The following is a 57,463-nucleotide window of genomic DNA, read 5'->3' on the forward strand; positions in this document are numbered from 1 at the left end:
CAGCAGCGTGCGTTTGCCGATATCTCCGACGGCATCAGCGCGCTGATGCGCATCATCGAGAACCCCGACGGCATCGCCAGCGGCAAGATCTTCAACATCGGCAACCCGGCCAATATCCACTCGGTGCGCGAGCTGGCCGAGATGATGCTGAAGATGGCGGGAGACTATCCCGAGTACGCCGACGAAGCGCGCAAGACGCGGATCATCGAAACCTCGTCGGGCGACTTCTATGGCAAGGGCTACCAGGACGTACTGCACCGCGTGCCGAAGATCGACAACACCATCGAAGAGCTGGGCTGGAAGCCCGAGGTCACGATGGAGCAGTCGCTGCGCCGCATCTTCGAGGCGTATCGCGGCAAGGTGGTCGAAGCCCGCACGCTGGTCGACTCGGCCAACTGAGCGCGCACCGCAGATGGCACGCATTGCCCTGAAGGTCGACGTCGACACGCTGCGCGGCACGCGCGAAGGCGTGCCGAAGCTGCTGTCGATGCTGGACGCCGCGCAGGCACAGGCCACGTTCCTGTTCAGCCTCGGGCCCGACCATACCGGCTGGGCGCTGCGGCGCGTCTTCCGGCCGGGCTTCCTGAAGAAGGTGTCGCGCACCTCGGTGGTATCCAACTACGGCTTGCGCACGCTGATGTACGGCGTGCTGCTGCCGGGCCCGGACATCGGGCGCAAGGGCGCGGCGGAAATGCGCGCGGCGCGCAGCGCCGGCCACGAGTGCGGCATCCACACCTGGGACCACGTCTACTGGCAGGACAACGTGCGCGAGCGCGATGCGGCATGGACCCGGCGCCAGATGCAGCAGGCGTTTGCGCGCTACACCGAGATCTTCGGCGAACCGCCGGCGACGCATGGCGCAGCCGGCTGGCAGATGAATGAGGACGCGTTCCGCCAGATCGACGACTGGGGCATGGCTTACGCGTCGGATGGCCGCGGCACGGCGCCTTATATCCCCACCATCGACGGCGTGCCGTGCCGGCACGTGCAGATGCCGACCACGCTGCCGACGCTGGACGAGTTGATCGGCACCGACGGGCTGACTGAAGACACCGTCCACACCGCGCTGCTGAAGCTGACCGAAGGCCCGGGCGATCACGTCTTTACGCTGCATACCGAGCTGGAAGGCGGCAAGCTGGCGCCGGTGTTCGAGCGGCTGCTGGCGGGATGGCGCGCGCAGGGGCACGAGCTGGTGTCGATGGCGGTGTGGTATCGCGGGCTGGATCGAAGCGGGTTGCCGGAGTTGCCGGTCACGTGGGGGGAGATTCCGGGGCGGAGCGGGGAGTTGATTGTGCAGCCCGAAGTGGTATCGCGCTGAGCCCCAGCTAACACCGTCGGAACCAGGCACCCCTCTCCCGCTCGCGGGAGAGGGGTGGGGGAGAGGGCAAGAGCATCCACGAAGTGCAAGCTTGTCGTGCTTGCCATGCGCCGGCCCTCTCCCCCGGCCCCTCTCCCGCCTGCGGGAGAGGGGTGCAGACCGTCAGCAGTGGTTAAGCTCCGCGCTGCGATCCCACCCGCAGCCCATTGAACACCACCAGCAAGCTCGCGCCCATATCGGCGAACACCGCCATCCACATCGTCCCCATCCCCATCACCGTCAGCGCCAGGAACACCGCCTTGATGCCCAGCGCCAGCGTGATGTTCTGCACCAGGATGCGCGAGGTGCGGCGCGACAGGCGGACGAACTCCGGGATCTTGCGCAGGTCGTCGTCCATCAGCGCCACGTCGGCGGTCTCGATGGCGGTGTCGGTGCCGGCCGCGCCCATGGCAAAGCCGATATCGGCGCGCGCCAGCGCCGGCGCATCGTTGATGCCGTCGCCGACCATACCGATGCGGCCGCCGCGCGCATGCGCGGCGTCGGTGAGCGCGGCGATGCCGTCCGCCTTGTCCTGCGGCAACTGGTTGCCGCGCGCCTCGTCGATGCCGACCTCGGCTGCAATGGCCTGCGCGGTATGCGGGTTGTCGCCCGACAGCATCAGCGTCTTCACGCCCAGCGCATGCAGTTCGGCAATCGCCTGCCGGCTGGTCTGGCGTACCGTGTCGGCCACCGCAAAGAGCGCCAGCGCGGTGGCCGCGCCGTTGCCGTCGACGCGCGCCAGCAGCACCACGGTCTTGCCTTCGCGCTCGATCGCTTCCAGCCGCGCCTCCAGCGCCGGCGAGCAGGCGCCCAGGTCATGCACCAGCCGGTGGTTGCCCAGTTGGTATTCAACGCCCTGCACCTTTGCGCGGGTGCCGCGTCCGGCGAGCGCCTCGAAATCGTCGACCGGCAGCGTCGCAATGCCCTCGCCCGCCGCCGCTGCAGCCACCGCGCGCGACACCGGGTGGTCCGAGCGCGCGGCCAGACTGGCCGCGATAGCGCGCGCCTGCGGCGGCGCGTCGGCCAGCAGCGCATGGTCGGTCTGCATCGGCTTGCCGTGCGTGATCGTGCCGGTCTTGTCCAGCGCCACCCAGGCCAGATGCCGGCCCTGTTCCAGGTAGACCCCGCCCTTGACCAGGATGCCCCGGCGCGCGGCCGCGGCCAAGCCGCTGACGATGGTCACCGGCGTGGAGATCACCAGCGCGCACGGGCAGGCGATCACCAGCAGCACCAGCGCCTTGTAGATCCAGTCGACCCAGCCGCCGCCCGCAAGCAGCGGGGGCACCACCGCCACCGCCACGGCAATCGCGAACACGGTCGGGGTGTAGATGCGCGAGAACTGGTCGACGAAGCGCTGCGTCGGCGCGCGGCTGCCCTGCGCGGCTTCCACCGCGTGGATGATACGCGCCAGCGTCGAGTCGCTGGCGGGCGCGGTCACGGTGTATTCCAGCTCGCCCGACTGGTTGATCGAGCCGGCGAAGAGCGGATCGCCCTCGGCCTTGTCGACCGGCACGCTTTCGCCGGTGATGGGCGCCTGGTCCAGCGCCGACTGGCCGCGCACGACCTTGCCGTCCAGCGCCACGCGCTCGCCGGGGCGCAGCCGCACCAGCGCGCCGACGGCAACGCCGGCCGCGGACACCGTTTCCCAGCTGCCGTCCTCGCGGCGCACCGTCGCCTGCTCCGGGGCCATCGCCATCAGCCCGCGGATTGCATTGCGCGCGCGGTCCAGCGAGGCGGCCTCGATGCGCTCGGCCAGCGCGAACAGCACCATCACCATCGCCGCTTCGGGCCAGTGGCGCAGCAGCAGCGCGCCGGTGACGGCGATGCTCATCAACGCATTGATATTGAGGTTGCCGTTGCGCAGCGCGATCCAGCCCTTGCGGTAAGTGGTCAGGCCGCCCAGCGCCACCGCCGCCAGCGCCAGCACGGCCGGCAGCCACGGCAGGCCGAGCGCCAGCCACTCGGTCACTTCCGCGCCGACCGCGACCACGCCAGCCAGCGCCAGCGGCCACCACGGCTTGCGTGCGGCGGCCTCGGGCAGCACCTCCCGCGCGGCTTCGGCATCCAGCGGCACCGCCTGCATGCCGAGGCTGCGGATGGCCGCGGCCACCGGCTCCGGCGACGGCAGCGTGTGGTGGACCGTCAGCACCCGCTGGATCAGGTTGAACTCTAGTGCCGCCACGCCGGCCATATTGCCCAGCTTGTTGCGGATCAGCGTTTCCTCGGTCGGGCAGTCCATCGCGTCGATGCGATAGGCGGCGGCGCGGGCGCCCGCCGGCACCTCGACCGGCGCGGCGGCGGCGGGTGTCAGGGGGATCGTCGAGGCGCAGCCGCCGCCGCAGCAGGCGTGCGCCGTGGCGGCCGGGGCTGCGTGCGAATGTCCGTGAGCATGGCCATGATCGCCGTCGTGATCGTGTTCATGATCGTGTTCGTGGCCATGCACATGGCGGTGTGCGGAGTGATCGTGCCCCGGGCCAGCATGATCCCGGGGCAGTGCGTCTTCAGGTGACGTGCGAGCCATCTCTTGTTATTCACGTGGTTTGACCTGATGACATTGAAGACCCTGTAGCGGCTACAGAGTCAAGCGGGCCCTCAGTGCTCGCAGTTGACCATCCACGACATGCCAAAGCGGTCAACCAGCATGCCGAAGCCTTCGGCCCAGAACGTTTTCTGGTACGGCATCACCACCTGCCCGCCTTCGGCCAGGCCGTTGAAGATGCGCTCGCCTTCGTCCTTGCTGACCGCGCCGACCGAAAGACTGAAGCCGCTGAAGGCCGGACGCTCGCCGGGGCGGCCATCGGACGCCATCAACTGGGTCTCGCCGAACTGGATATTGGCGTGCATCACCTTGTCCTTCCAGTCTTCCGGGATCTGCATGCCCTGGTCCGGCGGCGCCTCCTTGTAGCGCGTCGCAAATGTCACCTGCGCGCCCAGCACCTTGCCGTAGAACGCCACGGCTTCGTCGAAGCGGCCGCCAAAATCCAGATAGGGTTGCACCTGCATGTCACTCTCCTTGTGGGTTGTGATCCTGGTTGCGTACGGATGCGCCGGCCGGAGTTGCCGCTGCCGGCACGCGCGCCATTATGCGCGCGTGCCGGGCCCATGCAAGCGCAGCGGGTCCGCAGTGGGCCGCAGTTGACCCACTGCTGGCCCATTCAGGCCACCATGGCAGGAGCCTGCGCCGCTGCGGCCGAGGTTTCAGCCGGGAACTGCAACGAGAACACCGTTTCGCCGTCGACGCTGCGCACGGTCACGCCGCCGCCATGCAACCGCATGATGGTGTCGACGATTGCCAGCCCGAGGCCGGTGGAGGTGGCGGAATTGCGGCGCGACGGGTCTGCGCGGTAGAAGCGGCCGAAGATATGCGGCAGGGTATCCGGCGGGATTGCCAGTCCCGCATTGCTGACGCGGATGCAGGTGTTGGCCGCCCCACCCGGCGCGGGAACGCGCGTGGCATCCAGCCGCACCGTGGTGCCGGCGGGCGCATGGCGCAGCGCGTTGTCGAGCAGGTTGGTGACCGCGCGCCGCAGCAGCGTCTGGTCGGCCTGCACCAGCGCGTGTCCGCCAACCGCCAGCGTGACGTCGCGGTCGGCCGCGACCGCCTCGAAATACTCGGCCATCTTGTCGAGCTCTTCACGCGCATCCAGCATGCGCACGCCGAGCGCCACCTGCGCATGGTCGGCGCGCGCGAGGAACAGCATGTTCTCGATCATGCGCGCCAGCCGCTCGTACTCTTCCAGGTTCGATTCGAGCAGCGCCTCGTATTCCGCCACGCCGCGGCTTTGCGCCAGCGTCACCTGGGTCTGGCCGATCAGGTTGCTGATCGGGGTGCGGAAATCGTGCGCCAGGTCGGCCGAGAACTCGGACAGCCGCGAGAAGCTGTCCTGCAGCCGCGCCAGCATGTCGTTGAGCGCGGCCGCCAGCTCGCGCAGCTCGGCGGGCGCGCTGCCCACATCGAGCCGCGTGGCGAGCCGGCTGGTGGTCACCGCGGCCGCATCGGTTGCCATGCGCCGCAGCGGCCGCAGCCCGCGCCGCGCCAGCACGAAACCAAGCCCGGCCGCCACGGCCGCGCCGCACAGCGTCGCCCACAGCAGCCGGTAGCGGTATTCGCGGATGAGTGCCACGCGGTAGCCGGCATCGCGCAGCACCACGATCTCGACTGCCCTGTCGGAATCGCCGAGCTGGCCCAGCGCGGCAATGCCGCGCGAGGGCACGCCGTTGCGCGGATACCAGGTCTGCAGCATGTCCTTCTCAGGCTGCGTGTTGGCCGGCAGCACGCGCAGCGGCGGCACGGCCTCGTTGCGCGGATTGAGCGTGACCAGCGGCTCGCCCTGGCGCGTGCGCACCACCAGGATCAGCCCTTCATGGCCCATGGCGATATCGGCAAACCGGTGCGTATCGGCGCGGATCTCCGCCTCGCTGCGCACTTCGCGCAGCAGGTGGCGCACCAGCAGCACTTCGCCGACCAGCTCGCTCTCATCGCGGCCCTCCAGTTGCGCCGACAGCGCGCTGGACAGGTAAGCGGCCACGCTGACCAGGATCGCGGCCGTGGCCAGCCCGTACGCCAGCGCCAGCCGCGTGATAAGGGACGACGGCAGCCGCATCATGCCGCGGCGGGCCCGAAGCCATCGCTGTCTTCGCCATCATCCAGCACATAGCCCATGCCGCGCCGGGTATGGATCAGCTTGCGCGGAAACGGGTCGTCGACCTTGGCGCGCAGGCGCCGGATCGATACGTCGACCACGTTGGTATTGCTGTCGAAGTTGACGTCCCACACCTGGGACGCGATCAGCGAGCGCGACAGCACCTCGCCACGGCGGCGCGCCAGCAGGTACAGCAGTGCGAACTCCTTGGAAGTCAGGTCGATCTTCTGGCCGGCACGCACCACGCGGCGGCGGATGGCATCGATCTGCAGGTCGGCCACTTCAATGAACTCGCTCTCGCGCAGCGGCCCGCGACGCAGGATGGTGCGGATGCGCAGCACCAGCTCCGCGAAGGCGAACGGCTTGACCATGTAATCGTCGGCGCCAAGTTCCAGGCCTTTGAGGCGGTCGGACAGCTCGTCGCGTGCGGTCAGGAACAGCACCGGCGTGTCGCGCTCGCGGCGCAGCTCGCGCAGCACCTGCCAGCCGTCCAGGTTCGGCAGCATCACGTCCAGCACGATCAGGTCGTAGGGGTGCTCGCGCGCGTGGGCCAGGCCGTCGACGCCGTCGCGCGCCAGGTCCACCACAAAGCCGGATTCGGTGAGGCCCTTGAGCAGGTAATCGCCCGCCTTGGGTTCGTCCTCGACAATCAGGATACGCATGTGTCAGTCACTTTCCGGCGGCGCCAGTGCCGCCATGGCGTAACGCTAGCCGAGGATGGCCGCAAATGGGCAAAGATTTCAGAAATGTCATTGCAAACACCGGCTTTTTGCGGGTAAATGCCAGTAAAATGCGCGGTGGCCGCCGGCCTGGCCGATGGTTCCCCCGCGCGCCGCGCGCTTCTTTCCTAGCTTTCCAGCTTTCCTGTCCGCTTAGTCTCTGCCCGCCTGATGAAACGCCTGCCGCGCCTGTCGAATTCCCTGCTGCTGTCGCTTGCCCTGATCGCGCTGCCCGTGTCCGGCAGCGCCGGGGCCGTGGCGACCGTATGCAGCGCGGTGCAGGCCGCGGGGCTGTCGCTGCCGGAGCGGCATGCAGCGGCCAAGATGGAAGCCGAAGCCGCACTGGGCGGCGGCGAAGGCAGCTGCCGCAGCGCCGCCGTGCAAGTCATGGCGGAACCCGGCGGACAAGGCGTGCCGCTGCAATTGCAGGACGCCGGCTCGCCGCAGCCGTCGGACGACGACACCGCAACGCTGCCGGTGCAGCCTGCCGCCGCGGCGGGCGAACTGCCGGAATTGCCGCCCGAGGTGATGGCCCACTGGGCGCATGTGGCGCCGATGGCGACCCCGGCGGTATTCAACGACCTGCTGCATTTCGCCACGCGCTGCTGAAGCGCCATTGCCGCCCCTGGCGGCGTTCCTGACTGCTACCCGTTGACTGCCACACAGCCGCTGCCGCTGCGCGTGCGGCTTATGTGCAGCTATGTTCGGCTATTCGACGCGGAAAAACTCGATCGATTGTCCCGCATTGACCGCACGCTGCAGCCAGTCGGGGTATTCACCCTCGCCATCCCAGCTTTGCCCCATGGCATTGCGGTAGAGCGGACGCGGTGCACCATTGGCTTTGGCGCTGACAACACCTGGGCCGGCCTCGGGCGCGGGCTTGCGTGAGGATTCCACAGCAGGCGCCGGGACCTTGTCAAAGCACCCCGCGGCGACCAGGTCGTCAAGCGTCAGCGCGTGACGGTCCATTTGCTCGTGGATCCACGCCACCGCAGCGAGTTTGGCTGAATCAGACTCGGACATGACTTTCGTGAGAGGCCCGCTGCATTCCCGCGGGCAATGAAGACCGGCGATGGAACCGCAAGCCGGTCGGATAGCCATGATTCTACAGCCTTTGCCGGCGCTGCCGACATTTGCGCGCGACGTTGCAGCGCAATTCCTTGCATTCGCCGTGCGCTTGCCGCGCAAGCCAATGCTGCATGACGGCAATGTCATGTGGGCGTCATGCTGGCGTGGATGGCGAGTGCCTAGACTTCTCTCTAACGCCACCCGTCCCGGGCTGGCAATCTTACGGAGAAGCATCCATGCAAGCACTCAGGCAAGTCTTTGTCGCCACCGCACTGGTTGCGACCGTGATCGGCACCGCGCAAGCTGCACCGCGCAGCGTCGATCCGTTCAGCGACGGCGCGCACAGCGTCACCGGCACGCGCAGCTCGTTCACCGACGGCGCGCATGCCGCCACCGGCACCCGCAGCAGCTTTACCGATGGCGCCCACACCGCCACCGGCCCGCGCAGCACGTTCACCGACGGCGCGCACAACCCGAACGGCCCGCGCGACGGCTTCAGCGACGGCGCCTGATCTCCGCCACCCATCACCCGCCGCTCGGCCGCCACGCCGCGCACGCGAGACCGCATCAGCGCACCGCGCCGTAGATCCGGCGCGCATCCTCGGCGTCGGCGATCGGCCGGCCCAGCGTGAGCCCGCCCTGCACGGCCTGCGCCACCAGGGCGGCGTTGCCGGGCGCGCGGCTGCCGTCGCGCAGCAGCAGGTTGTTCTCGAAACCCACCCGCACATGCCCGCCGAACGCGGCGGCCGCGGTCACGCAGGCATTCTCTTCGCGGCCAAAGGCGCAGATCGCCCACGGCAGCGCATCGTCGCTTTCCGCGGCCACCTGCAGGAACGGCAGCAGGTCGTGTGGCGACGAAACCTGCCCCGCCGAATACCGCCCCAGCACATACAGCAGCGACCACGCGCCCGCCGGCACCAGCCCGCGTGCACGCAGCGCATACCAGCGGCGCACGTCGGCCGCGTCGTACAGGATCACCTGCGTCATCACGCGTTCGCGCGCCAGCCAGGCAAAGAACGCGGCCAGCTCGCCTTCCGGGATCTCTGGCACCGCCACCTCGCGCAGGCCCACTGACACGGCTTCGGGCCGCAGCTCGCGCACCATCGCCATCTGCGCGGGAGCCTTGTACACGCCGGCGGCTTCGCTGGTCACCTGCACCAGCAGCGCGTCTCCAACCGCCTGCTTTACGGCGGCGAGCGCGTCGCGGTAGGCCTGCACGTCGAGCGAATGGCGGCCCTGCGCGTCGCGCACGTGCATATGCATCATGGCGGCGCCGGCATCGAGGCAGGCGCGCGCTTCCTGTGCCAGCGACGCGGCGGTCAGCGGCACCGCGGGATGGTCGGCAGCCTGCTTGTAGGCACCGTTGGGGGCCACCGTGACGATCAGCGGCGAATCGGCCAGCGCTGCGCGGGTGGCGGCGGATGGTGTCGAGGCGGACGGATTGGCTTGGGTCATGGCTGGATCTCGGGCAATTCAGGGGCGATCAGATCGAGGCCGGCGCGCAGCAGGCGGTCGTAGCGCGCGCGCTCGGCGGCAATGGCTTCGGGGCTCCACATATAGAAGCCCTCGCCGCGCTTCATGCCATGGCGGCCGTCGGCGGCGCGCTCGGCCAGGCAGCGCGCGGGATGGTCGTCGTTGCAGAAGCTCGGGTACATGGTGGCACCGGCGGCGGCATGCACGTCGATGCCGGCATGGTCGCGCTGCAGCACCGGGCCCGCGGCCAGGAAGCGGAAGCCGAAGCCGAAGCGCACCGCCGCATCCACGTCCTCGGGCGAGGCAATGCCGCGGTCGATCAGGCTGAAGGCCTCGCGCGACAGCGCGTGCTGCAGCCGGTTGGCGAGGAAGCCCGGCAAGTCCTTGCGCACTTTCACCGGCACCATCGCGCAGCGGCGCATGAACGCGACCAGCGCGTCGGCGCCGCCTTCGTCGCTGTCCTCGCCCATCACCACTTCGACCAGCGGCACCAGGTGCGCCGGCATGAAGAAATGCAGGCCCAGCATGCGCTCGCGCGTATCCAGCCCGGCGCCGATCGCGCTGATCGGGAAGCTGGAGCTGTTGCTGGCGAGCACCGTGTCCGGCCGCGCGCGCCGGACCAGTTGGGCGAACAGTTGCTGCTTGAGTTCCAGGCGCTCGGGGATGCACTCGATCACGAGGTCGACGGTCTCCCAGTCAACCTGGTCCAGCGTGGCGGCCACGGACAGGCATGCGGCGCCTCCTTCGGCGCGGCCGATGGCGGCCAGGTTGTCGCGCACCCGCTCGGGCAGCGCGGCGCCGCGCGTAGCATCGGGCTCGATCACGGTGGTGCGGCACAGGGCGCGGGTCAGCACCACGGCAACGTCGGCGCCCATGGTGCCGCCGCCCACTATCACCGCATGGGCGGCGCCGGGACGGCCCAGCAGGCTGGCAGTGACCGGTTCGGTCGGGTTCGGCATAGGTACTCCGGGGAAATCCTGAAGGATTGGCGGGCTGCCCGGCGGCCACAGTGGCGCGCCGGACAACGGAATCCCGGCAGTGTAGAGAACTCGCTTTGATTGATGAAGTCGATTCTATGGATAAAATGATCCATAAATCAGATCAATCGCACGATCCGCCCTGTCGTACCTCTCATGTTCTCCGCGGCGCACCCCGCGCCCGCCACTGCCTGACCATGAAACTCAACCTGTCGATGCGGGACATCGAGACCACGCTGGTACTCGGCCGCACACTCAACTACCGCCAGGCCGCCAGCCAGCTGCACCTGTCGCAGTCCGCCCTGTCCACGCAGATCCAACGCATTGAGGAATCGCTTGGCGTGCGGCTGTTCGACCGCACCACCCGCACCGTGCGCCTGACCGCCGCCGGCCAGGTCTTCATGCAGCAGGCCGCGCTGTTGCAGGCCGCCTTCCGCGGCGCCATCGATGCCGTGACCGGCATTGCCAGCGCCGAGCGCGGCCAGGTGGCCGTGGCGGCGCTGCCTTCGCTGGCGGCCCGCATGCTGCCGCGCGTGCTGATGGCTTACCACCGGGCACGCCCGGAAGTGGCGCTGAAGGTCATCGACACGCTGTCCGGCCCCGCCTTTGACCTGGTGCGCGCCGGCGAGGTGGACTTTGCGCTGACCGCAGCCGATCCGCAGCAGGCCGACCTGCACTACGAGCCGTTGCTGTCCGACCGCTTCGTGCTGCTGATCCCGTCGGCGCACCCGATGGCGCGCAGCAGCGGCCCGTTGCGCTGGGCCGATACTGCCGCCGCGCCGCATGTATCGATGACGCATCCCAGCAGCGTGCGCCAGTACGCCGAATGGGCCTTCCTGCAGAACAAGATCCGCTTCCAGCCGGTGTTCGAGGCCGAGCACCTGGCCACCATCGCGGCCATGGTCGAATGCGGCTTCGGCGTGGCGGCGCTGCCCGAGATCGCAGCTGGCACCGTGCGCCAGCCCGGCGTCGTCGAGCGGCTGCTGACCGCGCCCGTGACCGAGCGCTCGATCGGGCTGGTGACCTCGCGCAACCGCACACTGTCCCCCGCCGCCGCCGAACTTGCCGCGGCGGTGCGCGCGCAACTGGCGCATCCCGCCGCGGCGGGGGCCGGTGCCACGGAGGCCAGCGCATGAGCATCATCGTCGATATCCTGATCCTGGCCGGCGCGCTGCTGGCCATCGTCGCGGTGGTGCAGGTCGCGGCCGCGCGGCTGGTGCTGCCCGAATCCACGCTGCTGTCGGCGATCGGCATTGCCATCGGCGCCGGCTATGTTGCCATCGACGCCTCCCACCCCGACTTCGCGCAGCACTTCCTGCATCCGCTGATCGACCCCGCGCTGCCGCCCGAGGCCTAACTGGGGATCTTCCTGCCGCCGCTGCTGTTCCACGCGGCGCTGACCGCCGACGTGCGCAGCATGCTGCCCGATGCGGCGCCGATCCTCCTACTGGCGGTGGTGGCGGTGGTGGTGGCCACTGTGATGATCGGCGTAGCCACCGCCGCGGCCAGCGGCATGCCGCTGGCGGTGTGCCTGCTGCTGGGCGCGGTGGTCGCCACCACCGACCCGGCCGCGGTGATCGCGATCTTCCGCGACGTGGGCGCGCCCGCGCGGCTGATCCGGCTGGTGGAAGGCGAGAGCCTGCTGAACGACGCCGCCGCCATCGCCATCGTCGGCGTGCTGGTGGCAATGCTGACCGGCCACGGCGCGCAGGCGACGCTGGGCGCGGGGCTGCGCGAACTGGCGTGGTCCTTCGTCGGCGGCGTGCTGTGCGGCGTGCTGGCCGGGCGTTTGCTGTCCGACCCGCCTGACTATCGGCCTGGTCACGCTGGCCACGCGCGAGCGCGAGCTGATCCCGGAGTATGGCGACGGCGTGATCTCGGTCGCCAACCTTGACGCGATGATGCGCAATACCTCGCAGATGATCGATGCCGCGCGCGAGCAGGGGCGCATCGGCTACAACCGCGCGGCACGCCATATCCTCGACTATCACGTCGCTTCGAACTGCTGATCTGCCGCCAGACCGTGCTGGACCGGCTGCGGCGATACAACCGCTCGATGCTGACGCCGGTGTTCGGCGCGCGCATGGCGACGGTGCTCGACGGCGTGCTGGAGGACCGCTTCCAGGCCGCCGGCGAAGGGTTGGCCGAGATGCGGGAGAAATTTGGCGACTACACCGAGGCGCTGGAACGGCGCCTGCTGATGCTGTTTGCGCTGCGCAAGGGCAGGCTGTCCCTGGAAACGATGCGCGAGGAGGCAGTGATTTCCAAGCAGGCGTTCAACCAGATCGCCCAGGTGATACAGCAGGCATGGCTTGCCAACCTGTTGCGGCCACCGCTGCGCGGCGTGCAGCAGGGGCGTCAGGGGCTCCGGGGGCTCCGGGAAAGGCCCGGCGCGCAGCCAGGCCCGCAAGCCTCAGGAAGGGTCTTTGGTACGGGTGCGGGAGACGGCCATCATGATGCCGACGCCGAGCACGATCAGGCAGGCAATGCCGATATAAACGGTCGCGAGGCCGGCCGTTGACATCGCCCAGGCGATGCCGCCAACCAGGACCAGCAAGCCAATGATGTATAGCGCGAATGACATGAATCGGCTCCTTGCGGTGGTGACGCTGGTGGTGACGCTGCTTCCAATGTAGGCAGCGCCGCGCGCGCAAGGGATAGGACGATGGCGGACGGCGGCGTAGGCGGGTTCTGACTTCGCTGTGATGCCGCTGCCACGCCGCGGTGGCGGCGACGCCGTCCGGGTCCGCTCAGGGATCCAATCAATGGATGCGCTCAGGGATCCGCTCAGGGATCCGCTCAAGCAGCGCCCCGCGCCTGCTCCGCGGCGAGATAGGCATCGCGCGACGGCAGCAAGTGGCGCCGGCACAGGTCGACCAGCACCTCGCGGTCGCCCTGCTGCAACGCCTCGATCATGGCCCAGTGCTCCTGCCGCGCGCGCTCGCGATAGGCCGCCGCCGCCAGCGTGCCGAAGCGTATCGGGTGGGTGCGGCGCGCATAGTCGCCGATAGCCTGCTGCAGCACGGCATTGCCGGTCAGCGCGAACAGCTCGCGGTGGAAGCCCTGGTTGATGCGGAACACCGCGCGCGCATCGCCGGCGGTCACGGCGGCGTCGTGCTGCCTCTGCACGGCGACCAGCGGCGCCAGCCGCGCGGGCGGCACCGGCAGGTCGATCTGCGCAGCCGCATGGCATTCCAGCACTTCGCGCAGTGCGTACAGTTCCAGCACCTCGCGCGCGGAGAACGCGCGCACCACCGCGCCGACGTTGCGCTTGCGCTCTACCACGCCAATCGCCTCCAGCCCCGCCAGCACCTGCCGCACCACATGCCGCTTGAGGGCGAAGCGCACCATCAGGTCGTCCTCGATCAACCGTTCGCGCGGATGCAAGCGGCCGAAGACAATGTCTTCCTCCAGCGTATCGACCGCCTGCTGCAGGGCGCCGGCTTCGGCCTGCGGGGTGACGTCGTGCATGGCTCAGCGCTGGTGCGGCACGGTATCGACCGTCTGCGTCGCACGCAGGAAGTCGAAGTCGACGCCCTGGTCGGCCTGCGTCACGGTCTCCAGGAACAGCTTGCGGTAGCCGCGCGCGGCGTGCGGGCGCTCCACCGGCTGCGCCGCGGCGCGGCGCGCCAGTTCGGCGTCATCGACCAGCAGCGTGAGGTCGCGCTCGCGCACCGACAGGCGGATGCGGTCGCCACTCTGCACCAGCGCCAGCGGCCCGCCGATGGCCGCTTCAGGCGTCACGTGCAGCACGATGGTGCCGGCCGCGGTGCCGCTCATGCGGCCGTCCGATATGCGCACCATGTCCTTGACCCCGGCGCGCGCCAGCTTGCGCGGGATCGGCATGTAGCCGGCTTCCGGCATGCCGGGCGCGCCGGTGGGCCCGATGCGCTTGAGCACCAGGATATCGTCGGCCTTGACGTCGAGCGTTTCATCGTCGATGCGCAGCGCCATGTCCTCGGCGTTCTCGAACACCACGGCACGGCCCTCGTGCTCCATCAGCACCGGATCGGCGGCGGACTGCTTGATGATGGCGCCACCAGGCGCCAGGTTGCCGCGCAGCACGGCCAGGCCGCCGGCCGGATAGATCGGGTCGACAGCGCTGCGGATCACATCCTGCGTGAACGGGGGCGGGGCGGCGTCAAGCTCTTCGCCGAGCGTGCGGCCGGACACGGTCAGCGTGTCCAGGTGCAGCAGCGGACGCAGTTCGCGCAGCAGCGTGGCCATGCCGCCGGCCTTGTGGAAGTCCTCCATGTAGTGCTGGCCCGAGGGCTTGAGATCGACCAGCACCGGCGTCTCTCGGCTCATCCTGTCCAGGCCCGCCAGGTCGATATCGATGCCGAGGCGACCGGCGATGGCAGTCAGGTGGACGATGCCGTTTGTCGAGCCGCCGATCGCCAGCAGCACGCGCAGGGCGTTTTCGAAAGCCTTGCCGGTCAGGATGCGGTCCGGCGTCAGGCGCGCCTTGGCCATCGCCACGGCCGTGGTGCCGGTACGCTCCGCCACGCGGATGCGGTCGGCCGTCACCGCGGGCGCCGACGCACCGCCGGCCACCATCATCCCGAGTGCCTCGGTCACGCACGCCATGGTGCTGGCCGTGCCCATCACCGAGCAGGTGCCGACGCTGGCCACCAGCTGGTTGTTGACGTCGCCGATCTCGGTGGCATCGATCTCTTCCGCACGATAGCGGCCCCAGTAGCGGCGGCAGTCCGTGCAGGCGCCCACGCGCTCGCCGCGATGGGCGCCGGTGAGCATCGAGCCGGTGACCAGCTGGATCGCCGGCACCCCGGCCGAGGCCGCGCCCATCAGCTGCGCAGGCACAGTCTTGTCGCAGCCGCCGATCAGCACGACCGCGTCCATGGGCTGCGCGCGGATCATTTCCTCGGTGTCCATCGACATCAGGTTGCGCAGGTACATGCTGGTCGGCGCCGAAAAGCTCTCATGCACCGAGATGGTCGGGAAATCCACAGGCAGCCCGCCAGCGAGCATCACGCCGCGCCTCACCGCGTCGATCAGCTGCGGCGCGTTGCCATGGCAAGGGTTGTAGCTGCTGCCGGTGTTGACGATGCCGATCACCGGGCGCGACAGCGCGTCGTCGGTATAGCCCGCACCCTTGATAAAGGCCTTGCGCAGGAAGAGCGAGAAGCCGGTGTCGCCGTAGTTGGTCAGGCCCTTGGCCAGACCTTGCGGCTGGGCGGCGTCGGGCTTGCTGGGGTCGTTGGCGGACATGGGGCTATCTCCAATAAAATTATTGATAATCGACGGACTGAAGCTTAGCGGCCAATGCAGGCGTGGTGCAAGCCCGGCATCGCACTGGATTCATTAATTTGATTTTGAGATCAGTCGATAGAAAAATACGGCTTCATCAATCAAGAGGTGCAGCCTACACTTGGCCCCGAAAACGAGCCGGGCGTTCATGGCGGCCACGCGCCGCCCGCCAATCCATTCCCATTCCAACGATTCCCCGGCACAGGAGACCCACATGCCTGGCATTTCGCTCACGGCCTCTCGCGCCATCGCCGCGCCGCGCCACGTCCCTCGCCGCACCGCTCGCCGCTCCATCCTGGTCGCTGCGCTTGCAGTTGCCGGCACGCTGGTCGCCCCGGTGATGGGCATCGCGGCGGAAGCCTACCCCGCCAAGCCGATCCGGCTGGTCGTGCCCTACCCGCCCGGCGGTGCCACCGACGTGATCGGCCGCACGCTGGCCCAGCGCCTGTCCACCACGCTCGGCCAGCAGGTCGTGGTCGACAACCGCGCCGGCGCCGCGGGCAATATTGGCGCCGAACTGGTCGCCAAGTCGCCCGCCGATGGCTATACCCTGCTGATGGGCGCGCTCACCAGCCACGCCATCAACGCCGCGCTGTACAAGAGCCGCGTTCCTTACGACCTGGAGAAAAGCTTCGCGCCGGTAGCAGTCGTCGGCACCGTGCCGCTGGTGTTCGTGGTCAATCCTTCGGTCAGCGCCAGCAGCCTGCCGCAACTGGTCTCGCTGGCCAAGTCCAAGCCCGGCGCCATCACCTTCGCCTCGGCAGGCAACGGTTCTCCGCAGCACCTGGCCGGCGAGATGTTCAAGCGCATGGCCGGCGTGGAGATGCTGCACGTGCCATACAAGGGCAGCGGACCGGCCATGACCGACCTGATCGGCGGGCAGGTGCTGAGCATGGTCGAGACCGTTCCCGCGGCCCAGGCCTACGTCAAGAGCGGCAAGATCCGCGCCCTGGCGGTGGCCTCATCCGAGCGCGTCAACGCGCTGCCCGACGTGCCGACCGCCACCGAAGCCGGGCTGAAGGACTTCGAAGTCAGCTCGATGTTCGGCATCGTCGCACCGGCCGGCACGCCGGCGCCGGTGATCGACCGGCTCAGCGCCGACCTGAAGAAGATCCTGGCCGAGCCTGAGGTCCAGGCCACCCTGCTCAAGCAAGGGGCGATTGCCACGTGGACGACGCCGGCACAGGCGAGTGCGCGAATCAAGGCGGAGGTCGTCAAGTGGAATACGGTAATCCGGGAGGCGGGGGTGAAGCCGGAGTAGTCAGGGCCTCCGCTAAGCAGTGACATGGGTATAGTTGCCGCCCTCGTCACTCTGTTACGCCCCCCATTCCGCTTTGTTGTATCTGTGCCCCGCCTGTTCTCGTCCTTATACTCTGGGGCCGGGCGCGGCCTTAGCGCCGCGCCCTCACCGATTCCACAAACAGATCAAGCAACGGAGCAGCAGCATGCGTGTCGCATTTCTCGGCCTGGGCGTCATGGGTTTCCACATGGCCGGCCACCTCGCCGCCAAAGGGCACGAGGTCACGGTCTACAACCGCACCGCCGTCAAGGCACAGGCCTGGGTCGCGCAGTTCGGCGGCAAGGCGGCAGCGACCCCGGCACTGGCGGTGCGGGACGCACAGGTGGTGTGCTCCTGCGTCGGCAATGACGACGACCTGCGCGCGGTGCTGACCGGCCCCGACGGCGCCTTCTTCGGCGCGCCGAGCGGCTGCATTTTCGTCGACCACACCACGGCCAGCGCCAATGTCGCGCGCGAGCTCTACGCGGCGGCCGGCGAGCGTGGCCTGCACTTTGTCGACGGCCCAGTCTCGGGCGGCGAAGTCGGCGCGGAAAAAGGCATCCTGACCATCATGTGCGGCGGCGATGCCGACGTCTACGCGCGCGCCGAGCCGGTCATTGCTGCCTATGCCCGCGCCGTCACGCGCATCGGCGAGGCCGGCGCGGGGCAACTGGCCAAGATGGTCAACCAGATCAGCATTGCCGGCCTGATTCAGGGCCTGTCGGAAGCCATTGCCTTTGGCGAGCGCGCTGGTCTGGACATGCCGCTGGTACTGGATGTCATCAGCAAGGGCGCCGCCGGATCCTGGCAGCTGGAAAACCGCGGCCCCACCATGATCGACAACGAGTTCGATTTCGGCTTCGCCGTGGACTGGATGCGCAAGGACCTGGGCCTGTGCCTGGACGAATCGCGCCGCAACGGCGCCACGCTGCCGGTGACGGCGCTGGTCGACCAGTTCTATGCCGACCTGCAGCAGATGGGATGTGGCCGCGCCGACACCTCGTCGCTGATCAAGCGCCTGCGGGGGCATGGCAGGGAGGCCTGAGGTAGCGGCTGCGTCGCTTGCCGTCGTCCGATTCCTACAGCGATTTCGGCGCGTGCCGGAAAGGCCGCCAGCCGGCCCGCGTCTAAGCTGGACGCATGGGCCCGTCCACCTGGGCTGGCCCGGCAACGATGCAGGAGACCATCATGTGGAAACTCGCAGGCGCGCTCCTGATAGGCGCAAGCATGGCGCTGGCTGGCTGTACCGCGGCGGGCGCAGTTGCCGGCGGTGTGGCCGGCCATGAACTGACAGACGGCAGCGCGGCCGGTACCATCGGCGGCGCCGTGGTCGGCGGCGTGATCGGGCACGAACTGGGCAAGTAACAGATGGCAGCCAGCTGGCAGCCTGGCGCTGATCGGCAAAGCAAGGAAGGCCGCATTACGCGGCCTTCCTTGCTTTGCATGACCGGCGTGCTCAGCGCAGGTGCCGGGGCTCCGCCTTGCCGGCAAGCCGCAAGCGCCGCCACAGCAGCAACGGCAGCCGCACCACGCAACCTGCCAGCAGCCGCAGGTGCATCCCGGTCAGCAGCAGGTTGTCACGCAGGTAGCGGAAGTGCGAGACACCGCCTTCGCCCCGTGCAAAGTAGCGGACCGGTGCGGCCACATTGATGGGGCGGACACCACGCCAGCACAGGCGGACCGCCGCTTCGGGATCGAAATCGAAGCGCCGCATCCAGCGCGTCTCGCGCATCACCGCGCGCAGCGGCGCGATCGGGTAGACGCGGAAGCCATAGAGAGAATCGCCGATCCCGGTCCATAGCGTCTCGACATCGGCCCAGAAATTAGACATGCGCCGCCAGTAGACCCGTTCGCGGGGCGCGCTGGCATCGAATACCGGCCGGCCCAGCACCATCGCGTCGGGCTCGCGCTGCGAGATGGCCATGAACTCGCCGATCAGGTGGGCAGGATGCTGGCCGTCCGCATCCATGACCAGCACATGGGTAAAACCCTCGGCCGCCGCGGCTTCAATGCCATGCAGCACGGCCGCGCCCTTGCCCTGGTTGGTGGGCAGCGTCAGCACGCGCAGCGCCGGGTAGGCGGCCTCGGCCTCCGCCTGCAACCAGCGATCGCTGCCGTCGGTGCTGCCGTCGACCACTACCCATACCGGCGTCCAGGCTGCGCGCGCGGCCTGCAGCGTGTCGTGCAGGCGCATGCCGGGGTTGTAGCTGGGGATCAGCACGAGGTGGGAACGCTGCGCCGCGTCGGCGCCCGGGGTCGGCACCGAGGGCACCGGGCGTGGCGTGGCATGCTGGGGCATGTCGCGCACCGGATCCCGGGTGGCGGGCTTAGCTGGCGCGCTGCGCCGCGACGTAGGCGGCGAGGCTGCCAAGGGAGGCGAAAATGGCTTTGTTGTCGGGATTGTCCGAACGCAGTTCGACCCCGTACTTGCGCGACACCAGCAAGGCAATTTCCAGGATGTCGATGGAGTCCAGCCCGAAGCCTTCGCCGTAAAGCGGCGTGTCGGCCGTGACGTCTTCCAGTCGCAGGTCTGCGATGTCGAGTTCGTCGATGATCAGGCGGGCGAGTTCGGTTTCGAGTTCGGTCATGTTGCAGCTAAAGGGCGCCGCGGCACGCAGCCGGGCCGGATCGTCCCGGCGCGCCGTGGAGGCCAGCCGATGCTACCAAAGGCCCCGATGGCGGGCCAGTCGAGAGAAGTTTGGTAACAACATCAACCGGGCTTTGGGGAATCCTGGCACCGCGTACCGGGTCTTTTAAGGTATAAAGCGTTCGCTTCGCAGCTTGGCGCACAATCGAAGGTTTTGGGTTCCGCCAATCCTGGGCCGCCGATTGAAGCGCTGTTTGCTACACATGATAACGACTAACGATGTCCTCGAGCCAATCTTCCTTCTCCCACGCCCGGTCTATCCAGGACCAGCCGATCGCCAGGGCCGGTACGCCGGAGGCAACACCCGTGGCGGCCGGCCGGGGATGGATGCTTGGGGTCGCCGGTTTCGTCGCTTATGAATGCGGGCTGCATTATGCCGCCCATCGGCCGGGAGCCGAAGTCGCCGCATTGTTTCTTGGCGTCCTTCCGTTCCTGGCGATCGGTTTCCTGACGGCGCTGCGCACGGCCGGACGCAAGCCGGCGCTGTTGGCACTGTTTGCGGCATGCGCCGCGCTCTGGCTTTGGCGTACACCGCTGTCGCACCATTTCGGCTGGACGTACCTGATGCAGCACGCCGGCGTCAACATTGCCCTCGGCCTGATGTTCGGCCTGACCCTGCGTGCCGGCCGCACGCCATTGTGTGCGCAGATCGCCTCGGCGTTGCACGGCGACCTGACGCCGTCGCACGCCCGCTATGCACGGCGCGCGACGCAGGCCTGGACCCTGTTCTTCGCGGCCATGGCGGGCGCCTCGACACTGCTGTTCGTGCTGGCACCGGTGGCGACCTGGTCGAACTTCGCCAACCTCGGCACGCCCTTGCTGATCGCCGCGATGTTCGCCGCCGAAGCGGCATGCCGCCGCATCGCCTTTCCCCGCATGCGCCACGGCGGTCTGCTTGATGCGGTGCACGGCTATCGCGCCGTGATGGCGGCCCGGGCGGCCCGGACCGTGGCACCGGCCCGCACCGGGATGCCGCGCTGAGGCGCGCCGCACCTCCGCCCGCACCTCCGCCATGACAGCGATTCCGCTCATCGCGCACACCGACCCTGCCGCCATCCTGGCGTGGGTACAGGGCCGCCCCGTCACAGTGCGCAAGTTCCTGGCCGACGTGGCGCTGTTGAGCGCCGCGCTGCCGGACGGAGACCACGTCTTCAACGCCTGCGCCGACCGCTACCGCTTCACCGTCGGCCTGTGCGCCGCGCTGCTGCGCGGCAAGGCCACGCTGCTGCCGTCGTCGCAAACCCCCGAGACGGTACGCCAGCTCCGTGCATTCGCGCCGGACGTGTTTTGCCTGCGGGACCAGCCGGCCCCGACCATGGCAATGCCAGTGTTCGATTATCGCCAGGGCGCCGCCGCCGCCGCGGATGCGAACGTATGCCCCGATGTGCCTTTGGTCCCTTCGGTGCCTTCGATTCCTGCCGACCGTGTCCTGGCCTACGTCTTCACCTCCGGCTCGACCGGCACCCCGGTGCCGCATCGCAAGACCTGGGGCGCGATGGCCCGCGGCGCGCGTGCCGCGGCGCAACGGCTGGGCCTGTGCGACGGGCGCGAATGGACCCTGGTCGGCACGGTGCCGCCGCAGCATATGTTCGGCCTGGAGGCCACCGTCATGCTGGCGCTGCAGGGCGGTGCCGCGCTGGCGTCGGCGCCTGCGTTCTACCCGGCCGACGTACGCGACGCACTGGCCGCGGTGCCCGCACCGCGCGCGCTGGTCAGCTCGCCGGTACACCTGCGCACGCTGGTGCAGGCAGACATGACCATGCCGGGCGCCGACCTGCTGTTATGCGCCACCGCGCCGCTTGGCCGCGATCTGGCTGCCGCCGCGGAAGCCCTGTTCCACGGCCCGTTGCGTGAAATCTACGGCAGCACCGAGACCGGCCAGCTTGCCACCCGCCGCACCGCGCAAGAAGACATCTGGACGCTGGTGCCCGGCGTCCGGCTGCAGCCACGTACGGCGGACGGCGGCGAAGACACCCTGACATGGGCCGAGGGCGGGCATATCGAGCAACCGGTGGCGCTCGGCGACGCCATCGAACCGCTGGATGCCGGACACTTCCTGCTGCACGGGCGCCAAGGCGACCTGCTCAATATCGCCGGCAAGCGCACCTCGCTGGCCTACCTTGACCACCAGCTCAATGCCATCGACGGCGTGCAGGACGGCGCCTTCTTCATGCCCGGCGACAGCCACGAAGGCGATGCACAGGGTCACGTGGTACGGCTGGTGGCGGTCGTCGTCGCGCCGGGCATGACATCGGCGGCGCTCCTGCAGGCGCTGCGCGAACGCATTGATCCCGCCTTCCTGCCGCGTCCGCTGCTGTTGGCCGAACGCCTGCCGCGCAACGCCGCCGGCAAGCTGCCGCGCGACGCGCTTGCGGCGCTGGTGGCAGAGTTGTCCTACGCGCGGGATGCCGCACCCGCCCTGCCCGCCCTGTCCACCCTGTCCGCACTGCCCGCCTTTGTCATCGACGCCGGCCACCCCGCCATGGCCGGCCATTTCCCCGGCAATCCGATCGTGCCCGGCGTGGTGCTGCTCGACCACGCCTTGCTGGCGCTCGGGTCCGCGCTGGGGCGGCCGCTGGTGCCCACGCAGGCCGGGACGATCAAGTTCCTGAGCCCGGTGCGCCCAGGCGAGCGCGTGGAGATCGAACACGACGCCGAGCCGGCCGCGGATGGCAGCGACCGCTTGTGCATCAAACTGCGCAGTGCCGGACGCGAAGTGGCCAGCGGCACCTTGCAACTGCGCGCTCGCGCATCGGAGGGCACGCCATGCTGACGTGGCTGTGGAAACGGCACGCGCCGGTGGAGACCGCCGACTGGTCCCGGCGCAAAGAGCGCAGCAACATCCCGCTGCTGCGCGTCATGACGTGGATCTCCCTGGCGCTGGGCCGCCCGGCCGGGCGCGTGGTGCTGCACTGGATCGCGGCCTATTTCACGCTGTTCTCGCCGGCGGCGCGCCATGCTTCGCGCGCCTACCTGGATCGCGCGCTGGGCCGCGAGGCCAACTGGATCGACGGCTACCGGCATGTGTTCACCTTTGCCTCGACCATCCACGATCGCATCTACCTGCTCAACGACCGCTTCGACCTCTTCGACATCCGCCTCCATGGCGAAGGCTTGCTTGAAGCCGCCATGGCGCGCGGCCGCGGCGCGATCCTGCTGGGCGCGCACCTGGGCAGCTTCGAGGTCGTGCGCGCGCTCGGCCGGCAGCATCCGGACATGGAGGTCGCCATCACCATGTACGAGGAAAACGCGCACAAGCTCAATGACGTGCTGCAGTCGATCAACCCCGCCATGCGCCAGGACGTGATCGCGCTGGGCCGCTTCGACACCATGCTGCGCGTGCGCGACTACCTCGACCGTGGCTACATGATCGGCATGCTGGCCGACCGCACCTTGTCGCAGCGCGCCACCGATCCGGTGCAGCAATGCGACTTCCTCGGCGCGCCCACCGGCTTCCCGACCGGGCCGCTGCGCATGGCCGCCATGCTGCGCCGGCCGGTGTTCTTCATCACCGGCCTGTATCGCGGCGGCAACCGCTACGATGTCCATTTCGTGCCGCTGGCGGACTTCTCGCAGACCGCGCGCGGCCAGCGCGAAGCCGCGGTGCAGTCGGCACTGGACGGTTATGTGCGGCTGCTGGAGAAATTCAGCCGCAAGGCGCCGTACAACTGGTTCAACTTCTATGACTTCTGGCACGCCGGCCCGCCGCTCTCCGAGCAGCCGCCGCCGGGCAACGAGCCATGAGCCATGACCTCTCGAGCGTTTTGAAAGCCTTCGACTCCGACCCGATCTTTTCCGCCAGGCGCGGCAGGCCCGCCCAGCCCATTATCCGCGCGCTGCTGGCGTGGCTGCTGGCAGGCGCCGCGTTCGGCATCGCGATGCCGGGCAACGCCGCTGCCCCGTCCGCGCCTGCTGCCCCTTCCGCGCGCCAGGCCGCGCCCGCCTTCGGCGTCGACCAACTGATGTCCACGCTGGCCCAGCGCAAGTCCGGCCGGGTCCGTTTCACCGAGACCAAGTACCTGGCGATGCTGGCCAAGCCGGTGCAGTCTTCCGGCGAACTGCTCTTTACCGCGCCCGATCACCTGGAGAAGCGCACCGTATCGCCCAAGGCCGAGAACATGGTGCTCGACGGCGACATGCTGACGGTGGAGCGCGACGGCAAGCGCTACACCATGCCGCTGCAGAACTACCCCGAGCTGGCGGCCTTTATCGAAAGTATTCGCGGCACGCTCGCCGGCAACCGCCATGCGCTCGAGCGCTACTACAAGCTCGACCTCGAAGGCCGCGCCAGCCGCTGGACGCTGACGCTGACGCCAGCGGACTCGCGCATGGCTGCAGTGGTCAGCCAGGTGCGCATCGACGGCAGCCAGGACGCGCTGGACCGCGTCGAGATCCGCCGGGCCGATGGCGACCGCTCCGTCATGACGATCCGCCCCGCCGGCCGCCCATGAGCGCAGCCCCCGGTACACCACCCTCGCGCCCTTCGCCCCCCTCGGCCCCGCGGCGCTTCACGCTGCCGGGCGCGCGCCTGGCGCTGGCGCTGTGGCTGGTCGCGCTGCTGGCATGTACGGCGGTGATCAGCCGCACCAGCTTCACCGCCGACCTGTCCGCCTTCCTGCCGCGGCTGCCCAGTGCCGAGCAGCAGTTGCTGGTCAGCCAGCTGCGCGACGGGCTGGTATCGCGGCTGATCCTGGTCGGCATCGAAGGCGGCAACGCCGATGGCCGCTCCGCGGTTTCGCGCGCAATGGCGGCGCAGTTGCGGCGCGATCCGCGCTTCACCGCCATCCAGAACGGCGAGCCGTTGAACCAGGACGCCGACCGGAAGTACGTCTACGAACACCGCTACCTGCTCAGCCCCACGGTCACGCCGGAGCGTTTCAGCGAGCATGGACTGGCGCACGCCGTCAACGATTCAATCGAGCTGCTTGCCTCGTCGGCAGGCCTCTTCACCAAGGCACTGCTGCCACGCGACCCCACCGGCGAGGTCGCGGCGATGCTGACGCAGCTCGACGCCGGCCAGCGCCCCCCGCTGCATGCCGGCGCCTGGACCTCGCGCGACGGCAAGCGCGCGGTGCTGCTGGCGCAAAGCGCGGCCGCGGGTTCGGATACGGACGCGCAGGCGCAGGCCACCGACGCCATCCGCGATGCCTTTGCCAAGGCCGCGGCAAACGGCCCTTACCAGCTCGCGATGACCGGCCCCGGGGTCTTCTCGGTCCAGTCGCGCGACACCATCCGGCACGACGTCGAGCGCCTGTCGACCATCGGCGTGGCCATCATCGTCACGCTGCTGCTGGTGGTCTACAGGTCGGTGCCGCTGCTGGTGCTGGGACTGGTGCCGGTACTGAGCGGCGCGCTGGCCGGCATCGCGGCGGTCAGCCTGGGCTTCGGCGGCACCGTGCACGGGCTGACGCTGGGCTTCGGCACCACACTGATCGGCGAGGCAGTCGACTATTCGATCTACCTGTTCGTGCAGTCGGCGCAATACACACGCAATGGCCAGCGCGACAACCGCGCCTGGCTGGGCGGGTTCTGGCCCACGGTGCGGCTGGGCGTGCTGACCTCGGTCTGCGGTTTTGCCTCGCTGCTGCTGTCGGGCTTTCCGGGGCTGGCGCAGCTTGGGCTGTATTCGATCGCGGGGCTCGCGACGGCCGCGCTGGTGACGCGCTTCGTGCTGCCGCAACTGGTGCCCGCCACGCTGCATCTGCGCGATGTGACGCCGCTGGGACGCCGCCTCGCGTGGCTGACCGAACGCGCCCACCGGCTGCGCTGGCTGGTGCTGGTGCTGGTGGTCGCGGCAAGTACCGTACTGGCGACGCATCGCGGCGCGCTATGGGGCCGCGAACTGGCCGGGCTGAGCCCGGTCCCCGCCAGCGACCAGGCCCTCGACGCCTCGCTGCGCGCCGACCTTGGCGCGCCCGACGTGCGCTTCCTGGTGGTGCTGTCCGGCCCCGACCAGGAAAGCGTGCTGCAGGGCGCGGAGCGAGTCGCCCACGAACTCGACCCGCTGGTGGCGCAGAACTTCATCGGCGGCTATGAAAGCCCCGCGCGTTACCTGCCCAGCGACGCCACCCAGCGCGCGCGCCAGGCCAGCCTGCCGCCGCCCGCCGAGCTGGCGCAGCGGCTGCGCGCGGCCGTCGCCAGCCAGCCGGTGCGCGCCGACCTGTTCGCACCGTTCCTGGCCGAAGCCGAGCAGGCGCGCACCGGCCCGCTGCTGCGGCGCGAAGACCTGCGCGGGACGTCGATGGCCCTGGCGATCGATGCGCTGCTGACGCATCGCGACGGGCGCTGGAGCGCGACGCTGCCGCTGCGGGCCCCGGCCACAGCGAATGCCGGCGACGGCGTCGACAGCGCCGCGGTGCGCGCTGCAGTCGCCCGCGCCGACGTGCCCGATACGCTTTTCGTCGACCTCAAGGGCGAGTCCGACCGCCTCTATGCCGGCTACCTGCGCGAGGCGCTGCTGCTGTCGCTGGCGGGCCTGCTGGCGATCGTGGCGCTGCTGGCGATCGCGCTGCGCTCGCCGCGCCGGGTGGCGGCCACGGTACTGCCGCTGGCGGCCGCCGCGGTGGTCGTCCTGGGCGGGCTGGCCGCACTGGGCCAGCCGCTGACCCTGCTGCACCTGGTAGGCCTGTTGCTGCTGGTGGCAGTAGGCTCGAACTACGCGCTATTCTTCAATGGCGCCGCAGCGGGCCAGCCCGGCGCGGCCAATTCCCCGCATACGCTGGTCTCCCTGCTGCTCGCGAACATGACGACGGTGGCCGCCTTCGGGCTGCTGGCACTGTCGAGCCTGCCCTTGCTGCAGGCATTCGGCCTGACGGTCGGCCCCGGCGCCATCCTGGCGCTGTGGTTCTCGGCGATCCTGGCGCGGCCCGCGGCCGCCGGGACCGCCGCAAGCGGACAGGCCGGGAGTACGACATGAACCGCTTTACCGCATCCGGCGGCCACTGGCGCGACACGCCGCCAGGCCGCCACTGGCGCCCCAGCCCGCTGCTGTACGGCGCAGCCGCGGTCCACGTGGCCGGCATCGGCGCCATGCTCGCGCATCCCGGCAGCATGGTCCCGGCACTGGCGGGCATCGCCGCCACCCACGCGGCGATGTGCGCCGGCGGCTTGTGGCCACGCAGCACCTGGCTGGGGCCCAACCTGCTGCAGCTGCCGCCGTCCGCGCAGGACTGCGTAGCGCTGACCTTCGACGATGGCCCCAATCCGGCGCTGACGCCGCGCGTGCTCGACCTGCTCGACCACCACGGCGCGCGCGCCACCTTCTTCTGCATCGGCGAGCGCGCGGCGGCGCATCCGGCACTGGTGCGCGAGATCGTCCGGCGCGGCCATGCGGTGGAGAACCACAGCATGCATCACCGGCTGCATTTCTCCATTTTCGGGCCGGGCCGGATGCTGCGCGACATCAGCACGGCGCAGCAGGTGCTGGGCGACATCACCGGGCAGGCGCCGCGCTTTTTCCGCGCGCCGGCCGGGCTGCGCAACCCGTTCCTGGAACCGGTGCTGTGCCGGCTCGGGCTGCAGCTGGCTGCGTGGACGCGACGCGGCTTCGATACCCGCTCCGGCGACATCGCGGCGCGCGTGGCGCAGCGCCTGACCACCAGGCTCGCGGGCCGCGACATCCTGCTGCTGCACGACGGCAATCCCGGCATCGATCCTGCCGGTAATCCGCACTGCGCGACAGTGCTGCCGGACCTGCTTGCCGCCATCGACCGCGCGGGGCTGCATTGCGTGACATTGCGCGCAGCGGTGGAATCAGGGCATGCCGACAGCCGTACAGGACAGTCGCCGACAAGCTGACCCGCCGCGGCTTGTTACAATTAGCCCACCCCTCAAAAATCGCGCAAAGCCTTGTCTCCGCTACTGTTTTCCCACTTCACGGCCACCAGCTGCATCGGTACCGGCGCAGACGCCACTTTGACGGCATTGCGCGAGCGGCGAGGCGGCCTGGCGCCCTGCCGATTTGGCGACGTGCGCCTGGACACCTATGTCGGTGAAGTGCCGGGACTGGATGCGGTGACGTTGCCAACGCACCTGTCGCACTTCGACTGCCGCAATAACCGCCTGGCATGGCTTGGGCTGGAAGCGGACCATTTCGCGGAACGCGTACGCGAAGCCGCGGCGCGCTATGGCGCGGACCGTATCGGTGTCTTTCTCGGCACCAGCACCGCCGGCGTACTGCAGACGGAATTGGGCTATCGACATCGCGATCCCGATACCGGCGCGCTGCCGGCAGGCTTCCACTACGGCGGCACGCACAACCCTTATTCCCTGCCCGGCTTCGTGCGCGAGTACTTCTGCCTTGGCGGCCCGGCCGCGGCGGTCTCGTCGGCGTGCTCGTCCGGTGCCAAGGTCTTCAGCTCCGCGCGGCGCATGATCGAAGCAGGATGGATCGACGCAGCCATCGTGGGCGGCGTGGATTCGCTGTGCCATACCACGCTGTATGGCTTTAATTCGCTGGAGCTGCTGTCAGCACAGCCATGCCGCCCGTACGACGTGGCCCGCAATGGCATATCGATTGGCGAAGGCGCGGCATTCGGGTTGCTCGAACGCGCTCCGGACGCGCCGGATGCCGATGCCATCCTGCTGGCCGGCATCGGCGAGTCGAGCGACGCGCACCATATGTCGACCCCGCACCCGGAAGGACTCGGCGCCCGCCTGGCCATGGAACAGGCGCTGGCCAGCGCCGGCATCTCAGCGGCACAGGTCGGCTACGTCAATTTGCACGGCACCGCCACGCGCAGCAACGACGCCGCCGAGGCGCAGGCCATGGCCGCGGTGCTGCCCGGTACACCGTGCAGCTCGACCAAGGGGGCAACCGGTCACGCGCTCGGCGCGGCCGGCGCACTGGAGGCCGTGATCTGCGCGCTGGCATTGCGCCATGAACTGGTGCCGGCCGGCATCAACACCACGCAGCCGGACCCGGCGCTGGGCGTGAACTACCAGCTCGTTAGCCGCGACGTGCCGCTGCGCTATGCCATGAGCAATGCGTTCGGCTTCGGCGGTTCCAACTGCAGCCTGCTGTTCGCGCGCGCGGACGCGGCGTTCCACTGAGCCAGCGTCATGCCGCAACCTGTTTATATCGAAAGCATCGGCCTGCTCGGCCCGGGCATGAACGGCTGGGACGCAGCCCGCGAAATGCTGGCGGGCCGCGCGCCCTACGCGCACGCGCCGACCGAACTGCCGCCGCCCGCTGGCCTGCCGCCCGCTGAACGCCGGCGCACCGGCCCGACCGTGCGCCTGGCGCTGGGCGTGGGCCAGCAGGCTGTCGCCGCAAGTCACCGCGATGCCGCGCAGTTGCCGACGATTTTCACCTCGTCAAGCGCCGACGGCCAGAACTTCCATGCGATCTGCGAAGCCCTGGCCGAGCCGGACCCGCTGATGTCGCCGACGCGCTTTCACAACTCCGTGCACAACGCCACCGCCGGCTACTGGGCAATCGCGGCCGGCGCGATGCGCACCTCCAACGTGCTGTGCGCGATGGACGGCAGCTTCGGCGCCGGCCTGCTCGAATGCGCGCTGCAGGTGGCAGGCGATGCCGAGCCCTGTTTATTGATTGCCTACGACACCGGCTACCCCGAGCCGCTGCACAGCCATCGGCCCATCCCCGCCCCGTTCGGCGTAGCCCTGCTGATGACGCCGCAGCCGACGCCGCAGACGCTGGCGCAGCTCGATGTCTCGCTGACGCAGGCCGGCGCCGACACGATGCCGGATGCCGCGCTGGAGGCGCTGCGCAAGTCGGCACCGGCCGCGCGCGCGTTGCCGCTGCTGGCCGCCATCGCACGCGCGGACACGGGCGCGGTGGTGCTCGATTACCTCGACAGGCTGCAGATCCGGGTCGGCGTGGCCAGCCTCGGCACCGCTGCCAGGGCCTGACACCGTGAAGCTGCCCGCACCCGTGCGCGACCGCGACTGGATCGCGGCGCGCATTCCGCACCAGGGCACGATGTGCCTGCTCGACGGCGTGCTGGACTGGGATGAAAACGTGGTGCGCTGCGTGTCCGGCACGCACGCGCGCGCGGACAACCCGCTGCGGGCGCAGGGACGGCTGGCGGCGGTCTGCGGCATCGAATACGCGGCACAGGCGATGGCCGTGCACGGCGCACTGCTGGCGGCGCAGGACGACAGCCCTTCGCGCCCGCGCTCCGGCTACCTGGCGTCGGTACGCAAGCTCGAATTGCTGGTGGAAAGGCTGGACGATATCGCCGCGCCGCTGCTTGTCGAAGCGCGGCGCGTCAGCGGCGAAGGCGCCAGCGTGCTGTACGCCTTCACCGTCAGCGCGGAGGGCCGGACCTTGCTGTCAGGCCGGGCAGCGGTCATCCTCGATGCCGCCCGGCATGGCCTGCAAGCCGACTGACGCGCCGGCTGAAGCGCCGGCTGACGTAGCTTAGCGAGCGGGCAGGATCTTGCCCGAGACCGTGCCAAAACCGACGCGGTAGCCTTCGCCCTGGCAGAAGCCGGTCATGATCACGCTGTCGCCGTCCTGCAGGAAACCGCGCTGGCTGCCGTCGGTCAGCGTCACCGGCTCGGCACCGTTGCGGGTCAGCTCCAGCATGCTGCCGTAGGAGTCCGGCGTGGTGCCCGAGATCGTGCCCGAGCCCATCAGGTCGCCCACGCGCACATTGCAGCCCGACACCGTATGGTGCGCAAGCTGCTGCACCATGGTCCAGTACATCGCCTTGAAGTTGGTGCGGCAGATGGTGCTCGGCGCCGCCGCGCCTTCCGGCTGGAGCGCGACTTCCAGGGCGATGTCATACGCGTTCTTGTCCTGCTGCTGCAGGTACGGCAGTGGCTGCGGCGATTGCTCGGGATTGTTGCGGCGGAACGGTTCCAGCGCGTCCATCGTCACCACCCACGGCGAGATCGAAGTGCCGAAGCCCTTGCTGTTGAACGGCCCCAGCGGCACGTATTCCCACTGTTGGATATCGCGCGCGCTCCAGTCATTGAGCAGCACCAATCCGAACATATGCGCCGGCGCGTCGGCGGTGCTGACGGGCTCGCCCAGCGCCGATTCCTTGCCGACGATAAAACCCATCTCCAGTTCGAAATCCAGCTTGCGGCAGGCGCTGAACACCGGGCGCGCTTCGTTCGGCAGCTTGATCTGGCCGTTCGGACGATGCAGCGGCGTGCCGCTCACCACCACCGAGCTGGCGCGGCCGTTGTAGCCGATGGGGATTTCCAGCCAGTTCGGCAGCAGCGCGTTGTCCGGGTCGCGGAACATGCGGCCGACGTTGGTCGCGTGTTCCTTCGACGAATAGAAGTCGGTGTAGCCCGGGATATCCACCGGCAAGTGCAGCACGGCGGCCGACATCGGCACCAGCGCCTTGTCGCGCAGGGCGGCGTTATCGCGCAGCGCAGCGTCTTCGCCGGACAGCAGCGCGGTCAGGCGCTTGCGGGTCTCGGTCCAGGCGGGCTTGCCGAGGGCAATGAAGCGGTTCAGGGTCGTGCCGGCGAAGGTGCCCTTTGCCGCGGCGGGCAGCAGGCCGGCGTCATCGAGCGCGGCGAGGTCGAGGATCTGGTCGCCGATGGCAACGCCGACGCGCGGCGACTGGCCTTTGACGGAGAACACGCCGTAGGGCAGGTTCTGCAGCGGGAAGTGGGTCTGGCCGTCGTTGGCGCTGTCGATCCAGCTGGTTTGGGGGGCGGTCATGGTTGGCTCCGGATAGTTGGGATGGCACGGGGTCGCGCGTACCGGGAATTCGTCGTGCTTGGCGGGCGCCGGCCCTCTCCCCCGACCCCTCTCCCGCATGTGGGAGAGGGGAGCAAACCGGGCGGGATGGCGAGCGCCAGCGGTTTAACGGACGTTCGGGTTGAAGTTCTTCTTCAGGCCTTGCCAGCAGGTGTAGTAGTCCTGCTGCAGCGAGGCCGACTGCGCCGCGTACGGCGTCGGACGGATCACGCCCGGGGTCTCGAACATGAACGCCATGGTGTCCTCGATATGGTGCGGCTTCGAGGTATCGGCGGCACTGGCCTTCTCGAAGGTTTCCGCATCCGGGCCGTGGCCGCTCATGCAGTTATGCAGGCTGGCGCCGCCCGGTGCAAACCCATCGGCCTTGGCGTCGTAAACGCCGGTGATCAGGCCCATGAATTCGCTGGCGATATTGCGGTGGAACCAGGGCGGGCGGAACGAGTCCTGCATCGCCAGCCAGCGCGGCCCGAAGATGACGAAGTCGATGGTGTCCACGCCCGGAGTGTCCGACGGCGATTGCAGCACCAGGAAGATCGACGGGTCCGGATGGTCGAAGCTGATCGAGCCGATGGTGTTGAAGCGGCGCAGGTCGTACTTGTAGGGCGCGTAGTTGCCGTGCCAGGCCACCACGTCCAGCGGCGAATGGCCGATCCCGGCGCGCCACAGGTTGCCCTGGAATTTGGCCACCAGCTCGAAATCGCCCTCGCGGTCTTCGTAGCTGGCCATCGGCGACAGGAAGTCACGCGGGTTGGCCAGCCCGTTGGAGCCGATCACGCCCAGGTCCGGCAGCTGGAACAGCGCGCCATAGTTCTCGCAGATATAGCCGCGCGCCTCGCCGTCCGGCAGCTCGACACGGAACCGCACGCCGCGCGGGATCACGACGATCTCCTGCGGTTCGACTTCCAGCCGGCCCAGCTCGGTCACCATCAGCAGGCGCCCTTGCTGCGGCACGATCAGCATCTCGCCGTCGGCGCTGTAGAAGAAGCGGTCGTGCATCGACTGGTTGGCCAGGTACAGGTGGATGCCGCAGCCGCTCATCGCTTCCGGCCCGCCATTGCCGGCCATGGTGACGATGCCGTCGACGAAATCGGTCGGCACCGACGGCATTGCCGGCGGGCTCCAGCGCATCTGGTTGGGCGACGGCGGCACCTGGTCGAAGCGGCTCAGGAAGCGCGACTGCTCGACCTGCGTGAACGGCTTGTGCATCGACGCCGGGCGGATGCGGTACAGCCACGAACGCCGGTTATGCGCGCGCGGCGCGGTGAAGGCGGTGCCGGACAGCTGCTCGGCATAGAGGCCGTAAGGCGCGCGCTGCGGCGAATTCTGGCCCACGGGCAGCGCACCGGGCAGCGCCTCGGTGGCGAATTCGTTGGCGAAGCCGGACATGTAGCCGTGCTCGGCGAGCTGGGTGTGCGTGAGGTTCATGGTGTCGTCAGCGTTGCGGGTGTCGGTCGGAGGTTCAAGTTTCTCTAGTGCAGTTGGCCGTTGGCTGGCAGGCACAGGGCACGCAACAGCGCGGCCTGCACCGCCCCGGCATCAAAGGCTCGCCAGCGGGCACAGACGTGCTGGTCGGGACGGATCAGATAGCAGGTGCCCGGACGGCCGTCGTAGCGGCGTGCAGCGAGGCCGTCGGCGTCGCTCGCATAGCGCAGGCCTTCGGGCGGGGCAGCCGGCTGGCCCGGCGGCACCACGAACAGCATGCGCACCGGCACCGTGGCCGTTGCCAGCCAGCGGCGCGCATCGGCCGGGATCGCGCTGGCGTCGCCAAAGACCAGCAGCGTGAAGTCGTTGCCCAGTTCGCCGAGCAGCCAGCCCGGCTGCGTGCCACCGTGGCGCTGCAGCGGCGCATCCACGCACGGCGCACCGGGCACCATCGCGCCCGCGAACACATCGCGATCTGGCGTATTGAGCGGGGAATCTCCCAGCAAGGTGGGCAGCGACAGCCGGCCGCTGTTGACCAGCTGGCGCGCGAACGCATGGCGGCGCGCCAGGCGCAGCACGGCATCGCGGAAGGTGCGGCTCACGGCGCTCTTGGGCGTGATGAAATCGGTGGAACGCGTCGAGTGGCGGATGTTCTCGTCGGCGGCGGCCTCGCGCTCGCTGGCATAACTGTCGAGCAAGGCGTCGCCAGCGCGTTCGGCAAGCACCAGTGCCAGCTTCCACGCAAGGTTCTCGGCATCCTGCATGCCGCTGTTGGCACCGCGCGCGCCGAACGGAGAGACGCGGTGCGCGGCATCGCCGGCGAACAGCACGCGGCCGTGGCGGAAGGCATCCATGCGCTGGCAGCAGAAGGTATAGACGCTGACCCACTCCAGCGTGAAGGCGACGTCTTCGCCAAGCATGGCGCGGATGCGCGGGATCACGCGCTCCGGCTGTTTCTCCGCGTCCGGATCGGCATCCCAGCCGAGCTGGAAATCGAGGCGCCAGACATCGTCGGGCTGCCGGTGCAGCAGTGCGGAGCGGCCCGGGTTGAACGGCGGATCGAACCAGAACCAGCGCTCGGCCGGGAACGGTGCCGCCATCTTCACATCGGCGATCAGGAAACGGTCGCGGAACACGCGGCCCTTGCTTTCCAGGCCAAGGCTCTGGCGCACCGTGCTGTGGGCGCCATCGGCGGCCACCACGTAGCGCGCGTGCAGCACGTAGTCCCCGTCAGGCGTCGAGACCGTCAGCGCGACGTTGTCCTGGCCCGGCGCAACGCCGGTGACGCGATGCCGCCAGCGGAGTTCAATGCCGGGCAATTCGGCGGCGCGTTCGACGAGGAAGCCTTCCAGGTAGTACTGCTGCAGGTTGACGAAGGCCGGCCGGCGATGGCCGGCCTCTGGCAGCAGGTCAAAGCGGTACACCTGCTCGTCGCCGAAGAACACCTTGCCGACATGCCAGCTGACGCCCTTGGCCGCGACCCGTTCGCCGCAGCCGAGACGGTCCAGGATATCCAGCGTGCGCTTGGCAAAGCAGATGGCGCGGGAGCCGGCGGCGAGCGTGTCGCCGTCATCCAGCACCACCACGGGAACGCCGCGTTGCGCGAGGTCGATCGCCGCGGTGAGTCCGACCGGCCCGGCGCCCACCACCGCCACCGGACGGATCGCATGCGCAGCCGCCGGCTGCGAGCGTTGCTCGGCGCTGGGCTGGTACGCGAAGGTGCGTTGCGGGTTGGTGGTGTCCACGGCGTCTCCATGCGGCGCTTCGCTGGCGCCCCGGGAACCCTTTGGCGGGTCCTGCCGGTCTGGGTAAGTTCGGTACGGAATTACACATTCCGTAATTGATTTACCATATCGTAATCTCACCAAACAGGCGTGTCAAACCCGCGTCGTCGGCGAATGCGCGAAGCGGCGCACCCACTGGAGTTGTAGGCCGGAACCGGAAAAAGGGGAAAAGTGTGACCTTCAACGCGCGTCAGGCATAGGACGCGGCGGGTCTTAAGGAAGTCGAGTGGGAAAACGCAGGCAATCGCCGCGCGCAGGGATCGCGACGCCGTGATTGAGGCGCCGGGTGGCGCGGGCAGCGCCCGGCCGATGACAACCGGCGCGGCGCGATGGCCGCGCCGCGCCGGTTTGCTGGACGGTGGCCTGGAACGCCGTCCGCCTGTGCCGGCCCGTCGAGACGAGGCCGACCAGGCAGCGGCCGGTCAGACCGGCTTGTGGCCTTCGCCGGAGCCGGAGCCGAAGCCGCCGCCCTGCGCCGGTGCCGCGGCGGGTGCCTGAACACCGCCGGCGGCCGGCTGGCCGGCCATCGAGGCTGCCGTCACACCGCCGTTGCGGCTGGCGATAAAGGCGTTGACGTCTGCCGCGAGATGCTGCGGGGCCAGCACCACTTCCAGGCCCAGCGCCTCGCAGGCCGCGAGAAATGTCGACATGCGGGGATCGGCTTGCCCCGATTCTGCCCGCAGGTAGGCTTCCCGCGAGATGCCCGCTTTGCGGGCGACGTCCTCTTGCTTGAGCTTGCGCGCGCGGCGCAGCGCCCGCAGTTGCCGGAACGGTTCGCTAGCGCCTCTCGGCACGGCTGTACTGTTCATGTCGGTCTCCAGTCACCAGTGAAAAAAAGTGCGCGGACGTGCATTCGAGTATAGAGCACGCAAAGCGTTCCGTATGTAACCGCCGAAACACTTTGTGCAGATTTCCTTCCAAGTCCGCTATTCGTCCGCAATCCGCCTCTTGCCCCGGCCGGCAAACCGAAGGCAAAAGGCCGTATCCTGCACAACATCGTCGGATCGCAAAGAGACTAACGACGCTTGGCGGTTTGCGTTGACGTCACACGCCCTGTGTATGACGTTATGGCCTTCGCTGCACAACTTCGCAAGTCGGGGCAACTACCATGCATCCGGTTTCGTTGACAAACCGACCGGTCGTGCTATTCTTGTCCCCATGCAAAAGGGACAACTCACCCGCCACGCCATCATCCAGCAGGCGCTCGATACCGCGACCAAGGTCGGCTTCGAGCAGCTGTCGCTGGCCACGCTCGCCGCGGATACCAATATGTCCAAGAGTGGCCTGTATGCGCACTTCAAGTCCAAAGAGGCGTTGCAGCAGGCGGTGCTGGACCTCGCCATCGAACGCTTTGGTGACATCGTGGTGCGGCCGGCAATGCGCCAGCCCCGCGGCATGCCGCGGCTGCAAGCCCTGTTCGAGGGCTACCTGGAGTGGCTGGGCGGGACGGTGACGCAGGGCCGGTGCCTGTTCATGGCGCTGGGGCAGGAATACCGCGACCGGCCGGGCACGATCCGGGATCTGGTGGTGCAGTCGCTGAAGGACTGGCATAGCACGGTGGCGCGCGTGGTGGGCGATGTGATCGACGAAGGCCAGTTCGGCCCGGACGTGGAGCCACGGCAGTTTGCCTTCGAACTGTCCGGCATCGGCATGGCGTTCCAGCAGTCGTTCAAGCTGCTGGGCCGCGCGGATGCCGAAGCCATGGCGCGGCGCGCGTTTGCCGCGCTGGTGGCGCGCGCCGCCGAGGGCGCAACGCAGGGCTGACGGAAAAAATCCAGGAAACGACATCGGCGCCGGCGCTATCCCGCCGGCGGGCAATAACCCTTCCGGGCGCTTTTTTGCACTAAAAAAAGCACGACTGGTCGGTCTTAAAAAATGCGCGCGGAGAGCCACCGGCTGAAGCCGGCCCCGATGCTGCCGCGCCAATCCAGCAACCGATTGGAGGTGCAGGTCGTGACACAAGCAGTCTCTTCCCCTTCCCCGGCGAATTCCGCCGGTCAGCCGCCCGTCGCCAGGCCATCGGGTAACCGACCCGCCGCACGGCCCACCCTGCCCACCCTGCCCCTCTGGCAGCGGCTGCGCTGGCAGGCGGGCAGCCTGGTATCGCCATCCGCCACCGCGCGGGCGCTAGAACGCCTCTGGTTCACGCCGCCGCGCGGCGCTGCCACGTCGGCGGCGCGCCGCTTCCTGGACAGCGCCCGCAGCGACTGGGCCCTGGTGACCGGCTACGGGCCCAGCCGCCGGGTGCGCGTCTACCGCTGGGGCGATTCCGGCCCGGCGGTATTGCTCGCTCACGGCTGGGGCGGCCATGCCGGGCAATGGCATGCGGTGGCCGGTAGCCTGGTGGCAGCTGGCATGCGCGTGGTGGCCTTCGATGCGCTGTCGCATGGCGCGTCCGATGCAGGCACGCGCGGCGCGGCACAGACCTCGGTGCTGGAAATGTCGCGCTCGCTGCTGGCCGCCGCCTGGCACGCCGGCCCGGTCCACGCCGTGGTGGCGCATTCGCTCGGTGGCGCGGCCACCGCGCTGGCCCTGCGCGAGGGCCTGCCGGCACGCGCCGCAGTACTGGTCGGCTCGCCGGCCGATATGCACGCCGCGTGCGCGGCGCTGGCCTGGCAGCTCGGCATTGCACCGGCAGTGCTGGCACGCATGCAGCGGCAGAGCGAGCGCTGGCTCGGCATGCCTTGGTCGGCGTTCAACGTACCGGAGATCGGACGCTCGCGTCCGGTGCCACCCACGCTGGTGATCCATGACCGCGGCGACAAGGAGGTGCGCTGGGAAGACGGGGCCGCCATCGCTGGTGCGTGGCCTGGCGCTGAACTGGTCACCACCGACGGACTGGGCCATCGCCGCATCCTGCAGGATTCCGCCGTGATCGACCGGATCGCGGCCTTTGTCCGGCCCAAGGCCGTGGGCACCGTGACAGCTTCGGTGGCCGCCCTCGCCGTGAACTGAACCCGGAGGACATCATGTTCCTGGTAAGCAACGATATGACCGCCACCCTGCCCGCACGCAGTTCCCTGCGGCTGGTGGCCGATCCGGGCGAGCACGTCGCGGTGCGTTGTACCGAAGGCGAGTTATGGCTGATCCGTGACGGCGATCCGAAAGACACTTCCCTCGCCGCCAGCGAATCGTTCACGATGCCGGAGGCTGGCACCGTGGAGCTCTATGCCATCACCCGGGCCAGCGTGCGTGTCACGCGCTGCAGGACAGGAGCGGTGGGGGCGCGCGGCTGGCGGCACTGGCTGGCTCGCATCCTGTCGGCGCAAGGTGCCGGTTATGCGGGTACACACCGCTGAGCCCCACGCCGCCCTTCATCAGTGACACCGCTCGTTTGCAGGCAGGTGCCGCGCCCGCGCGCTGATGGACGCTATTGATTCTGGGCGGTTAATTGCATTATTCATGACGAGCGGCGCGCCGCCCGTATCCGACTCCTGGCTCAGATCCGCAGCGCTACCAGCATCCCGCGCGCGATCGGCTGCAGCCAGCCGCGCCGCCATGTCAGCGTGAAGGCGACCGCCATCGCGCCGGCCATCATCGCCAGCGCCCACAACAGCACGCCAAAGCCGGTGCCGTTGCCCGGCAGCGCGGCCACGGCACCCAGGGCCACCAGCGCCCATGCCGCGCCACGCAGGCGCCGGCGCGATCCGTCCGGCAAAGCGCCACCCTGCCCCGACAGCTCGTTCCAGTGCCGCTCGGTGGCGCAGGCAAACAACACAAAGGCGCCATAGGCACAGAGCGCCAGGGCGATCAGCAACAAATGGTCAAGCGCGTTCGGCATGGTCTGCCTCCTCCAGGTTCGATGCAGTCGCCGCCCGGGCCGCCGCCACGCGCCGCAACCGGCGCGCCGTCGTCAGGGCCAGCGCGCCGGTCAGCAGCAGCGCGATATCGACACCCGCCACCGCAAACTGCCCGCGCGCCAGTGCCAGCGGCAGCCAGTCGCCAGTGGTGAGGCCGTTGCACAGCGGCGCTGCCAGCGCCAGCGCGGCGATCGCCAGGCATTGCTGCCGCCACGGCACCAGCGTGCGGCTTCCTGGCCGCATCGCCACGCGCGCGTGGATGGCCGTGGCCAGCCAGACCAGGAAGAACAGCCCGGCCTCGATAAACTCGCGCGACGGCAGCGTCATCGGCAGCAGACGGTTGGCCACCATCATCGCCAGCGTCGCGATCACCAGCCCGGTGGTCATGGCCGCGGTGACCGCGGCGGCCAGGCGCACGCCGCGCTCGCCATGGCGCGCATGGCGCTTGTCGAGCCAGTACAACTGCCCCGTGCCGATCAGCACGCAACCGGCCAACCCGCCAAGGAAATACAGCCAGCGCAGCGGCCAGTGGTCAAAGGCGATGAAGTGCATGCCGGTCAGGAAGCGCTGCGTGGTCGCCGCGGGCGGCAGCGGCGCGTGGTGCAGCAGCCCCCCGGTGGCGCCGTCGAAGTAGGCGGCGTCGTCCGCCAGGCTGACGCGGTCGCCCACCGAGCGGCTGATCTTGACTACTGCGTTGGCATCGCCCGGGTTCCAGACGCGGATCGCGGCAGGCGCCGCCCCGCCCCAACGCGCGCGCGCGGCCTCGACCATCGGCCCGAGCGGCGCCATCGGCGCGGCCACGCCCGCAGCCGGCCGCGAATAACCCGAAATGGCCTGCTCGTAGAAGGTGTTGGGCTGCTGGTAGAGCGCGTTGATGCCGGCCGGGATCAGGATCATGTAGACGATGCAGATGCCGGAGAACGAAATCACCGCATGGAACGGCAGCGCCAGCACGCCGGTCAGGTTATGCAGGTCGAGCAGGCTGCGCTGCAATTGCTTGCGCGGCCGGAAGGTGAAGAAATCGCGGAAGATGCGCACATGCACGATCACGCCGGACACGATCGCCGCCAGCATTGCCATCGCCGCCAGCCCCACCAGCCAGTAGCCGATGTTCCACACGCGCAGGTGCAGGTTGTAGTGCAGCGGGTAGAAGAAGGACGATGCGCCAAGCGTGCCGACATCCGGCAGCAGCGCGCCGGTGCGCGGGTCGGCCAGCCGGATCTGCCCGCCGGCCGCGGCGTAGCGCACGCGCGCGATCATCACCGGTGTGCGCGCCTCGGGCAGCGTCACGGCCCATTCGCGCAGCGGCTTGCCGGCAGCCAGCGCCTCCACGGCGCGCGGCACCACGGTGTCGATATCGATGCCCGGCGGCGCGGCCTCGATGCGCGTGGCCGGCATCATCCACCGGTCGATCTCGCGGTCGAACACCGCGACCGACCCCATAAAAAAGGCCACCATCAGCACGCCGCCCAGCAGCACGCCGATCCAGGTATGCGCCCAGGTCATGGCCTGGCGCAGCCCGCCTTCGTGGGCGGCAGTCTTGTTCGCCGCGGCGCGGCTGTTGTTCTTGCGCACGGTCTTGCTCACGCCAGCCGCTCCCCGAGCCATTGCGCCACGCCGGCGCCGATGGCCGCGCCAGCCAACAGCACCAGCCAGACGCGCCACAGCCGCCGTGTCACCAGCGCCCACAGCGACGTCATCGGGAACAGCAGGAAGGCCAGCATCGAAAACCAGAGCACCGCTTCGCTGCGCGGCAATCCCAGGCGCCAGCCGAGCACGGCACCGCCGGCAGTGACGCCCCAGGTGAAAGCATAGCTGCCGGCCAGCGCGGCCAGCGCGCGGGCGGTCATCGCCAGCGCCGGACCCATGGCGCCGCGCGACGGCAAAGATGAGGGACTATTGTTCATTGGAATATCCTGCAACGCGCGGCCGGCGCGGCAGTGCGATGTTGCCGCACCGCCGCGCCGCCGCGCCGGGTATCGCGCTTACATCTTCATGCGTACGGTAAACATCGCCGCACGCGGCTGGCCCCAGATGTTGCCTTCGCGCGGGTTGTTGATCCGCGCATAGTAGCTGCGATCGAACAGGTTGGTCAGGTTCAAATCGGCCGAGACATGCTTGTTGAAGTCATAGCCGATCGCCGCATCGAAGGTCGCATAGCCGCCGCGGCGCAGCGTGACTGCGCCGATCGGTGCCGGGAACAATGCGGTGTTCTGCACATGGCTGACCGCGGTCATGCCGCCGCCGATACGCCAGCGCTTGAAGTCGCCGGGCAGGCGGTACTGCGTCCACAGCTTGAACAAATGCTTGGGCGCGATCGCAGAGAACGCCGTGTTGAGCTGGCCGGTGCGGTCCTGCAGGTCGGTCGTGATGTTGAAGGTGTAGCCGGCGTAGACGGTCCAGTTCGGCGTGATGCGGCCGCTGGCCTCCAGCTCGAAGCCCTGGCTCTTGGTCTCGCCCTGCGACACGTAGAACGGGTTGCTCGGATTGGTGGTGTTGACGTAGTCGACCGTGGCGCGGCCGGTTTCGCGCACCTGGAACAGCGCCAGCGAGGTGTTCAGCGCGCCTTCGAAGAACTCGCCCTTCACGCCCACTTCATACTGCTTGCCCTTGATCGGATCGACCAGGTTGCCGCTGGCAGTGAAATACTCCTCCTGCGGCTGGAAGATCTCGGCATAGCTCGCGTAGGCCGACCAGTGCTCCGTGAAGTCGTAGATCAGCCCGGCGAACGGGGTGAACTTGGCGTTGATGTTGTCTTGCTTGGTCACACTGGCGGTCGACGTGTACTGGCGCGCATTGATGTCCCACCAGCTCAGGCGCCCGCCCAGCACCAGCGTCACCGGGTCCAGCAGCGAGAAGCGTGCGTCGCCGTAGACGCCATACTGCCGGGTGCTGGTCTTGGTGCCCGAGCCGTTGGGCGTAAAGACCGGCTTGGCGAAGTCGCTGCGCGGATTGAAGATGTTCACGACCTGCGAGAACGGCGTCGACGAGTAGCGCGGGTCGCGCCGCTCCGAATCGGAGAAATTGAAGCCGATCAGCGCCTTGTGCCGGCGCCCGAACAGCGAGAACGGACCGTTGGCATAGACATCGAAGCTGGTCTGCTCCTGCGTGTAGGTCTGCTTGGCCGCGAACAGCGTGGTGGTGTTCACGCCCGGGATAACCGGCGCGTACGCGTACGCCTGCTCGCGGTGCATCTGGTTGTTCAGGTAGCGCAGCGCACCCTTGACCTGCCAGCCGCTGTCGAACTTGTGCTCCAGCTCGGCAAAGGCCGAGGTGGTATAGAAGTGGTCGCTGTTCCAGTCGGCACCGAGGTAGGTCGAGCGCGGCACGTCGAGCAGGCTCGCCTGGCGCGTGAGCGGGTTGAAGTAGGCCGGCAGCGTCCACGGCTGGCGGCCTTCCGAGTCCTGGTAGCTCGCGCCCACCGTCACCATGGTGCTGGGCGTGATGTCGTACTCGACCACGCCATAGAGGGCGCCGGTGCGCATATTGGCCTTGTCGATGAACGAGTCCTTGTCCTGGAATGCGCCGGTCAGGCGCGCGCGCAGCGTGCCGTCGGCGTTCAGCGCGCCGCCCGCGTCGATCTCAGCGCGGTAGTTGTTCCACGACCCCACCGACAGCGCGCCCTGCACCTGCGTCTCGCGCGTGGGCTTCTTGCGCACCAGGTTGATCGCGCCACCGGTCTTGCCGGCGCCGGACAGCAGCCCGGACGGGCCCTTCAGCACTTCGACCCGGTCGATCATCGACAGGTCGGGCTGCACCGTGTTGCGCCAGTCATACTTGGTCGGCACGCCGTCCAGCAGGAAGGTGTCGATCTCCAGGCCACGCGAATAGTAGATGGTACGTTCCTGGTCGCGCTTTTCCACGAACACGCCGGTGGCTTGCGCCAGCGCGTCTTCCAGCGTCACCAGGTTCTGTTCCTTGATGCGCTCGCTGTTGATCACGGTCACCGATTGCGGGACTTCGCGCGCGGTCAGCGGCACCTTGCTGCCGGCAGTGGTCGGCGGATTGATCGGGTTTTCGCGGGCGCCGTTGACCGTCACCGCGGGCAGTGCGGGCTCTGCCGGGCGAGCGGCGCTTCCCGCGGCGGCGGCGGCGGCGGTGGCGGGTGTCGCCCCCGTGGCGGCTTCCTGTCCAAAGGCCGATGCGCTGAAGACCAGGCCGACCGCGGCCGGGATCCAACGCATGGCGGTGCGGCACGACGTTGCTGCCCCGTTCCGTGCTGCCCGCGCGCGCGTGTTCGCGCGTCTGTTGCTGTGTTTCATGCCCTTCTTACTCCCCTGCTCTGTTGTTGGAAAAATGGCCATTAGGACCGGCTGGCGACCCTGCAGCCGCCAGCCGGTCCTTTCATTGTTTTTTTGTGGTCAGTGCGTGCCGGCGTGCGCCATCTGAGGCGGACGGCTACGCGCGGGCTCGGGCGCGGCGGTGCGCACGTGGTCCAGGCCCTGGCTTTCGCCGTTGCCCAGCACCGCCGCCGCAATCTCCTGCGCTCGCACAGCCAGCACCGACAGCAGCGTGTCCGACAGCCCGTGCGTGGCTTCGCAGCAGCCTTGCAGGAACACCCCCGCCTGGCAGCCCGGCGCCATCTGCAACCGGTAGTCGCGGTCGGCCTGGAAGCCCTTGGCGTCGTCCAGGTAAGACGCCAGCGGCGCCAGCAGCGACTGGTGCAGCTCGCGCCGGTAGCCGGTGGCGAGGATCACCGCGTCATAGCGCTGCAGCTGGTGCGCGCCGTCGTCGCGGCGCGCGATGTCGAGCCGAACGCCGTCGGCATCGGCCTCGGCATGGCGCGCTTCGTAGCCCGCCAGCAGGCGGTGGCGCACCTTGCCGGTGACCTTCTGCTGGTACAGCACTTCATAGATGGCTTCGATCAGGTCGGTATCGACTACCGCGTAGTTGGTGTTGCCGAATTCGCTCAGCAGCTGCTCGCGCTCGTTGGGCGCGCGAGAGAACAGGTAGTCGATATAGCGCGGGTTGAAAATCTCGTTGACGAACGGACTGTCGTCGGCCGGCTTCAGCGCCGGCGCCCGGCTGACCAGGTCGACCTCGATATTGCCTTCGCGGCCGTGCAGGTCGAGGAAAATCTCGGCGGCGCTCTGCCCCGAGCCGATCACCGCGACCCGGCGCACCGGCCCCGCCCGCCCAAGCCGCTCCAGCGACGCCAGGTAGTTCGACGAATGGAACACGCGCGCATGCCCGCGCAGCGGCACGAAGGTGTCGGGAATGCTGGGCGCGCCGCCCACGCTGACCACCACGTTGCGCGCGCGGCGCACCGTCAGCGCGCCATCGGCCGCGCGCGAGGTCACGCGCAGGCATGCCAGCGCGCCGTTGCCGCCATTGCCGCCGGCGGTCTCGGGCTCGACCGAAACCACTTCCTCGCCGTAGTGGCAGGCGTCGGCAAAGTCTGATGCCACCCACGACAGGTAGTCGTTGAACTCGTAGCGGCTCGGGTAGAAGGTGCGGGTATTGATGAAATCCAGCAGCCGTTCGCGCTCGTGCAGGTAGTTGATGAAGGTATAGCGGCTGGCCGGATTGCGCATCGTGACCAGGTCCTTCAGGAACGAGATCTGCATGCGGCTGTTGTCGAGCAGCATGTTGCCGTGCCAGACGAAGCCAGGCTTCTTCTCGATAAAGCCAAAGCGGAACGACGACTGCTGCGGCAGCATCTCGCGCAGCGCCACGGCCAGCGCAAGGTTGGACGGACCGAAGCCGATGCCGAGCAGGTCGAGCACGGGCGGTGCGCCGGCACCTGGGCGGGCACCGTTCGCGGCGAAGGTCGAAGCTGAGTAGAGCATTGGGGTCTCCTTTCGCGGCGGGGTCAGGCGGCAAGCGCGACGGGTTCCGAGCGGGCTTGCGCCGGCGCGTCTTCCTGCGGCACCCACAGGCGCTCGCCGAAGAAGCGTTCGCGCAGCAGCATCACCAGCATGGCGCGCTTGTGCGGAAAGTCGAAGGCCTTGACCTTGGCAAAGCCGGAGCGGTCGAGGTTGCGAATCTGCTGCACGTGGTCGATGCGCGGCTCGCCGACAATGCGCTGCGTGCGCGGATCGTCGAGGAAGATGTAGTGCATCAGCGACGGCAGCCAGGCACTGATATACGCCTTGCCGCGGATCTCGCCGTCGCCGATCAGCACGTGCCAGCCGCGGTCGAAGTCATCGGCGTCGTAGTACGGGCCGATGCGGTTTTCCCTGGCCCAGTACACCTCGAAGTAGGCGAAGGGCTTGCCGTCCAGGCAGCCGATCAGCGGGATGGTGTGCGGGTCATCCAGCTGCGCCTGCAGGTAGCCGCGGTGCTTGGCCAGGTCGCCCTCCTCCTGCCAGAAGACCGCCACGCGCGGATCGTTCATCCAGCCGTGGAAGCACTGCAGGTCGGCATCGAGGTCGGCGACGCGCATCGAGAACACCTGGTCGAGCCAGGGAATATGGCGCGCATAGACCTGGCCGGTCGGCTTGGGCGCGCGCAGCGGATGGCGCTTGCCCGCGCTCATGGCGTACTGCAGCGGGAAATCGCGACCCGAGGCGCCGGTGTGCCACAGTGCCGGCAACTGCCACAACTGCTCGACGCGCGATATCAACTGGCCGTTGGCATCGCGTACGGCGCTGCCTTCGCGCACCATGGCGGCGGCGAGGGTCTCGGGCACGTCCAGCGCGATCGCTTCGGCGGCTGGCGCGCGCGCCAGCGCCGCTTCGCAGGCGGCGAACGTGGCGGCGCGTGCCAGCGAGTGGTCCAGCGTGGTGCCGGCAAGAGCGAGGCGGGGCTGGGCGCCCGGCGTGAACTGCCACGCCTGCAGCGGCGCGCTGTCCAGGCTGAGCTGCAGCGCGGCACCTTCCCAGCGGCTTTGCAGGGTGGTGGTGTTAGCAGACGACCAGGGCTGGCCGGCGACGGCGTGGGTCATCGAAGACGCGGTGCTTTGCATTTGAGCTGACTCCCTCTGAATGTTGGCGCGCGTCATGCGGCGGCCTGTTGTTCGTTGTGTTCGTGGTCGCCGGCATCGGCGCCGGCGTTGGCGCTGTCGGCGCTGTCGGCGCTGTCGGCGCTGTCGGTGCGGATGACGCCGCTGTCGCAGCGGATCACCCGGTCAGCCACGTGGAAATAGCGGTCGTCGTGGCTGACCGCGACGATGGTCTTGCCGCTGCGCTTGAGCTCCGGCAGCAGCGATTCATAGAAGTAGGCGCGGAATACCGGATCCTGGTCGGCGGCCCATTCGTCCAGCAGCAGCACCGGCCGCGCCTCGACATAGGCTGCCAGCAGCGCCAGCCGCTTGCGCTGGCCCTGCGACAGCTGCGTGGTCGACAGCAGGTCGTCGCGGATCGCGACCTTGTGGTCCATGTGCAGCCGCTTGAGGAAGGCATTGGCCACCGCGGCGTCGAATTTGCCGTCCGGCCCCACCAGCCGCGCGAACAGGTGCGCGTTGGAGAACACCGTGGCGAAATGGCTGCGATACCAGGGCAGTTGCGCCGCCCCTACCGTGGTGCCGGCCAGCGAGACGCTGCCGTCCGTGGGCTGGTACAGGCCTGCCAGCAGCTTCATCAGCGTCGATTTGCCGCTGCCGTTGCCGCCGACGATGAACACGGTCTCGCCGGCGGCCAGCGTCAGCGACACCGGCCCGAGCCGGAAGCCGCGCTCGTCGCCCTGCCCCGGGTAGTCGTAGCGCACATCCTGCAGCGCCAGCAGCGGCGTGCCAGGCGCCGGTGCCGTGGCGGCGGCGTTGTGGCTGGCATGCAGCGCAAAGTCCTCGGTGTACGGCGCCAGCCGCAGCGTATCGATCTTGCGCAGCGCGACGTTGCCGGTCATCAGGATCGGCAGCGTGCCGACCAGGTCGTTCAGCGGCATGCGCAGGAACATCAGCACCAGCACGAAGGCGGTGATGCGCTCGCGGGCAATGCCCAGCGCATCGCCGGCAATGAAGATCGCGCAGGCCAGCCCAAGGATCAGCGCCGCGGTAAACGACAGGCTCAGCACCCAGTAGCGGTCGGCGCGCACTTCATGCGCGCGCGCAAACTCGGCGGCGGGCTCGAAGTCGCGCTGGTAGAAGCTCTGCTTGCGCCAGGCATTCAGCGCGAGTTCGTAGCGGCCGTCGATGGCGCCCTGGTAGCCCGCGTAGAGGCGGTCGTCGGTGTCGCGCACGGCCTTCATCAGCCCGCGCATGCGCAGCACCCAGCGCTGCGCCAGCAGCACGCCGCCGCCCAGCACCACCGCGCCGAGCACGAACAGCTGCCACGACAGCCAGCCCAGGTACAGCAGGCCGCCAACGACCAGCACGCCGTTGTAGAACACGAACGGCACGCGGTTGAAGGCCATGCCGATCGAGGCGATGTCCTTGGTCAGCGTGGCATAGACGGTGGGGCCGCCAATCGCTTCCAGGCGCTCGACGTCGGTATCGAGCACGCGCTTGAGCATGCGCATGCGCATGTCGTACACCACGCGGTGGCCCAGCGCGGTCAGCAGCGCCTGCGAGCCGAAGCCGCAGCCGAACAAGACGGCCAGCAGGCCGAGCAGGATGCCGACGCGGCCGGCTTCCAGCGCCGCCGGCGCGGCAATCATGCGGTTGATCTCGGCAATCAGCGCGATGCCGGCGAGCGCGCTGCAGGTACCCGCGGCCAGCGCCAGCAACAGCAGGCCGCCAAAGCGGCGGCGCAATGACAGGAACAGGTTCACAGGGTCTCCAGCAGGTCGTTCATGAAGGCCAGGTCGGCGTCGGCATCGCGCCGTCCGGCCTGGTCGATCGCCGCGGCCATGTCGCGCAGCACCGGCGCGGCGAACAGCGCCGGCAGCGCCAGTTCGCTCGCCATCTGCTCGCGGATGCGGGTCTGCAGCCGCACCAGCAGCAGCGAATGGCCGCCCAGCAGGAAGAAGTCGTCGTCGGCGCCCGCCTCGGTGACGCCCAGCACCACGCACCAGAGCGCGGCCAAGGCGTGCTCGGTCGGCGTCGCTGACGTCGACAGCGCGGCCGCGGCGCGCGCTGCCGCGGGCTCCGGCAGCGCCTGGCGGTCGACCTTGCCATTGGCGTTGAGCGGCAGCGCGTCAAGGCGCGTCAGGCTGGACGGCACCATGTAGCCGGGCAGCTGCTCGCGCAGGCGTGCCAGGATGGCGTCGTCTGCCGCCTCGGCGCCGGCCACGTAGTAGGCGCACAGCCGGGCCATGCCGTCGGGGCCGGGGCGGGCCACGCACACGGCGTGCTGCACGCCCGGACAGGACGCCAGCACCGCGTCGACTTCGCCCGGCTCGACACGGAAGCCGCGCACCTTGATCTGGTGGTCGCGCCGGCCAAGGAACTCGACGATGCCGTCGGCACGTTTGCGCGCCAGATCGCCGGTGCGGTAGAGCCGGTCGCCCGCCATGGCGCCGGGCGAGCCTTGGGGAAAGGGGTTGGGCACGAAGGCCGCGGCGGTGCGCGACGGGTCGGCGGCATAGCCGCGCGCCAGGCCGGCACCACCGATATAGAGTTCGCCGGCCACGCCCGCGGGCACCGGCTCCATGCGCGCGTCCAGCACATAAAGCTGGTTGTTGGCGATCGGAAGCCCGACTGGCGCCACGGCCCACGGAGGCATGCCTTCGCCCTCGCCCGCCAGCGCATGCGCGGCGGACCAGACCGTGGTCTCGGTCGGGCCGTAGACGTTGCAGACCTCGGCGCCGCGCGCCAGCAGCGCCACGGCCAGCTCGCGCCCCAGCGCCTCGCCGCCGCACAGTGCGCGCAGGCCCTGCCATGCCGGCGTGGCCTGCGTAACCAGCATCTGCCAGGTGGCCGGCGTGGCCTGCATCACGGTGATGCCATGGGCGGACATCAGCGCCGCCAGCCGCGCCGGATCGCGCGCGTCGTCACGCGTGGCGATCACCACGCAGGCGCCACTGGCCAGCGGCAGGAACAGCTCGAGCCCCGCGATATCGAAGCCCAGCGTGGTCACCGCCAGCAGGCGGTCGTTGCCGTCCATCGGCACCACCGGCGTCATTGCGCGCAGGAAGTTGGCAAAGGCCGCGCGCGCGATCTGCGCGCCCTTGGGCGTGCCGGTCGAGCCGGAGGTGTAGAGCGTGTAGGCGAGCTGCGCCGGATGGCAGTCCAGCGCGGGGGCGGTCGCAGGCGCCGCATGCCACGGCGGAATGTCGCCGTCGACGAGCACCACGCCGGCGCTGTCGCCCAGCGCGGCACGCGTGCCCGCCGCCGCGAGGATCAGGCGCGGGCTGGCGTGGCGCAGGATGTGGGCGTTGCGCGCGGGCGGGTGATGCGCGTCGATCGGCAGGTAGGCGGCGCCCGCCTTGAGGATGCCGAGCAGCACCGCTACCAATTCCGGCGTGCGCGGCAGGCAGACGCCGACCAGGGTGTCGGTGTCCACCTGCCGCCCGGCCAGCCAGTGCGCGACGCGGTTGGCGCTGGCTTCCAGCGCCGCATAGGTCAGGCTGGCGCTGCCATCGGTGATGGCAATGGCGTCCGGCGTGGCCGCGGCGGCGCGCGCGATGCGGGCGACCACGTCGTCGGCGGCGTCGAGCGCCAGGCCGGTGTCGTTGGCACTGGCCAGCGTCTTGTCCCGCTCGCTTGCGTCCATCAGCGGCAGCGCGTCGAGCGGCACGTCGGGAGACGCCAGCATCGCGCCGAGCAGTTGCTCGTAGTGCCGGGCCATGCGTTGCGCCGTCGCTTCGGCGAACAGCGCGGCATCGTATTCGAGCGTGGCCGACACGCGCTTCGCGCTGGCCTGCAGGTCGAGCGTGACGTCGAACTTGGCGCTGTCGTCGGGCACCGGCAGTGCGCTCGCCTGCAGGCCGGGCAGCGCAAACGACGCGGCATCGCCCATCTGCAGGTTGAACATCGCCTGGAATACCGGCGTGCGGCTGGGATCGCGTGCCGGTGCGAGCTTGTCCACCAGCAGTTCGAACGGCAGGTCGGCATGGTCGAGCGCGGCGCGCGCGTCGTCGCGCACCTGCTGGCACAGCGCGCGCCCCGTCAGGCCGGGCGCCAGCCGTGCGCGATAGACCTGGGTGTTGATAAAGCAGCCGACCAGGTCGTCGAGTTCTTCATGGGTGCGCGCGGCGTTGGGCACGCCGACCGCGAAATCGGACTGACCGCTGTAGCGCGCCAGCAGCGCTTGCCAAGCCGCCAGCAGCACGGCGAACGGCGTGGTGCGGCCGCCGCCGGAAACGTCGCCGGAAACGCCGCTGCAGTAGTCGCGCAGCGCGGCGGCCACGCCGTCGGACAGCGTCCAGCGGATGCGCCCGCCCTTGCCCGCCGGGCGCGCCGGACGCGGTGCGTCGAGCGGCAGTTCCAGCGCGGGAATGGCGGTGCCCAGCCGCTGCGCGCAGCGCGCGAGCGCGGCATCGAGCGAGGGACCCGCCAGCCGTTCGCGCTGCCAGGCGGCATAGTCCGCGTACTGCACCGGCAGCGGCGCCCAGCCCGGCCCGGTGCCGTCGATGGCCGCCGCATAGGCCTGCGCCAGGTCGCGCGCCAGGATCGGGTTGGACCAGCCGTCGGAAACGATGTGGTGCATGGCCAGCACCAGCACGTGGGCGCCGTCGTCCAACCGGGCCACGGTGACATGGAAAGGCGCGGCGTCGTGCAGGTCAAACACGCGCGCGGCTTCACGGCGCAGCAGCGCATCGACCTCGCCTGCGGGCAGGTCGAGCCACTGCACGGCTGGCGCCATATTCGCCGCTTCGCCGACCACCTGACAGGGCTCGCCGTCGCCGGCCGAGAAACGGGTACGCAGCACGGCGTGGCGCGAGGTCACCAGCGCCAACGCCCGCTCCAGCGCCGGCGCCGACAGCGGGCCCTGCAGGCGCCACGCGCGCACCAGGTTGTAAGCCGTGCTGTCAGGCGCGTAGCGTTGCAGGAACCACAGCCGCTGCTGGGCGAAGGAGAGCGGTGCCGGGCCGTGCGCGGCGCGCGCGCGGATCGTCAAATCGGGCTGCGTCATCGGGTCTTCTCCGGAGCGGCAATGCAGGCGCTGGTGGCCTGGCTGCCTCGACCCACGCGGGCCCGCCGTGGACTCGGCTTGGCCGCGAGCGCTTCGCCGCCGCGGCGTTGCCACGGCCTGCGGTCAGGAAAGCGCCCGGGTTCGGGATTGTCACTACAAATATAATTGCGAATATACCTGATAATCATTCTCATTTTCAACATGAAAGATGGCGTTGAATGCACAATTACAACGCCGTTCAGGGTTGTCTCTTTTGCCTGCTCTACTACCGCTACCGCTGTTGCTTGAATTGTTTCCGGGGCCGTTGCGCCAATACGCGGACGCCGTGGTGGCCGGCCCACCCGCGCCCGGGGACATCGCCATCGCCGCGCTGGGCTCCACGCCGGCAAGCCCCCTCGCCCGCGCGCTGGCGGCCAGCGCCGCGCACCACGACAGCAACGACGCGCGCGTGACTGGTTCGGTCTGGGCACGGCATGGTTTCGCGTCGCTGCTGCCCGGCGTGGTGGCCGCCGCCGCGCTGGCGCACCATGTGCTGCCGCTGCGCGCCGCTGCGATCCGGTGCGATGGTCACGGCCGCGCCGTGACCCTGTTGTTGCCGCATGGCGGCGAGGCGCTGCACGACGCGCCGCCCCAGCAGCGCTACAGCGCACTGCTGGACGACCTGCTGGCGCCGCTGGTGCAGTCGCTGGCCGCGGCCAGCGGCGCATCGCCGCGACTGTTGTGGGCCAATGCCGGTGCTGTCGTCGCCGAGGTGTTCCGGCATGCGCCCGCCCTGCTGCAGCCGGGCCTGCCTGCCACCGAGGCCACGCTGGCGCAGGATGCCGCGTGGCTGATGGACGCCCGCACGCGCCCCGACGGCCAGGACAACCCGCTGCATGCGCCGATGCGCGCGCATCGCGTGACCCGCGACGGCACCACCACCACACTGTGGCTGCGCCGGCTGTGCTGCCTGCGCTACCGGCTGCACGGCTTCCCGTTGTGCGGCGACTGCCCGCGCCAGCTGCTGCGCTGAAACCATCGCCTCCCGCTCCTCTTACGCCGCCAGCGCGCTGGCACAGCCTTCGCTGCCGCCGGCGATGCGTGCCGGCAGTTCGGCCAGCGTGGCATCGGCCAGTGCCGGCAGCGCCAGCAACAGCGCCAGGCATTGCCGTGCGAGGTCCTGCGCCGCGGCGCCGTCAAGGGCCGCCGTGTCGTATTCCACGCGCAACGTCAGCGTTTCGCGCGGGATGACGATGGCGGTCACCGGGTAGCTCATCTGGCCGCGGTTGTCGACGTCGCTGAAGCGCAGCGCGCCGCGTTCGGTTTCGCGCAGCGTGCTGTCGACCGGGTAGTTCTCGTAGATCAGCATGGTGTCGAACGGCGCCTGCGCCGTGTCGTCGCTGCCAGCCGCCCAGGACTGCAGCCACGCCGGCGGCGCGTGCTCGGCCTCGCGCAGGGCCAGGTTGTCGGCCTGCAGCGCGGGCAGCCAGTCGGCCACGCGCAGCGTGTCGGGCAGATCCTGCACCAGCGGCAGCGTGCTGGCCAGCAGGCCCATGATGTCTTCGATGCCGGGCAGCTCCGCCGAACGCCCCGAACCCACCACCGCCATGCCGACGGTGCGGGCACCGGCGGCCTGGCGCAGCGCCAGCAGCCAGGCCGCCTGCACCAGCGTGTTGACGGTGACATGCTGGCGGCTGGCAAAGGCGGCCAGCGTGCGCAGCGCGTCGGCCTGCACCACGTGCTCGACGGCGCCCATGCGCTGGCCGCGCTGCGCGGGCGCGATATCGCGGGTGATCCGCACAGGCTGCCGTTGCAGCGGCGCCAGCCGCGTTTGCCAATGTTCGTCGGCGCCGGGCTGCGCCTGCTGCCACGCCACGTAGCGGCGCAGCGGCGTAGCCGCCTGAGCGGGCAGTTCTCCGTCGTAGCCGCGCAGCACTTCACCCAGCAGCCGCGACATGCTCCAGCCATCCAGCAGCAGATGGTGCCAGGTCCAGAGGAAGCGCCACGCGTCGTCGGCAATGCGCACCAGCGTCAGCCGCATCAGCGGTGCGCGGCACAGGTCGAAAGGTCGGCGGAACTCGGCCTCGCACAGCGCCTGCCATTGCGCGTCGTCGGCGGCGGACTGCGGCCGCTTGCCGCGGTCGTCGCGGTCGCGCCAGTCGTGGTGGATGACCGGCATTTGCGCCTGTGCCGGCACCACCAGCAGGGGTTCGGCCCCGTCCGGCGCCGGCAGCCAGGCAACGCGCGCGCGCAGCACCGGATGGCGCCGCATGGCGGCCTGCCACGCCGCGACCATGCGCTCGACGTCGAGGCCGTCCATGGTCGCCTGCACCTGCACCATGTACGCCGGCGATGCCGGATGGCGCGCGCCATGGCGCACCATGCCGCGCTGCATCGGCGTCGGCCGCCAGATGTCCTCGATCTCGTCGGCGGCCAGCGCCAGCGCATCCAGCTGCGACTGCGACAAGCCGCTGGCCGGCACGTCCGACGGCGTCAACCGCGTGGCGGGTTGCGCCACGCAATGCGATACCACGTCGCGCAAGGCCTGGGCAATGCGCGCCAGCAGCGCGTCGATGGTGGCCTCGCGGAACTGGCCGCCGCGATACGTGCAGCGGAACTGCAGGCAGCCATGCTGGACCCGGCCGTCGAACGCCAGCGGCGCCGGCAAGGGGATCTCGGCGGACACGCCGCTGCCGGTGTCCTCCGCCGCCACCTGCCAGCCGCCCGCCTCGGTGCGCAGGCTGCCGTCGAACTGGCCCAGGTAGTTGAACAGCACCTGCGGCGCCGATACAGCGGCCTCGGCGGTCCCGGCGGTCCCGAACACGCCGTAGCCCAGCCCTTGCCGCGGCACCGCGCGCAGGGCTTCCTTGACGCCCGCGATGGTGTCCCCAAGGTCATCGACGCAGGCCAGGCGCACCGGCCAGATGCTGGTGAACCAACCCACCGTGCGACTGAGATCGAGCGCGGTGCCGGCCGCTTCGGCTTCGCGCCCGTGGCCTTCGACGTGGATGCGGATCTCGTCGCGGCCCGTGAAGGCGCACAGCGCGCGCGCGAAGGCCGCCAGCAGCAGGTCGTTGACGCCGGTGCGGTAAGCGGCGTGGCCGCGCCGCAGCAAGGCGTCGGTGGTAGCCGCGTCGAGCGCGAAGCTGGCCGTGCGGGCGCCATCGGGGCGAGGCTGCGACGCATCTGATGCATCGGCCGGCAGCGCAAGATCACCCTCTGCCACCGCTTGCCAGTAGGCGCCTTCGGCGGCAAACACCGCGCGGGCCGGGCCGGCCAGCGTGCGGCTCCATGCAGCGTAGCTGGCGCCCACCGGTGCCAGCGCCGGCGCCTGTCCAGCCAGCCGCGCGGCATACGCGATCTGCAGGTCTTCCAGCACGATGCGCCACGACACGCCGTCCACCACCAGGTGGTGGCAGACCAGGAACAAGCGCTCGCTACCGTCGCCCACGCGCAATTGCAGTGCGCGCAGCAGCGGGCCGTGCTCGATATCCAGCTTCCCCTGCTCGGCGTCGCAGGCAGCCGTGATCGCCCCGGCGTCGGGCGCTTCCGCCGCCGACAGCGCGAATGCGTCGGCGGCTTCGGCAACGGCCTGCTGGTGCCAACCGTCCCCGGTATCGCAGAAGCGGTAGCGCAGCGCCGCATGCTGGCCAACCACGTCGGCCAGCGCGGCGCGCAACGCCGCCGTGTCGATGGCCGACTGCGACTGCAGCAGTACCGACTGGTTGAAGCGGTTGCGCGCGGCGGCGGTCAGCGGCTGGCCGAGAAACGCGCGCTGCACCGGCGTCAGCGGCGCCGCGCCGTGTTCCGCCGCATCATTGGCGGCTCCCTCCTCCGCCACGTCCACGCGCTGCGCCACCAGCGCCAGCGCCGCCACGGTCTGGTGCTCGAACACCTGGCGCGGCGTCAGCCGCCAGCCCTGCAGCCGGGCGCGCGCGACGATCTGCAGGCTCAGGATCGAGTCGCCGCCGAGCGTGAAGAAGTTGTCGTGCAGGCCCACCTGCGCGATGCCGAGCACGTCGGCCCACACCGCTGCCAGCATCCGCTCCGGCGCCGACACCGGCGCTGCATAGGCGGCTTCGGCCTGCCACTGCGGCTCGGGCAGCGCGCGCCGGTCGAGCTTGCCGTTGGGCGTGACCGGCAGGCTGTCGAGGCGCAGCACCGCAGCCGGCACCATGTAGTCGGGCAACGCTGCGGCAAGCGCGCTGCGCAGCGCTTCGGCCTGCACCGTCGCCGGCGCGGCCACGTATCCGATCAGGCGCGTGCCTGCCGGCGTCTCGTGCGGCAGCACCACCGCCTGGCGCACGTCGGGCTGGGCCAGCAGGTGCGCCTCGATTTCGCCGAGTTCGATGCGGAAGCCGCGGATCTTGACCTGGTGATCCTGCCGGCCGAGATACTCGATGCAGCCGTCGGGGCGCCAGCGCACCAGGTCGCCGGTGCGGTACAAGCGCGCGCCGGGCGCGCCGAAAGGATCCGGGACGAAGCGGTCGGCGGTCATGCCGGCGCGGCCGAGATAGCCGCGGGCCAGCCCTTCGCCACCGAGGTACAGCTCGCCCGGCACGCCGACTGGTACCGGCTCGAGGCGGCTGTCAAGCACATGCGCGCTGCGCATGCCCACCGGCCTGCCGATCGGCGCATAGGCGCCGGTCACCTGCGCGGCGGCTTCGTCCGCCGCGGCCTTCCACACCAGCGGCGTCACCACCGTTTCGGTCGGGCCATAGCCGTTGATGATGTGCTGCGGCCGCAGCGCCTGCGTCAGCCGTTCCACGCCGGCGCGCGGCATCGCCTCGCCGCCGAAGGAATAGAGCCACAGCGGCGGCGGGTTGCCTTGCGACTCGGCCCACGCGGCCAGCTGGTGCAGGTAGCGCGGCGGAAAACCCGCGTGCGTGACCGCATGGCGGCGCAGCGCGGCGTAGGTCTGCTCGACGCTCCACAGCGTGTCGTCGCGCAGCACGATGCTGGCACCGCTGGCGAGGGGCACCATCCAGCGCTCATGCGCGCCGTCGAAGCTGAACGAGAGGAAATGCAGCTCGCGGCTGGCCGCGGTGATGTCGTAGCACGCGGCCGTGGTGACCACGTGCATTGCCAGCGGACCGTGTGCCACGGCCACGCCCTTGGGCCGGCCAGTCGAGCCGGAGGTGTAGATCACGTAGGCCAGCTGCCCGGCATGGATCGTCACGCCTGGGTCATGGTCGGGCCACGATGCATCGTCGCCATCGTCCGCGAGCAGCACCGCCAGGCCCGGCACGACCGGGAAGGCATCGCGCAGCGCGCGCTCGGTCAGCAGCAGCCGCGGCGCAGCATCTTCCTGCATGTCGAGCAAGCGCCGTGCCGGATAGGCGGGATCGAACGGCACGAAGCAGGCGCCGGCCTTGAGCACGGCCATCAGCGCCACCAGCATGCGCGGCGAACGGTTCAGCGCCACGCCCACGCGAAACTCGGCGCCGATGCCTTGCGCGATCAGCCGGTGCGCCAGCCGGTTGGCCTGGCGCTCAAGCTCGCCATAAGTCAGGGTGTCGTCGCCAAACAGCACTGCCGGCGCAGCGGGCGCGCGGCGCGCGTGCGCGGCCACCTGCGCATGGACGGCCACGAACGGCGTTGCCGCGCAGGCAGGCTGGCTCCAGCGAGCCAGGGCCTCACGCTCGGCGTCGGCGAGCAGCACCGCGGTGCCGGGCGTAGTCGCCGGGTCGGCGGCGAAGGCCTGCAGCAGGCGCACATAGTGCCCGGCCATGCGTGCCACGGTGGCGGCATCGAACAGGTCGGCGGCGTAGGCAATGCGGCCGCACAGGCTGCCATCGGCCAGTTCGGCCGTAGCCAGGCTCAGTTCGAAGCGCGCAGTGGTGACCGGCAGCTCCAGCGGCGTGACGCGCAGCCCCGCCAGTTGCGGCAGTGCCGCCGCGCCGCTGGTGCGATGGTCGAAGGTGACGTTGAACAGTGCCGGCTGGCCAAGGCTGCGGTCCGGCTGCAGCGCCTCGACCAGCAGGTCGAACGGCAGCGACTGGTGTTCCTGGTCCGCGGCGGCCTGCGTGGCGAGCCGCGCCAGCAGGTCAGTGAACGGCTGCTCCGGGTCGACCTCTGCCCGCATCACCTGCATATTGACGAAGCAGCCGATCAGGGCCTCGGTCTCGCTGCGCTGGCGGTTGGCCACCGGCACGCCGATGCGCAGGTCGGACTGGCCGGTATAGCGGCCCAGCAGCACCGCGTAGGCGGCCAGCAGGGCCATGTTCAGCGTTGCATGGCGCGTGGCGGCGAGCGTGCGCAAGGAATCGGCCACGGCTGCGGGGATGGCGAACACATGCTCCGCACCCTCGCCGCTACGCGCGGCACGGCGCGGGCGGTCGGCTGGCAAGTCAAGCGCGGCGCCGGCGCCGTCTCCCAGCCGTGCGCGCCAGTAGCCGAGCTGGCGCTGGGCCTCGCCGGCTTCCATCCAGTTGCGCTGCCAGGCGGCATAGTCGGCGTACTGGACCGGCAATGGCGGCAGGCCGGCTTGCGTGCCGGCTTGCGTGGCGGCATAGCCTGCGGCCAGGTCGGCGACGAGGCGGACGATCGACGCGCCATCCGCGACGATATGGTGCAGCACCACGACGAGTACGTGCGACTGCGCGCTCTCGCGGATCAGCGCCACGCGCCACAGCGGTCCGGCGCCGAGATCGAACGGTTCATGGACGATGCGGGCGACCGTTGCGCCAAGGCCGTCCGGATCGGGGTCCATGACGGCAAAGGCCGGCGGCAGGTCTTCATGCACGTGCTGGCGGGCGACGCCGGCAGCATCGGTCGTATACGTGGTGCGCAGCACTTCATGGCGCGCACCGATCTGCACGAACGCGCGGCGCAGTGCCGCGGTGTCGACTTGGCCCTCGAGCCGGTACACGCCCGGCATGTGGTAGGCGGTACTGGCAGGGTCCAACTGCTGCAGGAACCAGAGTCGCTGCTGCGCATACGACAGCGGCAACGCGCCAGCGCGCGGCGCGGGCACGATGGGCAGCGTGGAAAACGCCACGCCTTTGCCGTGCAGCGCGGCCAGGAAGGCGGCGCGCTGCGTCGGCTCCAGCCGGGCGAAGCGCGCGGCAACTTGCGCGGCAACTTGCGCGTGCGCGGTACTCAATGCGTCTGACATGGGGCGGGATCGGTCAATGGATTTCAGGGGGCGATTACACCGGATTGCGCTGGATTACGCGGGCACCGCGGCCTGCGAATGCGGTGCCGCCGCGGCCAGTGCCGTGTGCGCCAGCGTGTCGAGGTCATTGTCCGCAGCTTCCTGCCTGACCGCGGCAGCCAGCGCATGCGCGGTCGGGTGGTCGAACACCATTCCGGGCGCGATCTCCACCTGCAGCCTGCGGCGCAGCCGCGCCACCAGCTTGATCACCAGCAGCGAATGGCCACCGAGGGCGAAGAAATCGGCGTGGGGGTCGACCGGGCCTTGCTCGAGCAGCTCTGCCATCAACGCGCACACCAGGGCTTCCACCG

The 57,463-nt window shown here is 69.5% G+C and carries 45 protein-coding genes and 2 pseudogenes (1 of these 47 cut by a window edge); 22 read left to right on the forward strand and 25 right to left on the reverse strand.

The annotated features are described in order from the left end of the window. Together ACIP1U_RS13325 and ACIP1U_RS13330 are read left to right on the forward strand one after the other, a co-directional pair. Positions 1–399: pseudogene (locus ACIP1U_RS13325) on the forward strand (bifunctional UDP-4-keto-pentose/UDP-xylose synthase); the annotation flags it as partial. 13 nt (positions 400–412) lie between these two features. After that, positions 413–1,318 (forward strand): polysaccharide deacetylase family protein, encoded by a 906-nt coding sequence (locus ACIP1U_RS13330; protein ID WP_400315456.1) that lies wholly within the window; start codon positions 413–415, stop codon positions 1,316–1,318. Between the two features lie 172 nt (positions 1,319–1,490). On the opposite strand, the gene ACIP1U_RS13335 is transcribed toward ACIP1U_RS13330, so the two are convergent. From ACIP1U_RS13335 to ACIP1U_RS13350, 4 genes are all read right to left on the reverse strand, one after another. Beyond that, on the reverse strand, positions 1,491–3,878 hold the full coding sequence (locus ACIP1U_RS13335) for a heavy metal translocating P-type ATPase (protein WP_400315458.1): 2,388 nt from the start codon (positions 3,876–3,878) through the stop codon (positions 1,491–1,493). Between the two features lie 71 nt (positions 3,879–3,949). Continuing rightward, positions 3,950–4,360 (reverse strand): VOC family protein, encoded by a 411-nt coding sequence (locus tag ACIP1U_RS13340; RefSeq protein WP_400315461.1) that lies wholly within the window; start codon positions 4,358–4,360, stop codon positions 3,950–3,952. A 152-nt stretch (positions 4,361–4,512) separates the two neighbouring features. Then, complete coding sequence (locus ACIP1U_RS13345; protein WP_400315464.1) at positions 4,513–5,964, reverse strand: heavy metal sensor histidine kinase; 1,452 nt, start codon at positions 5,962–5,964, stop codon at positions 4,513–4,515. Further along, a complete protein-coding gene (locus ACIP1U_RS13350; protein ID WP_209754424.1) occupies positions 5,961–6,662 on the reverse strand; it encodes a heavy metal response regulator transcription factor in 702 nt (233 codons plus the stop codon). Before ACIP1U_RS13350 ends, ACIP1U_RS13345 begins: the two co-directional genes overlap by 4 nt. Positions 6,663–6,890: 228 nt before the next feature. Between ACIP1U_RS13350 and ACIP1U_RS13355 the strand changes: the two genes are divergently transcribed. Then, the gene (locus tag ACIP1U_RS13355) at positions 6,891–7,328 is read left to right on the forward strand and encodes a hypothetical protein (RefSeq protein WP_400315467.1); all 438 of its coding nucleotides are present in this window, start codon (positions 6,891–6,893) and stop codon (positions 7,326–7,328) included. 99 nt (positions 7,329–7,427) lie between these two features. On the opposite strand, the gene ACIP1U_RS13360 is transcribed toward ACIP1U_RS13355, so the two are convergent. Then, positions 7,428–7,742, reverse strand: a complete 315-nt coding sequence (locus ACIP1U_RS13360; protein WP_400315469.1) for a histone-like nucleoid-structuring protein — start codon at positions 7,740–7,742, stop codon at positions 7,428–7,430. Between the two features lie 281 nt (positions 7,743–8,023). On the opposite strand from ACIP1U_RS13360, the gene ACIP1U_RS13365 reads away from it, so the two are divergent. Beyond that, a complete protein-coding gene (locus ACIP1U_RS13365; RefSeq protein ID WP_400315471.1) occupies positions 8,024–8,299 on the forward strand; it encodes a hydroxyquinol 1,2-dioxygenase in 276 nt (91 codons plus the stop codon). A 55-nt stretch (positions 8,300–8,354) separates the two neighbouring features. Here ACIP1U_RS13365 and ACIP1U_RS13370 read toward each other — a convergent pair whose 3' ends face one another. Both ACIP1U_RS13370 and ACIP1U_RS13375 read right to left on the reverse strand, forming a co-directional pair. Beyond that, entirely contained in the window at positions 8,355–9,242 is an 888-nt protein-coding gene (locus tag ACIP1U_RS13370) for a 3-keto-5-aminohexanoate cleavage protein (protein ID WP_400315473.1), read from the reverse strand. Beyond that, positions 9,239–10,219: a 3-hydroxyacyl-CoA dehydrogenase family protein gene (locus ACIP1U_RS13375; protein WP_400315475.1), complete on the reverse strand. Its 981-nt coding sequence runs from the start codon at positions 10,217–10,219 to the stop codon at positions 9,239–9,241. The genes ACIP1U_RS13370 and ACIP1U_RS13375 overlap by 4 nt, the downstream gene beginning before the upstream one ends. A 215-nt stretch (positions 10,220–10,434) precedes the next feature. On the opposite strand from ACIP1U_RS13375, the gene ACIP1U_RS13380 reads away from it, so the two are divergent. Then, complete coding sequence (locus tag ACIP1U_RS13380; RefSeq protein WP_400315477.1) at positions 10,435–11,373, forward strand: LysR substrate-binding domain-containing protein; 939 nt, start codon at positions 10,435–10,437, stop codon at positions 11,371–11,373. Beyond that, a pseudogene (locus tag ACIP1U_RS13385) lies at positions 11,370–12,758 on the forward strand (cation:proton antiporter). The gene ACIP1U_RS13380 and the pseudogene ACIP1U_RS13385 overlap by 4 nt, the downstream one beginning before the upstream one ends. Before the next feature lie 278 nt (positions 12,759–13,036). Here ACIP1U_RS13385 and ACIP1U_RS13390 read toward each other — a convergent pair. Beyond that, on the reverse strand, positions 13,037–13,708 hold the full coding sequence (locus tag ACIP1U_RS13390) for a GntR family transcriptional regulator (RefSeq protein WP_400315480.1): 672 nt from the start codon (positions 13,706–13,708) through the stop codon (positions 13,037–13,039). Between the two features lie 3 nt (positions 13,709–13,711). Then, positions 13,712–15,466 (reverse strand): IlvD/Edd family dehydratase, encoded by a 1,755-nt coding sequence (locus ACIP1U_RS13395; RefSeq protein WP_400315482.1) that lies wholly within the window; start codon positions 15,464–15,466, stop codon positions 13,712–13,714. A gap of 253 nt (positions 15,467–15,719) precedes the next feature. Between ACIP1U_RS13395 and ACIP1U_RS13400 the strand changes: the two genes are divergently transcribed. The 3 genes from ACIP1U_RS13400 to ACIP1U_RS13410 all read left to right on the forward strand — a co-directional run bounded on the left by ACIP1U_RS13400 (position 15,720) and on the right by ACIP1U_RS13410 (position 18,149). After that, positions 15,720–16,766 (forward strand): Bug family tripartite tricarboxylate transporter substrate binding protein, encoded by a 1,047-nt coding sequence (locus ACIP1U_RS13400; protein ID WP_400315484.1) that lies wholly within the window; start codon positions 15,720–15,722, stop codon positions 16,764–16,766. A gap of 163 nt (positions 16,767–16,929) precedes the next feature. Then, the gene (locus ACIP1U_RS13405) at positions 16,930–17,829 is read left to right on the forward strand and encodes an NAD(P)-dependent oxidoreductase (protein WP_400316071.1); all 900 of its coding nucleotides are present in this window, start codon (positions 16,930–16,932) and stop codon (positions 17,827–17,829) included. 143 nt (positions 17,830–17,972) lie between these two features. Continuing rightward, the gene (locus tag ACIP1U_RS13410) at positions 17,973–18,149 is read left to right on the forward strand and encodes a glycine zipper 2TM domain-containing protein (RefSeq protein WP_400315486.1); all 177 of its coding nucleotides are present in this window, start codon (positions 17,973–17,975) and stop codon (positions 18,147–18,149) included. Positions 18,150–18,240: 91 nt separating this feature from the next. Here the strand turns inward: ACIP1U_RS13410 and ACIP1U_RS13415 are convergent, their stop codons facing one another. Together ACIP1U_RS13415 and ACIP1U_RS13420 are read right to left on the reverse strand one after the other, a co-directional pair. Beyond that, the gene (locus ACIP1U_RS13415) at positions 18,241–19,083 is read right to left on the reverse strand and encodes a glycosyltransferase family 2 protein (protein ID WP_400315489.1); all 843 of its coding nucleotides are present in this window, start codon (positions 19,081–19,083) and stop codon (positions 18,241–18,243) included. A 28-nt stretch (positions 19,084–19,111) separates the two neighbouring features. Next, positions 19,112–19,372 (reverse strand): phosphopantetheine-binding protein, encoded by a 261-nt coding sequence (locus ACIP1U_RS13420; protein ID WP_400315492.1) that lies wholly within the window; start codon positions 19,370–19,372, stop codon positions 19,112–19,114. Positions 19,373–19,758: 386 nt separating this feature from the next. Between ACIP1U_RS13420 and ACIP1U_RS13425 the strand changes: the two genes are divergently transcribed. From ACIP1U_RS13425 to ACIP1U_RS13465, 9 genes are all read left to right on the forward strand, one after another. Beyond that, a complete protein-coding gene (locus ACIP1U_RS13425) occupies positions 19,759–20,412 on the forward strand; it encodes an acyl carrier protein (protein WP_400316074.1) in 654 nt (217 codons plus the stop codon). A 31-nt stretch (positions 20,413–20,443) separates the two neighbouring features. Then, the gene (locus ACIP1U_RS13430) at positions 20,444–22,204 is read left to right on the forward strand and encodes an AMP-binding protein (protein WP_400315494.1); all 1,761 of its coding nucleotides are present in this window, start codon (positions 20,444–20,446) and stop codon (positions 22,202–22,204) included. Continuing rightward, positions 22,198–23,175 carry an acyl-CoA synthetase gene (locus ACIP1U_RS13435; RefSeq protein ID WP_400315496.1) on the forward strand — a complete coding sequence of 326 codons (978 nt, stop codon included), beginning with the start codon at positions 22,198–22,200 and terminating at the stop codon, positions 23,173–23,175. Before ACIP1U_RS13430 ends, ACIP1U_RS13435 begins: the two co-directional genes overlap by 7 nt. 134 nt (positions 23,176–23,309) lie before the next feature. Then, the gene (locus ACIP1U_RS13440; protein WP_400316076.1) at positions 23,310–23,882 is read left to right on the forward strand and encodes a LolA-related protein; all 573 of its coding nucleotides are present in this window, start codon (positions 23,310–23,312) and stop codon (positions 23,880–23,882) included. Next, a complete protein-coding gene (locus ACIP1U_RS13445; RefSeq protein WP_400315498.1) occupies positions 23,879–26,347 on the forward strand; it encodes an MMPL family transporter in 2,469 nt (822 codons plus the stop codon). Before ACIP1U_RS13440 ends, ACIP1U_RS13445 begins: the two co-directional genes overlap by 4 nt. After that, positions 26,344–27,228, forward strand: coding sequence for a polysaccharide deacetylase family protein (locus ACIP1U_RS13450; protein WP_400315501.1), 885 nt, complete (start codon positions 26,344–26,346; stop codon positions 27,226–27,228). The genes ACIP1U_RS13445 and ACIP1U_RS13450 overlap by 4 nt, the downstream gene beginning before the upstream one ends. Positions 27,229–27,279: 51 nt before the next feature. Then, positions 27,280–28,482, forward strand: a complete 1,203-nt coding sequence (locus tag ACIP1U_RS13455; RefSeq protein WP_400315503.1) for a beta-ketoacyl-[acyl-carrier-protein] synthase family protein — start codon at positions 27,280–27,282, stop codon at positions 28,480–28,482. A 9-nt stretch (positions 28,483–28,491) separates the two neighbouring features. Beyond that, positions 28,492–29,304: a beta-ketoacyl synthase chain length factor gene (locus ACIP1U_RS13460; RefSeq protein ID WP_400315505.1), complete on the forward strand. Its 813-nt coding sequence runs from the start codon at positions 28,492–28,494 to the stop codon at positions 29,302–29,304. 70 nt (positions 29,305–29,374) lie between these two features. Continuing rightward, a complete protein-coding gene (locus tag ACIP1U_RS13465) occupies positions 29,375–29,785 on the forward strand; it encodes a 3-hydroxylacyl-ACP dehydratase (protein ID WP_400316079.1) in 411 nt (136 codons plus the stop codon). Positions 29,786–29,815: 30 nt separating this feature from the next. Here the strand turns inward: ACIP1U_RS13465 and fahA are convergent, their stop codons facing one another. The 4 genes from fahA to ACIP1U_RS13485 all read right to left on the reverse strand — a co-directional run bounded on the left by fahA (position 29,816) and on the right by ACIP1U_RS13485 (position 35,132). Beyond that, the gene (gene fahA / locus ACIP1U_RS13470; RefSeq protein ID WP_400315507.1) at positions 29,816–31,078 is read right to left on the reverse strand and encodes a fumarylacetoacetase; all 1,263 of its coding nucleotides are present in this window, start codon (positions 31,076–31,078) and stop codon (positions 29,816–29,818) included. 144 nt (positions 31,079–31,222) lie between these two features. After that, positions 31,223–32,542, reverse strand: coding sequence for a homogentisate 1,2-dioxygenase (gene hmgA / locus ACIP1U_RS13475; RefSeq protein ID WP_400315509.1), 1,320 nt, complete (start codon positions 32,540–32,542; stop codon positions 31,223–31,225). Positions 32,543–32,586: 44 nt separating this feature from the next. Further along, a complete protein-coding gene (locus tag ACIP1U_RS13480) occupies positions 32,587–34,284 on the reverse strand; it encodes an FAD-dependent oxidoreductase (RefSeq protein ID WP_400315512.1) in 1,698 nt (565 codons plus the stop codon). Between the two features lie 461 nt (positions 34,285–34,745). After that, entirely contained in the window at positions 34,746–35,132 is a 387-nt protein-coding gene (locus ACIP1U_RS13485) for a helix-turn-helix domain-containing protein (protein ID WP_400315515.1), read from the reverse strand. Between the two features lie 349 nt (positions 35,133–35,481). On the opposite strand from ACIP1U_RS13485, the gene ACIP1U_RS13490 reads away from it, so the two are divergent. The 3 genes from ACIP1U_RS13490 (at position 35,482) to ACIP1U_RS13500 (ending at position 37,622) form a co-directional block, all read left to right on the forward strand. Then, entirely contained in the window at positions 35,482–36,087 is a 606-nt protein-coding gene (locus ACIP1U_RS13490; protein ID WP_400315518.1) for a TetR/AcrR family transcriptional regulator, read from the forward strand. 189 nt (positions 36,088–36,276) lie between these two features. Then, the gene (locus ACIP1U_RS13495) at positions 36,277–37,278 is read left to right on the forward strand and encodes an alpha/beta fold hydrolase (RefSeq protein WP_400315520.1); all 1,002 of its coding nucleotides are present in this window, start codon (positions 36,277–36,279) and stop codon (positions 37,276–37,278) included. A 14-nt stretch (positions 37,279–37,292) separates the two neighbouring features. After that, on the forward strand, positions 37,293–37,622 hold the full coding sequence (locus ACIP1U_RS13500) for a DUF2917 domain-containing protein (protein WP_400315522.1): 330 nt from the start codon (positions 37,293–37,295) through the stop codon (positions 37,620–37,622). 140 nt (positions 37,623–37,762) lie between these two features. Here the strand turns inward: ACIP1U_RS13500 and ACIP1U_RS13505 are convergent, their stop codons facing one another. The 8 genes from ACIP1U_RS13505 to ACIP1U_RS13540 all read right to left on the reverse strand — a co-directional run bounded on the left by ACIP1U_RS13505 (position 37,763) and on the right by ACIP1U_RS13540 (position 50,017). Then, complete coding sequence (locus ACIP1U_RS13505) at positions 37,763–38,104, reverse strand: DUF3325 domain-containing protein (RefSeq protein ID WP_400315523.1); 342 nt, start codon at positions 38,102–38,104, stop codon at positions 37,763–37,765. Beyond that, on the reverse strand, positions 38,088–39,710 hold the full coding sequence (locus ACIP1U_RS13510) for a PepSY-associated TM helix domain-containing protein (RefSeq protein WP_400315526.1): 1,623 nt from the start codon (positions 39,708–39,710) through the stop codon (positions 38,088–38,090). Before ACIP1U_RS13510 ends, ACIP1U_RS13505 begins: the two co-directional genes overlap by 17 nt. Beyond that, a complete protein-coding gene (locus ACIP1U_RS13515; RefSeq protein WP_400315529.1) occupies positions 39,707–40,030 on the reverse strand; it encodes an iron uptake protein in 324 nt (107 codons plus the stop codon). Before ACIP1U_RS13515 ends, ACIP1U_RS13510 begins: the two co-directional genes overlap by 4 nt. A 78-nt stretch (positions 40,031–40,108) precedes the next feature. Continuing rightward, complete coding sequence (locus ACIP1U_RS13520) at positions 40,109–42,307, reverse strand: TonB-dependent siderophore receptor (RefSeq protein ID WP_400315531.1); 2,199 nt, start codon at positions 42,305–42,307, stop codon at positions 40,109–40,111. Positions 42,308–42,484: 177 nt separating this feature from the next. Then, positions 42,485–43,912 (reverse strand): lysine N(6)-hydroxylase/L-ornithine N(5)-oxygenase family protein, encoded by a 1,428-nt coding sequence (locus ACIP1U_RS13525; RefSeq protein WP_400315534.1) that lies wholly within the window; start codon positions 43,910–43,912, stop codon positions 42,485–42,487. Positions 43,913–43,935: 23 nt separating this feature from the next. Continuing rightward, a complete protein-coding gene (locus ACIP1U_RS13530) occupies positions 43,936–45,030 on the reverse strand; it encodes a GNAT family N-acetyltransferase (RefSeq protein WP_400315537.1) in 1,095 nt (364 codons plus the stop codon). Positions 45,031–45,062: 32 nt separating this feature from the next. Continuing rightward, the gene (locus ACIP1U_RS13535; RefSeq protein WP_400315539.1) at positions 45,063–46,772 is read right to left on the reverse strand and encodes a cyclic peptide export ABC transporter; all 1,710 of its coding nucleotides are present in this window, start codon (positions 46,770–46,772) and stop codon (positions 45,063–45,065) included. Next, on the reverse strand, positions 46,769–50,017 hold the full coding sequence (locus ACIP1U_RS13540) for an amino acid adenylation domain-containing protein (protein WP_400315541.1): 3,249 nt from the start codon (positions 50,015–50,017) through the stop codon (positions 46,769–46,771). The genes ACIP1U_RS13535 and ACIP1U_RS13540 overlap by 4 nt, the downstream gene beginning before the upstream one ends. 328 nt (positions 50,018–50,345) lie before the next feature. Between ACIP1U_RS13540 and fhuF the strand changes: the two genes are divergently transcribed. Continuing rightward, the gene (gene fhuF, locus ACIP1U_RS13545) at positions 50,346–51,029 is read left to right on the forward strand and encodes a siderophore-iron reductase FhuF (protein ID WP_400315544.1); all 684 of its coding nucleotides are present in this window, start codon (positions 50,346–50,348) and stop codon (positions 51,027–51,029) included. A gap of 21 nt (positions 51,030–51,050) precedes the next feature. On the opposite strand, the gene ACIP1U_RS13550 is transcribed toward fhuF, so the two are convergent. Then, positions 51,051–57,113 (reverse strand): amino acid adenylation domain-containing protein, encoded by a 6,063-nt coding sequence (locus ACIP1U_RS13550; protein ID WP_400315547.1) that lies wholly within the window; start codon positions 57,111–57,113, stop codon positions 51,051–51,053. 54 nt (positions 57,114–57,167) lie between these two features. Further along, positions 57,168–57,463, reverse strand: the final stretch of a protein-coding gene (locus ACIP1U_RS13555; RefSeq protein WP_400315550.1) for an amino acid adenylation domain-containing protein. The gene runs 2,836 nt beyond the window's last position; the window shows 296 of its 3,132 coding nt (coding positions 2,837–3,132); the start codon falls outside the window, past its right edge; the stop codon is at positions 57,168–57,170.

This window comes from Cupriavidus sp. NPDC089707 (genome assembly GCF_044748965.1).
GTDB lineage: Bacteria > Pseudomonadota > Gammaproteobacteria > Burkholderiales > Burkholderiaceae > Cupriavidus.

Bases quoted from the DNA above. Each gene is read 5' to 3' on its own strand.
- ACIP1U_RS13400 (WP_400315484.1), top strand. From the start codon at position 15,720: ATGCCTGGCATTTCGCTCACGGCCTCTCGCGCCATCGCCGCGCCGCGC.
- ACIP1U_RS13380 (WP_400315477.1), top strand. From the start codon at position 10,435: ATGAAACTCAACCTGTCGATGCGGGACATCGAGACCACGCTGGTACTC.
- ACIP1U_RS13355 (WP_400315467.1), top strand. From the start codon at position 6,891: ATGAAACGCCTGCCGCGCCTGTCGAATTCCCTGCTGCTGTCGCTTGCC.
- ACIP1U_RS13410 (WP_400315486.1), top strand. From the start codon at position 17,973: ATGTGGAAACTCGCAGGCGCGCTCCTGATAGGCGCAAGCATGGCGCTG.
- ACIP1U_RS13485 (WP_400315515.1), bottom strand. From the start codon at position 35,132: ATGAACAGTACAGCCGTGCCGAGAGGCGCTAGCGAACCGTTCCGGCAA.
- ACIP1U_RS13550 (WP_400315547.1), bottom strand. From the start codon at position 57,113: ATGTCAGACGCATTGAGTACCGCGCACGCGCAAGTTGCCGCGCAAGTT.
- ACIP1U_RS13395 (WP_400315482.1), bottom strand. From the start codon at position 15,466: ATGTCCGCCAACGACCCCAGCAAGCCCGACGCCGCCCAGCCGCAAGGT.
- ACIP1U_RS13530 (WP_400315537.1), bottom strand. From the start codon at position 45,030: ATGCAAAGCACCGCGTCTTCGATGACCCACGCCGTCGCCGGCCAGCCC.
- ACIP1U_RS13445 (WP_400315498.1), top strand. From the start codon at position 23,879: ATGAGCGCAGCCCCCGGTACACCACCCTCGCGCCCTTCGCCCCCCTCG.
- ACIP1U_RS13350 (WP_209754424.1), bottom strand. From the start codon at position 6,662: ATGCGTATCCTGATTGTCGAGGACGAACCCAAGGCGGGCGATTACCTG.
- ACIP1U_RS13375 (WP_400315475.1), bottom strand. From the start codon at position 10,219: ATGCCGAACCCGACCGAACCGGTCACTGCCAGCCTGCTGGGCCGTCCC.
- hmgA (WP_400315509.1), bottom strand. From the start codon at position 32,542: ATGAACCTCACGCACACCCAGCTCGCCGAGCACGGCTACATGTCCGGC.
- ACIP1U_RS13465 (WP_400316079.1), top strand. From the start codon at position 29,375: ATGTGCCTGCTCGACGGCGTGCTGGACTGGGATGAAAACGTGGTGCGC.
- ACIP1U_RS13330 (WP_400315456.1), top strand. From the start codon at position 413: ATGGCACGCATTGCCCTGAAGGTCGACGTCGACACGCTGCGCGGCACG.
- ACIP1U_RS13340 (WP_400315461.1), bottom strand. From the start codon at position 4,360: ATGCAGGTGCAACCCTATCTGGATTTTGGCGGCCGCTTCGACGAAGCC.
- ACIP1U_RS13525 (WP_400315534.1), bottom strand. From the start codon at position 43,912: ATGCTCTACTCAGCTTCGACCTTCGCCGCGAACGGTGCCCGCCCAGGT.
- ACIP1U_RS13540 (WP_400315541.1), bottom strand. From the start codon at position 50,017: ATGACGCAGCCCGATTTGACGATCCGCGCGCGCGCCGCGCACGGCCCG.
- ACIP1U_RS13415 (WP_400315489.1), bottom strand. From the start codon at position 19,083: ATGCCCCAGCATGCCACGCCACGCCCGGTGCCCTCGGTGCCGACCCCG.
- ACIP1U_RS13490 (WP_400315518.1), top strand. From the start codon at position 35,482: ATGCAAAAGGGACAACTCACCCGCCACGCCATCATCCAGCAGGCGCTC.
- ACIP1U_RS13335 (WP_400315458.1), bottom strand. From the start codon at position 3,878: ATGGCTCGCACGTCACCTGAAGACGCACTGCCCCGGGATCATGCTGGC.
- ACIP1U_RS13365 (WP_400315471.1), top strand. From the start codon at position 8,024: ATGCAAGCACTCAGGCAAGTCTTTGTCGCCACCGCACTGGTTGCGACC.
- ACIP1U_RS13520 (WP_400315531.1), bottom strand. From the start codon at position 42,307: ATGCGTTGGATCCCGGCCGCGGTCGGCCTGGTCTTCAGCGCATCGGCC.
- ACIP1U_RS13435 (WP_400315496.1), top strand. From the start codon at position 22,198: ATGCTGACGTGGCTGTGGAAACGGCACGCGCCGGTGGAGACCGCCGAC.
- ACIP1U_RS13430 (WP_400315494.1), top strand. From the start codon at position 20,444: ATGACAGCGATTCCGCTCATCGCGCACACCGACCCTGCCGCCATCCTG.
- ACIP1U_RS13370 (WP_400315473.1), bottom strand. From the start codon at position 9,242: ATGACCCAAGCCAATCCGTCCGCCTCGACACCATCCGCCGCCACCCGC.
- ACIP1U_RS13505 (WP_400315523.1), bottom strand. From the start codon at position 38,104: ATGCCGAACGCGCTTGACCATTTGTTGCTGATCGCCCTGGCGCTCTGT.
- ACIP1U_RS13515 (WP_400315529.1), bottom strand. From the start codon at position 40,030: ATGAACAATAGTCCCTCATCTTTGCCGTCGCGCGGCGCCATGGGTCCG.
- ACIP1U_RS13460 (WP_400315505.1), top strand. From the start codon at position 28,492: ATGCCGCAACCTGTTTATATCGAAAGCATCGGCCTGCTCGGCCCGGGC.
- ACIP1U_RS13420 (WP_400315492.1), bottom strand. From the start codon at position 19,372: ATGACCGAACTCGAAACCGAACTCGCCCGCCTGATCATCGACGAACTC.
- ACIP1U_RS13360 (WP_400315469.1), bottom strand. From the start codon at position 7,742: ATGTCCGAGTCTGATTCAGCCAAACTCGCTGCGGTGGCGTGGATCCAC.
- ACIP1U_RS13425 (WP_400316074.1), top strand. From the start codon at position 19,759: ATGCTTGGGGTCGCCGGTTTCGTCGCTTATGAATGCGGGCTGCATTAT.
- ACIP1U_RS13390 (WP_400315480.1), bottom strand. From the start codon at position 13,708: ATGCACGACGTCACCCCGCAGGCCGAAGCCGGCGCCCTGCAGCAGGCG.
- ACIP1U_RS13500 (WP_400315522.1), top strand. From the start codon at position 37,293: ATGTTCCTGGTAAGCAACGATATGACCGCCACCCTGCCCGCACGCAGT.
- ACIP1U_RS13450 (WP_400315501.1), top strand. From the start codon at position 26,344: ATGAACCGCTTTACCGCATCCGGCGGCCACTGGCGCGACACGCCGCCA.
- fahA (WP_400315507.1), bottom strand. From the start codon at position 31,078: ATGACCGCCCCCCAAACCAGCTGGATCGACAGCGCCAACGACGGCCAG.
- ACIP1U_RS13440 (WP_400316076.1), top strand. From the start codon at position 23,310: ATGCCGGGCAACGCCGCTGCCCCGTCCGCGCCTGCTGCCCCTTCCGCG.
- ACIP1U_RS13345 (WP_400315464.1), bottom strand. From the start codon at position 5,964: ATGATGCGGCTGCCGTCGTCCCTTATCACGCGGCTGGCGCTGGCGTAC.